The sequence below is a fragment of the Paenibacillus sp. J31R34 genome (assembly GCF_059383715.1).
Genome location: NZ_JBXENU010000009.1, coordinates 288,358 through 341,789, shown reverse-complemented (window position 1 = coordinate 341,789; position 53,432 = coordinate 288,358). Strand labels below are relative to the sequence as shown.

Annotated in this window: 67 protein-coding genes, 10 tRNA genes, 1 rRNA gene and 1 pseudogene (1 of these 79 running past the window's edge); 76 read left to right on the top strand and 3 right to left on the bottom strand. The window is 49.1% G+C overall.

Annotated elements, in window-relative coordinates:
* From AC50YG_RS24255 to AC50YG_RS24185, 15 genes are all read left to right on the top strand, one after another.
* Window positions 1–209: ribosomal RNA gene (locus AC50YG_RS24255) — 23S ribosomal RNA — on the top strand; the annotation flags it as partial.
* Window positions 210–330: 121 nt separating this feature from the next.
* Window positions 331–406: transfer RNA gene (locus AC50YG_RS24250), tRNA-Asn, on the top strand.
* A 3-nt stretch (window positions 407–409) separates the two neighbouring features.
* Window positions 410–485: transfer RNA gene (locus AC50YG_RS24245), tRNA-Thr, on the top strand.
* A gap of 13 nt (window positions 486–498) precedes the next feature.
* Window positions 499–573: transfer RNA gene (locus AC50YG_RS24240), tRNA-Glu, on the top strand.
* Window positions 574–578: 5 nt separating this feature from the next.
* Window positions 579–653 (top strand) — tRNA-Gln (locus AC50YG_RS24235).
* A 5-nt stretch (window positions 654–658) separates the two neighbouring features.
* Window positions 659–734 (top strand) — tRNA-Lys (locus AC50YG_RS24230).
* Between the two features lie 23 nt (window positions 735–757).
* Window positions 758–842: transfer RNA gene (locus AC50YG_RS24225), tRNA-Leu, on the top strand.
* A 165-nt stretch (window positions 843–1,007) separates the two neighbouring features.
* Window positions 1,008–2,048: an ABC transporter substrate-binding protein gene (locus AC50YG_RS24220; protein ID WP_494830420.1), complete on the top strand. Its 1,041-nt coding sequence runs from the start codon at window positions 1,008–1,010 to the stop codon at window positions 2,046–2,048.
* 221 nt (window positions 2,049–2,269) lie between these two features.
* The gene (locus AC50YG_RS24215; protein WP_494830418.1) at window positions 2,270–3,886 is read left to right on the top strand and encodes a helix-turn-helix domain-containing protein; all 1,617 of its coding nucleotides are present in this window, start codon (window positions 2,270–2,272) and stop codon (window positions 3,884–3,886) included.
* 34 nt (window positions 3,887–3,920) lie between these two features.
* Entirely contained in the window at window positions 3,921–4,658 is a 738-nt protein-coding gene (gene nfsA / locus AC50YG_RS24210; protein ID WP_494830416.1) for an oxygen-insensitive NADPH nitroreductase, read from the top strand.
* Between the two features lie 211 nt (window positions 4,659–4,869).
* Window positions 4,870–5,712: an ABC transporter ATP-binding protein gene (locus AC50YG_RS24205; RefSeq protein WP_473758946.1), complete on the top strand. Its 843-nt coding sequence runs from the start codon at window positions 4,870–4,872 to the stop codon at window positions 5,710–5,712.
* 194 nt (window positions 5,713–5,906) lie between these two features.
* A tRNA-Gly gene (locus AC50YG_RS24200) sits at window positions 5,907–5,981 on the top strand.
* 6 nt (window positions 5,982–5,987) lie between these two features.
* A tRNA-Arg gene (locus tag AC50YG_RS24195) sits at window positions 5,988–6,064 on the top strand.
* 24 nt (window positions 6,065–6,088) lie between these two features.
* Window positions 6,089–6,165, top strand: a tRNA-Pro gene (locus AC50YG_RS24190).
* Between the two features lie 5 nt (window positions 6,166–6,170).
* Window positions 6,171–6,241: transfer RNA gene (locus tag AC50YG_RS24185), tRNA-Gly, on the top strand.
* Between the two features lie 72 nt (window positions 6,242–6,313).
* Here AC50YG_RS24185 and AC50YG_RS24180 read toward each other — a convergent pair.
* Together AC50YG_RS24180 and AC50YG_RS24175 are read right to left on the bottom strand one after the other, a co-directional pair.
* Window positions 6,314–7,540 carry a tyrosine-type recombinase/integrase gene (locus AC50YG_RS24180; protein WP_494830414.1) on the bottom strand — a complete coding sequence of 409 codons (1,227 nt, stop codon included), beginning with the start codon at window positions 7,538–7,540 and terminating at the stop codon, window positions 6,314–6,316.
* A gap of 73 nt (window positions 7,541–7,613) precedes the next feature.
* Complete coding sequence (locus AC50YG_RS24175; RefSeq protein ID WP_494830412.1) at window positions 7,614–8,195, bottom strand: LexA family protein; 582 nt, start codon at window positions 8,193–8,195, stop codon at window positions 7,614–7,616.
* A 162-nt stretch (window positions 8,196–8,357) separates the two neighbouring features.
* Here AC50YG_RS24175 and AC50YG_RS24170 point away from each other — a divergent pair, with 162 nt between their 5' ends.
* The 28 genes and pseudogenes from AC50YG_RS24170 to AC50YG_RS24035 all read left to right on the top strand — a co-directional run bounded on the left by AC50YG_RS24170 (window position 8,358) and on the right by AC50YG_RS24035 (window position 27,474).
* Window positions 8,358–8,603 carry a helix-turn-helix transcriptional regulator gene (locus tag AC50YG_RS24170; protein ID WP_494830410.1) on the top strand — a complete coding sequence of 82 codons (246 nt, stop codon included), beginning with the start codon at window positions 8,358–8,360 and terminating at the stop codon, window positions 8,601–8,603.
* A 115-nt stretch (window positions 8,604–8,718) separates the two neighbouring features.
* Window positions 8,719–8,976, top strand: coding sequence for a helix-turn-helix domain-containing protein (locus AC50YG_RS24165; RefSeq protein WP_494830450.1), 258 nt, complete (start codon window positions 8,719–8,721; stop codon window positions 8,974–8,976).
* Window positions 8,973–9,263, top strand: a complete 291-nt coding sequence (locus AC50YG_RS24160; RefSeq protein WP_494830408.1) for a hypothetical protein — start codon at window positions 8,973–8,975, stop codon at window positions 9,261–9,263. Before AC50YG_RS24165 ends, AC50YG_RS24160 begins: the two co-directional genes overlap by 4 nt.
* Window positions 9,226–9,486, top strand: a complete 261-nt coding sequence (locus AC50YG_RS24155; protein ID WP_494830406.1) for a hypothetical protein — start codon at window positions 9,226–9,228, stop codon at window positions 9,484–9,486. Before AC50YG_RS24160 ends, AC50YG_RS24155 begins: the two co-directional genes overlap by 38 nt.
* Before the next feature lie 124 nt (window positions 9,487–9,610).
* The gene (locus AC50YG_RS24150) at window positions 9,611–9,865 is read left to right on the top strand and encodes an AbrB/MazE/SpoVT family DNA-binding domain-containing protein (protein WP_494830404.1); all 255 of its coding nucleotides are present in this window, start codon (window positions 9,611–9,613) and stop codon (window positions 9,863–9,865) included.
* 103 nt (window positions 9,866–9,968) lie between these two features.
* Window positions 9,969–10,115, top strand: a complete 147-nt coding sequence (locus tag AC50YG_RS24145; RefSeq protein WP_494830402.1) for an Acb2/Tad1 domain-containing protein — start codon at window positions 9,969–9,971, stop codon at window positions 10,113–10,115.
* Window positions 10,116–10,262: 147 nt separating this feature from the next.
* On the top strand, window positions 10,263–10,592 hold the full coding sequence (locus AC50YG_RS24140; RefSeq protein ID WP_494830396.1) for a hypothetical protein: 330 nt from the start codon (window positions 10,263–10,265) through the stop codon (window positions 10,590–10,592).
* A complete protein-coding gene (locus AC50YG_RS24135; protein ID WP_494830394.1) occupies window positions 10,593–11,591 on the top strand; it encodes a hypothetical protein in 999 nt (332 codons plus the stop codon).
* Window positions 11,588–12,775 carry a metallophosphoesterase family protein gene (locus AC50YG_RS24130; RefSeq protein WP_494830392.1) on the top strand — a complete coding sequence of 396 codons (1,188 nt, stop codon included), beginning with the start codon at window positions 11,588–11,590 and terminating at the stop codon, window positions 12,773–12,775. The genes AC50YG_RS24135 and AC50YG_RS24130 overlap by 4 nt, the downstream gene beginning before the upstream one ends.
* A pseudogene (yyaC, locus tag AC50YG_RS24125) lies at window positions 12,742–13,221 on the top strand (spore protease YyaC); the annotation flags it as partial. The gene AC50YG_RS24130 and the pseudogene yyaC, both read left to right, overlap by 34 nt.
* A 304-nt stretch (window positions 13,222–13,525) precedes the next feature.
* The gene (locus tag AC50YG_RS24120; RefSeq protein WP_494830390.1) at window positions 13,526–16,060 is read left to right on the top strand and encodes an AAA family ATPase; all 2,535 of its coding nucleotides are present in this window, start codon (window positions 13,526–13,528) and stop codon (window positions 16,058–16,060) included.
* Between the two features lie 208 nt (window positions 16,061–16,268).
* Window positions 16,269–16,547 carry a hypothetical protein gene (locus AC50YG_RS24115; RefSeq protein WP_494830388.1) on the top strand — a complete coding sequence of 93 codons (279 nt, stop codon included), beginning with the start codon at window positions 16,269–16,271 and terminating at the stop codon, window positions 16,545–16,547.
* The gene (locus AC50YG_RS24110) at window positions 16,544–16,696 is read left to right on the top strand and encodes a DUF6906 family protein (RefSeq protein ID WP_494830386.1); all 153 of its coding nucleotides are present in this window, start codon (window positions 16,544–16,546) and stop codon (window positions 16,694–16,696) included. Before AC50YG_RS24115 ends, AC50YG_RS24110 begins: the two co-directional genes overlap by 4 nt.
* 11 nt (window positions 16,697–16,707) lie before the next feature.
* The gene (locus AC50YG_RS24105; RefSeq protein ID WP_494830384.1) at window positions 16,708–17,634 is read left to right on the top strand and encodes a MarR family transcriptional regulator; all 927 of its coding nucleotides are present in this window, start codon (window positions 16,708–16,710) and stop codon (window positions 17,632–17,634) included.
* Window positions 17,621–17,971, top strand: coding sequence for a replicative helicase loader/inhibitor (locus AC50YG_RS24100; RefSeq protein ID WP_494830382.1), 351 nt, complete (start codon window positions 17,621–17,623; stop codon window positions 17,969–17,971). Before AC50YG_RS24105 ends, AC50YG_RS24100 begins: the two co-directional genes overlap by 14 nt.
* Complete coding sequence (gene dnaB, locus AC50YG_RS24095) at window positions 17,961–19,394, top strand: replicative DNA helicase (RefSeq protein ID WP_494830378.1); 1,434 nt, start codon at window positions 17,961–17,963, stop codon at window positions 19,392–19,394. The genes AC50YG_RS24100 and dnaB overlap by 11 nt, the downstream gene beginning before the upstream one ends.
* Entirely contained in the window at window positions 19,391–19,810 is a 420-nt protein-coding gene (locus AC50YG_RS24090) for a RusA family crossover junction endodeoxyribonuclease (protein ID WP_494830374.1), read from the top strand. The genes dnaB and AC50YG_RS24090 overlap by 4 nt, the downstream gene beginning before the upstream one ends.
* 5 nt (window positions 19,811–19,815) lie before the next feature.
* Complete coding sequence (locus AC50YG_RS24085; protein WP_494830371.1) at window positions 19,816–20,856, top strand: hypothetical protein; 1,041 nt, start codon at window positions 19,816–19,818, stop codon at window positions 20,854–20,856.
* Window positions 20,857–20,911: 55 nt separating this feature from the next.
* A complete protein-coding gene (locus AC50YG_RS24080) occupies window positions 20,912–22,072 on the top strand; it encodes a hypothetical protein (protein ID WP_494830369.1) in 1,161 nt (386 codons plus the stop codon).
* Complete coding sequence (locus AC50YG_RS24075) at window positions 22,072–22,623, top strand: HNH endonuclease (protein WP_494830367.1); 552 nt, start codon at window positions 22,072–22,074, stop codon at window positions 22,621–22,623. Before AC50YG_RS24080 ends, AC50YG_RS24075 begins: the two co-directional genes overlap by 1 nt.
* Before the next feature lie 161 nt (window positions 22,624–22,784).
* Window positions 22,785–23,699 (top strand): phosphoadenosine phosphosulfate reductase family protein, encoded by a 915-nt coding sequence (locus AC50YG_RS24070; RefSeq protein ID WP_494830365.1) that lies wholly within the window; start codon window positions 22,785–22,787, stop codon window positions 23,697–23,699.
* 41 nt (window positions 23,700–23,740) lie between these two features.
* Window positions 23,741–24,559: a DNA adenine methylase gene (locus AC50YG_RS24065; protein WP_494830363.1), complete on the top strand. Its 819-nt coding sequence runs from the start codon at window positions 23,741–23,743 to the stop codon at window positions 24,557–24,559.
* Window positions 24,560–24,809: 250 nt separating this feature from the next.
* The gene (locus AC50YG_RS24060) at window positions 24,810–25,013 is read left to right on the top strand and encodes a hypothetical protein (protein ID WP_494830361.1); all 204 of its coding nucleotides are present in this window, start codon (window positions 24,810–24,812) and stop codon (window positions 25,011–25,013) included.
* Window positions 25,014–25,024: 11 nt separating this feature from the next.
* A complete protein-coding gene (locus AC50YG_RS24055; protein WP_494830359.1) occupies window positions 25,025–25,255 on the top strand; it encodes a hypothetical protein in 231 nt (76 codons plus the stop codon).
* Window positions 25,252–25,818: a LexA family protein gene (locus AC50YG_RS24050; protein ID WP_494830356.1), complete on the top strand. Its 567-nt coding sequence runs from the start codon at window positions 25,252–25,254 to the stop codon at window positions 25,816–25,818. The genes AC50YG_RS24055 and AC50YG_RS24050 overlap by 4 nt, the downstream gene beginning before the upstream one ends.
* A gap of 10 nt (window positions 25,819–25,828) precedes the next feature.
* Complete coding sequence (locus tag AC50YG_RS24045; RefSeq protein WP_494830448.1) at window positions 25,829–26,272, top strand: ASCH domain-containing protein; 444 nt, start codon at window positions 25,829–25,831, stop codon at window positions 26,270–26,272.
* 95 nt (window positions 26,273–26,367) lie between these two features.
* Window positions 26,368–26,853 carry a hypothetical protein gene (locus tag AC50YG_RS24040; RefSeq protein WP_494830353.1) on the top strand — a complete coding sequence of 162 codons (486 nt, stop codon included), beginning with the start codon at window positions 26,368–26,370 and terminating at the stop codon, window positions 26,851–26,853.
* A gap of 318 nt (window positions 26,854–27,171) precedes the next feature.
* On the top strand, window positions 27,172–27,474 hold the full coding sequence (locus tag AC50YG_RS24035) for a hypothetical protein (protein ID WP_494830348.1): 303 nt from the start codon (window positions 27,172–27,174) through the stop codon (window positions 27,472–27,474).
* Between the two features lie 241 nt (window positions 27,475–27,715).
* Here AC50YG_RS24035 and AC50YG_RS24030 read toward each other — a convergent pair whose 3' ends face one another.
* Window positions 27,716–27,970 (bottom strand): hypothetical protein, encoded by a 255-nt coding sequence (locus AC50YG_RS24030; protein ID WP_494830346.1) that lies wholly within the window; start codon window positions 27,968–27,970, stop codon window positions 27,716–27,718.
* Window positions 27,971–28,063: 93 nt separating this feature from the next.
* Between AC50YG_RS24030 and AC50YG_RS24025 the strand changes: the two genes are divergently transcribed.
* From AC50YG_RS24025 to AC50YG_RS23865, 33 genes are all read left to right on the top strand, one after another.
* Window positions 28,064–28,600 carry a ParB N-terminal domain-containing protein gene (locus tag AC50YG_RS24025; RefSeq protein ID WP_494830344.1) on the top strand — a complete coding sequence of 179 codons (537 nt, stop codon included), beginning with the start codon at window positions 28,064–28,066 and terminating at the stop codon, window positions 28,598–28,600.
* Window positions 28,597–29,646: a DNA cytosine methyltransferase gene (locus AC50YG_RS24020; RefSeq protein ID WP_494830342.1), complete on the top strand. Its 1,050-nt coding sequence runs from the start codon at window positions 28,597–28,599 to the stop codon at window positions 29,644–29,646. Before AC50YG_RS24025 ends, AC50YG_RS24020 begins: the two co-directional genes overlap by 4 nt.
* Window positions 29,594–30,922: a DNA methyltransferase gene (locus AC50YG_RS24015; RefSeq protein ID WP_494830340.1), complete on the top strand. Its 1,329-nt coding sequence runs from the start codon at window positions 29,594–29,596 to the stop codon at window positions 30,920–30,922. Before AC50YG_RS24020 ends, AC50YG_RS24015 begins: the two co-directional genes overlap by 53 nt.
* Before the next feature lie 133 nt (window positions 30,923–31,055).
* Complete coding sequence (locus AC50YG_RS24010) at window positions 31,056–31,268, top strand: hypothetical protein (protein ID WP_494830338.1); 213 nt, start codon at window positions 31,056–31,058, stop codon at window positions 31,266–31,268.
* A 340-nt stretch (window positions 31,269–31,608) separates the two neighbouring features.
* Window positions 31,609–32,493, top strand: coding sequence for a phage terminase small subunit (gene terS / locus AC50YG_RS24005; RefSeq protein ID WP_494830336.1), 885 nt, complete (start codon window positions 31,609–31,611; stop codon window positions 32,491–32,493).
* Complete coding sequence (locus AC50YG_RS24000; protein WP_494830334.1) at window positions 32,486–33,907, top strand: DEAD/DEAH box helicase family protein; 1,422 nt, start codon at window positions 32,486–32,488, stop codon at window positions 33,905–33,907. The genes terS and AC50YG_RS24000 overlap by 8 nt, the downstream gene beginning before the upstream one ends.
* Before the next feature lie 14 nt (window positions 33,908–33,921).
* A complete protein-coding gene (locus AC50YG_RS23995) occupies window positions 33,922–35,412 on the top strand; it encodes a phage portal protein (protein WP_494830332.1) in 1,491 nt (496 codons plus the stop codon).
* Window positions 35,409–37,223 carry a minor capsid protein gene (locus AC50YG_RS23990; protein ID WP_494830330.1) on the top strand — a complete coding sequence of 605 codons (1,815 nt, stop codon included), beginning with the start codon at window positions 35,409–35,411 and terminating at the stop codon, window positions 37,221–37,223. The genes AC50YG_RS23995 and AC50YG_RS23990 overlap by 4 nt, the downstream gene beginning before the upstream one ends.
* Window positions 37,220–37,387 carry a hypothetical protein gene (locus AC50YG_RS23985; protein WP_494830328.1) on the top strand — a complete coding sequence of 56 codons (168 nt, stop codon included), beginning with the start codon at window positions 37,220–37,222 and terminating at the stop codon, window positions 37,385–37,387. Before AC50YG_RS23990 ends, AC50YG_RS23985 begins: the two co-directional genes overlap by 4 nt.
* Before the next feature lie 313 nt (window positions 37,388–37,700).
* The gene (locus tag AC50YG_RS23980; RefSeq protein ID WP_494830326.1) at window positions 37,701–37,973 is read left to right on the top strand and encodes a hypothetical protein; all 273 of its coding nucleotides are present in this window, start codon (window positions 37,701–37,703) and stop codon (window positions 37,971–37,973) included.
* An 89-nt stretch (window positions 37,974–38,062) separates the two neighbouring features.
* The gene (locus AC50YG_RS23975; protein ID WP_494830324.1) at window positions 38,063–38,704 is read left to right on the top strand and encodes a phage scaffolding protein; all 642 of its coding nucleotides are present in this window, start codon (window positions 38,063–38,065) and stop codon (window positions 38,702–38,704) included.
* Between the two features lie 16 nt (window positions 38,705–38,720).
* A complete protein-coding gene (locus AC50YG_RS23970; RefSeq protein ID WP_494830322.1) occupies window positions 38,721–39,086 on the top strand; it encodes a hypothetical protein in 366 nt (121 codons plus the stop codon).
* Between the two features lie 24 nt (window positions 39,087–39,110).
* On the top strand, window positions 39,111–40,163 hold the full coding sequence (locus AC50YG_RS23965; protein ID WP_494830320.1) for a major capsid protein: 1,053 nt from the start codon (window positions 39,111–39,113) through the stop codon (window positions 40,161–40,163).
* 52 nt (window positions 40,164–40,215) lie between these two features.
* Window positions 40,216–40,386: a hypothetical protein gene (locus AC50YG_RS23960; RefSeq protein WP_494830318.1), complete on the top strand. Its 171-nt coding sequence runs from the start codon at window positions 40,216–40,218 to the stop codon at window positions 40,384–40,386.
* Window positions 40,387–40,500: 114 nt separating this feature from the next.
* Window positions 40,501–40,767 (top strand): DNA-packaging protein, encoded by a 267-nt coding sequence (locus tag AC50YG_RS23955; protein ID WP_494830316.1) that lies wholly within the window; start codon window positions 40,501–40,503, stop codon window positions 40,765–40,767.
* 1 nt (window position 40,768) lies between these two features.
* Window positions 40,769–41,143: a DUF6093 family protein gene (locus AC50YG_RS23950; RefSeq protein WP_494830314.1), complete on the top strand. Its 375-nt coding sequence runs from the start codon at window positions 40,769–40,771 to the stop codon at window positions 41,141–41,143.
* Window positions 41,143–41,481: a hypothetical protein gene (locus AC50YG_RS23945; RefSeq protein ID WP_494830312.1), complete on the top strand. Its 339-nt coding sequence runs from the start codon at window positions 41,143–41,145 to the stop codon at window positions 41,479–41,481. The genes AC50YG_RS23950 and AC50YG_RS23945 overlap by 1 nt, the downstream gene beginning before the upstream one ends.
* A complete protein-coding gene (locus AC50YG_RS23940) occupies window positions 41,468–42,016 on the top strand; it encodes an HK97 gp10 family phage protein (protein ID WP_494830446.1) in 549 nt (182 codons plus the stop codon). The genes AC50YG_RS23945 and AC50YG_RS23940 overlap by 14 nt, the downstream gene beginning before the upstream one ends.
* Before the next feature lie 2 nt (window positions 42,017–42,018).
* The gene (locus AC50YG_RS23935) at window positions 42,019–42,444 is read left to right on the top strand and encodes a phage tail terminator family protein (protein ID WP_494830310.1); all 426 of its coding nucleotides are present in this window, start codon (window positions 42,019–42,021) and stop codon (window positions 42,442–42,444) included.
* Complete coding sequence (locus tag AC50YG_RS23930; RefSeq protein ID WP_494830308.1) at window positions 42,441–42,647, top strand: hypothetical protein; 207 nt, start codon at window positions 42,441–42,443, stop codon at window positions 42,645–42,647. The genes AC50YG_RS23935 and AC50YG_RS23930 overlap by 4 nt, the downstream gene beginning before the upstream one ends.
* Window positions 42,648–43,979 carry a phage tail sheath family protein gene (locus AC50YG_RS23925; protein WP_494830306.1) on the top strand — a complete coding sequence of 444 codons (1,332 nt, stop codon included), beginning with the start codon at window positions 42,648–42,650 and terminating at the stop codon, window positions 43,977–43,979.
* A 1-nt stretch (window position 43,980) separates the two neighbouring features.
* Window positions 43,981–44,448, top strand: coding sequence for a phage tail tube protein (locus tag AC50YG_RS23920; RefSeq protein WP_494830304.1), 468 nt, complete (start codon window positions 43,981–43,983; stop codon window positions 44,446–44,448).
* Window positions 44,449–44,474: 26 nt separating this feature from the next.
* Window positions 44,475–44,894, top strand: a complete 420-nt coding sequence (locus AC50YG_RS23915) for a phage tail assembly chaperone (RefSeq protein WP_494830302.1) — start codon at window positions 44,475–44,477, stop codon at window positions 44,892–44,894.
* Between the two features lie 254 nt (window positions 44,895–45,148).
* Window positions 45,149–45,643: a hypothetical protein gene (locus AC50YG_RS23910; RefSeq protein ID WP_494830300.1), complete on the top strand. Its 495-nt coding sequence runs from the start codon at window positions 45,149–45,151 to the stop codon at window positions 45,641–45,643.
* A gap of 61 nt (window positions 45,644–45,704) precedes the next feature.
* Window positions 45,705–48,464: a hypothetical protein gene (locus AC50YG_RS23905; protein WP_494830298.1), complete on the top strand. Its 2,760-nt coding sequence runs from the start codon at window positions 45,705–45,707 to the stop codon at window positions 48,462–48,464.
* The gene (locus tag AC50YG_RS23900) at window positions 48,464–49,150 is read left to right on the top strand and encodes a LysM peptidoglycan-binding domain-containing protein (protein WP_494830296.1); all 687 of its coding nucleotides are present in this window, start codon (window positions 48,464–48,466) and stop codon (window positions 49,148–49,150) included. The genes AC50YG_RS23905 and AC50YG_RS23900 overlap by 1 nt, the downstream gene beginning before the upstream one ends.
* Entirely contained in the window at window positions 49,147–50,112 is a 966-nt protein-coding gene (locus AC50YG_RS23895; protein ID WP_494830294.1) for an XkdQ/YqbQ family protein, read from the top strand. The genes AC50YG_RS23900 and AC50YG_RS23895 overlap by 4 nt, the downstream gene beginning before the upstream one ends.
* A complete protein-coding gene (locus AC50YG_RS23890; RefSeq protein ID WP_494830292.1) occupies window positions 50,109–50,375 on the top strand; it encodes a DUF2577 domain-containing protein in 267 nt (88 codons plus the stop codon). Before AC50YG_RS23895 ends, AC50YG_RS23890 begins: the two co-directional genes overlap by 4 nt.
* Window positions 50,372–50,773, top strand: coding sequence for a DUF2634 domain-containing protein (locus AC50YG_RS23885; RefSeq protein ID WP_494830290.1), 402 nt, complete (start codon window positions 50,372–50,374; stop codon window positions 50,771–50,773). The genes AC50YG_RS23890 and AC50YG_RS23885 overlap by 4 nt, the downstream gene beginning before the upstream one ends.
* The gene (locus AC50YG_RS23880; protein WP_494830288.1) at window positions 50,766–51,845 is read left to right on the top strand and encodes a baseplate J/gp47 family protein; all 1,080 of its coding nucleotides are present in this window, start codon (window positions 50,766–50,768) and stop codon (window positions 51,843–51,845) included. The genes AC50YG_RS23885 and AC50YG_RS23880 overlap by 8 nt, the downstream gene beginning before the upstream one ends.
* The gene (locus AC50YG_RS23875) at window positions 51,838–52,425 is read left to right on the top strand and encodes a putative phage tail protein (protein ID WP_494830284.1); all 588 of its coding nucleotides are present in this window, start codon (window positions 51,838–51,840) and stop codon (window positions 52,423–52,425) included. The genes AC50YG_RS23880 and AC50YG_RS23875 overlap by 8 nt, the downstream gene beginning before the upstream one ends.
* Window positions 52,422–52,703 (top strand): ketopantoate hydroxymethyltransferase, encoded by a 282-nt coding sequence (locus AC50YG_RS23870; protein WP_494830279.1) that lies wholly within the window; start codon window positions 52,422–52,424, stop codon window positions 52,701–52,703. Before AC50YG_RS23875 ends, AC50YG_RS23870 begins: the two co-directional genes overlap by 4 nt.
* Before the next feature lies 1 nt (window position 52,704).
* Window positions 52,705–53,432: the 5' portion of a pyocin knob domain-containing protein gene (locus AC50YG_RS23865; protein ID WP_494830275.1), read on the top strand. Its footprint extends 508 nt past the window's final position; 728 of the gene's 1,236 nt are visible here — the first part of the coding sequence; the start codon lies at window positions 52,705–52,707; its stop codon lies off the right edge, out of view.

The window sequence follows — 53,432 nt, the reverse complement described above, 5'->3', positions numbered from 1 at the left end:
CTGGTGTACCAGTTGTTCCGCCAGGAGCACCGCTGGGTAGCCAAGTACGGACGGGATAAGCGCTGAAAGCATCTAAGCGCGAAGCCCCCCTCAAGATGAGATTTCCCAATTAGTAAGACCCCTTGAAGACGACGAGGTTGATAGGTTCGGGGTGGAAGCGCAGCAATGCGTGCAGCTGACGAATACTAATCGGTCGAGGGCTTATCCTAAACAACACGCTAAATGTTTTACACTTTGTTTTTCGCATCCAGTTTTCAAGGCGCAACTCAATCGTAGCGTCTTTACCGTTGAACCTTTTTTATTAGGTCATTCAACGAACAGCTGAAATATTCCCTGATAGCTCAGTTGGTAGAGCACTCGACTGTTAATCGAGTTGTCACAGGTTCGAGTCCTGTTCGGGGAGCCATATGCTCTCATAGCTCAGTAGGTAGAGTGCATCCATGGTAAGGATGAGGTCACCGGTTCGATCCCGGTTGAGAGCTCCAGCTTTATACGTGAGGCCCGTTGGTCAAGGGGTTAAGACACCTCCCTTTCACGGAGGTAACAGGGGTTCGAATCCCCTACGGGTCACCATCTATTGGGGATTAGCCAAGCGGTAAGGCAACGGACTTTGACTCCGTCATTCTCAGGTTCGATCCCTGAATCCCCAGCCATTCATGAGTCATTAGCTCAGCTGGTAGAGCACCTGACTTTTAATCAGGGTGTCGTAGGTTCGAATCCTACATGACTCACCATTTTTCCTAACAGCTTTACCCATGCGCGTGTGGCGGAATTGGCAGACGCACCAGACTTAGGATCTGGCGTTTCACGACGTGGGGGTTCAAGTCCCTCCACGCGCACCATTTAATTAAACTCAACTCCTTTTATCTGAAAATGATAAGAGGAGTTTTTTGATGTTCATTTTATCAAATCCCATCCGCCAATTAATCCAGTAAATTACGCCTGATTTTCCATGTTGCAGATTAGTTTGATTGTGTATAATGGCATAGCAGTGAGAATTACTATCAATGAAGAAGCAGAAAAGGGTGGGTTCGGTGGTAAATGGAACAAGGAAATACACGATTAGGTTAGCTACGCTGCTTATAGGGTGTCTGATCGTTCTTGCAGGCTGTGGAACAGCAGCAAATTCAGGTTCGGAATCAACAGCATCTCCAGTGCAGCAGACGACTGCAACGACTGAGCAAGAGCAGGCTGGTACTTCTAATACACGCGTGGTCACTGATTCATATGGAGAAAAAGAAATTCCGGCTAATCCGCAGCGCATTTTTTCAGTGAGTGCTACCACGCCATTGCTGGCACTAGGCATTACGCCGATAGGCGGCTTGAATTATGAAATTACACCGGATTACTATTTAAATAGTTATAAAGATCAAATCACTATTGCTGGAGATTATCCAATTAATTATGAGTCGGTTTTGGAATTAAAGCCGGATCTTATTATCGCTTCTTCCTTTGTCGAAGCAGATGTAGTTGATCAGCTGAGCAAAATTGCACCTACAGTCATTTATCCATGGGAAGTAAATTTGTATGAGCAGCTAAAATTCATTGCCGGCGTTGTAGGAAAAGAAGCAGTGGCCGAGCAATGGATTAAGCAGCATGAAGAGAAAGCGGCGAAATACAAGGAGGAAATCAAGCAGTATGTTGAGCCGGATGAGACGGTTGCTGCTATCCAGATTTTTAAAAACTCCTTCCAGGTAGCCGGTAATCGCAACATGGGACATGTCCTCTATGATTTGCTGGGGCTTAAACCGCTGCCGTCGATTCAGAAGCAAATGGATGAAAGCGAAGAGTATTTTGTTTATACCGATTCGCTATCCCTTGAAAAATTGCCGGAGTATGATGCCGACCGATTGATCGTCAAAGTAGACATTACACAGCCGGGTTCCGAGCAATTTTTTGAAGAAATGCAGCAATCGGCCATTTGGAAAAGTCTTTCCGCAGTGAAAAATGGCAAAGTTTATATCGTGCCGCATGAAAAATGGTGGTCCTATACGTTGTTCTCAACAGATGCTCTACTGGATGAAACGATGCAGCTATTCAAAAAATAAACGAAGTGCTGGCAAGGAAGCTTTCCTGATTCGACAGGAAAGCTTTTTTTATATATAGGAAAGGATATGCTGTTTCCATCCTTTCTCTATATTTCTACGCGAAACGCAAGCTTTGCCGCCAAAGGACGGCTTCAGCCGTTTACGCTTGGGCATTTTTCCGCTACAATAAAATGATAGCATTTCTGAGAATGGTTATCATAATGGGAGGGGAACAAGGGCAAATGGCGGATAAGGGTGAACACATAGATGATTTGCAGCTCCGCTGGGTTCAGATTAGCAAAGGTTCATTTACTGGAGGAATACCAGCGTTGTCTCAGAGCGCTAAGGTACACACGTTATGGACCATTATGCAAGGAACGGCAACGGTGATGCATCATGGGCAGCCTATACAGCTTGAGCCAGGCACATGTGTTCTGTTCGAGCCCGAGACAACAATAGAGGTCGATAGAGCAGAGGATGGACGGCTTCAGTATTATTCGCTTGAATTTGAAGCAGCATTTGCCGGCGATGAAGAAGATGGGAGAGAGCTGCTTTCCTTCGCCGCTGGTCGCCCCCACTTCATTAAGCCATTTGCACCATTAATGGACGTTTTGGATTCACTGTTTGATTTACGAACGGCTGTAAGCGGAATGGTGCGATTTAAGCGCAATATTTTGCTGCAGGAGGCCATTTATTTAGTTGCCGCGGCTGCATCAGCCTCTAACCAATCTAAGGATGGGGAGCATGTCGTAGAGCAAACGATTTTATATATGAAGGAACACTATAAAGGTAAAATGTCTCTGCAGGATCTCGCGGATTTAGCGGGTGTCGGCATACGTCAGTATACTCATATGTTCAAGCAGTTGACGGGAGCAAGCCCGATGGATTATTTGGGCAAGCTGCGTATGGAGCGGGCCAAGAAGCTGCTGCTGGTGCCTTCGAATGATATGGTCACAGTAGCCAGTCATGTTGGCTTTAAGGATGAATTTTATTTTAGCAGAAAGTTTAAGCAGCATGTGGGGGTATCTCCTCGGGTATATGTGCAAACGAGAGAACCAAGGGTTATTGGCCTTCTTTATACGTCGCATTTGCTCGCGCTTGGTCATGTGCCTGTAGGTGCACCTGATTACCATCTGTTCGAAAATTATTATGTCCGTGAGTATGTAAGAGCCATGACACCTTTCAAATGGGAACCCTGTGACATGGAGGCTGTTCGCGCGATGAAGCCTGACTTGATTTTGGGCTATGAGCATATGCGCTCTGAGGAGCAGGAGCAGCTTAGCCAGTTGGCCGAGGTGATTCCTATCGATTGGCATACTCAGGACGTTTACGGGCAGCTGCGACAAATTTCAGCAGTTGTAGGCAAACGGAGACAGGAAAGAGAATGGATGGAGCGGCATTTGGCTAAAGCGGATCAAGCGAGGGAACGGATTCAGCGTCAGATTGGCGGCATGGAGACATGCGCTGTGCTGGTCATGGAGCGTGATACGTTCAGAGTAGTGGGTAGCCGCAATATGGGGCATGTTTTTTTTCGCTTGCTTGGTCTAGATCCCCATCCACTTGTGAAGCAGCATATGGAGGCGGGAGCGCCGTTTATTTTTTCCGAGCCTAAGCCGTATAATGATCTGTCAAAATACGACGCTGATCGGCTCATAATCATGATTAATCCGAAGGATCAAGGGGCTCCAGAAGCGTTTAACCAGTTGAAAATATCCGAACGATGGCGGAATCTTGCGGCAGTACGCGGTGGCAGAATGCATATTGTTCCTTTCAACAAATGGTGGGTGTATTCGCCGCTTGCGATTGATGGGCAGCTTGATGAAGCGGTCGCTTTTTTGCATAAGGAAGATGTAAGTTAATAAGTGAAACTATATAAGAAAAGAGCTGATCGCAATGTGGCCTGAAACGATAGACGTGCTGCTTAATCACCGCTCCATTCGGAAATTTAAATCGAACCCCATTCCACAGCCGACTCTGGCAAAAATAATAGAGGCGGGGCAGCAGGCTTCAACCTCAAGCAGTATGCAGTGCTTCACGGTAATCAACGTGAGTGACCCAGATAAGCGAAAAAAACTGGCTGAGCTTTCAGGCAATCAGGCCTATATTGAGGAATGCCCCGTATTTCTCGTCTGGTGCGCCGATCTGTACCGTTATGAGCAGGCAGCCAAGCAGCATTATGAGGGCGAGCTTACGAGCACGGTTGAAAATTTTATCGTAGCAACGGTTGATACCGCGCTGGCTGCTCAAAATGCAGCGATCGCAGCGGAATCGCTTGGCTATGGAATTGTTTATATTGGTGGCATCCGCAACAATCCCCAGGAGGTTTCAGCGCTTTTAGGACTGCCAGCGCATGTGTACCCCGTATTCGGGATGTGCATGGGGGAGCCGGATCAAGCGCCGCTGACGCGACCAAGACTGCCACAGCAGGCGATTTTGCATGAAAATAGCTATGATCAGAATGCGGTGGAAAGCGGCATTCGGCAGTATGACGAGACGATTAGGCAGTATATGCTGGAGCGCTCAGAAGGCAAGCTGAATACGAGCTGGTCCGAATCAATGGCGGCCAAAATCAATCATCCCCGTCTGCATATGGGCGATTTTCTCCGCAGCAAAGGCTTCTTGCAAAAATAAGAAGCCTTTCGGCCGTGCATGGGCATTGCAAAATGATTTGGCCTAAACAATTGCTTTATTTTCATTGACATTATACGTGAGAACGATTATCATTAATTATTGAATGATACTGATAATAGTTATCATGTTTAATGAATGATAAGTCGTATGATTTTAAAATATTCAGCAAAAAATCCGTATAAGCGGGCATCGGAAGGAGCGTGCATGTCACATGATTCGCCTCACAACATCGAATCTCGACATTGGTTATGATGAACGGTTAATCGTTCAAGATCTGAATATTGCTATCCCACAAGGAAAAATTACTGCGTTGGTGGGGTCCAACGGTTCGGGTAAATCGACGATTTTGAAAACAATGGCTCGTCTGATGAATCCATCTGCAGGCAGCGTATTGCTGGATGGGAAGTCGATTCATAAGCAAGCGACGAAAGAAGTGGCGAAGCAGCTGGCTATTTTGCCGCAAAATCCGACTGCTCCAGACGGACTGACCGTATCCGAGCTTGTATCGTATGGACGTTTTCCTTATCAGAAGGGCTTCGGCTCTGTGAGCAAGGATGACCGTAAAATTATCCAATGGGCCATTGAAGCGACGGGAATGGTAGATTTTGCTGACCGTCCAGTTGATCAGCTGTCAGGCGGTCAACGCCAGCGTGCTTGGATTGCGATGTCATTGGCACAGGAAACGGATATTTTATTTTTGGATGAGCCAACCACTTTCCTTGATATGGCGCATCAGCTCGAAGTATTGCATCTGCTTGAGAAGCTTAACGAGGTTAATAAGCGTACGGTTGTTATGGTTGTCCATGACCTGAACCACGCTTCGCGTTATGCTCATCATATGATTGCTATCAAAAAAGGCAGTGTCGTTGGTGAAGGCTCGCCGCAAGAGGTTATGACACCGGAGATTTTGCGCGAGGTGTTTAACATTGAAGCTGATATTATGCCTGATCCGCGTACTGGTGTTCCGCTGTGCATGCCGTATGCGCTCGCAGGTGAGTCGGCTGCATCCAGAGTTATGCTTGATAAGAAGCCGGCATTAGCTGGAGTTGTATAGTCAGTCATCAAACCGTGCTTGCAGGAGCACGGTTTGATTTTTATGTGGCGGCTAAAAGCAAAGGGAAGGCTAAAAACCTGGAAAAAGTTTTTTTAGAAAAAGTTAAAATAACAGTTGCAATTCCCTTCTCAACATGATATATTATTACTTGTCGCCACGATGAAACACTTAAGAAATACAGGCGAAAATATAATGCGGACGTGGCTCAGTGGTAGAGCATCGCCTTGCCAAGGCGAGGGTCGCGAGTTCGAATCTCGTCGTCCGCTCCATAATGCGCGCCCTTAGCTCAGCTGGATAGAGCGTTTGACTACGAATCAAAAGGCCAGGAGTTCGAATCTCTTAGGGCGCGCCATTTCTTTAAAAATGAATCATCTGTCGGGACGTAGCTCAGCTTGGTAGAGCACCTGGTTTGGGACCAGGGGGTCGCATGTTCAAATCGTGTCGTCCCGACCATATTTGCGGGTGTAGTTCAATGGTAGAACTTTAGCCTTCCAAGCTAATAGCGTGGGTTCGATTCCCATCACCCGCTTAACGAAGCAATACCCTTAAAAGCCTTGTAGCGCAAGGCTTTTTCTTTTATATCGGGATAACTTGCGGGAAACTAAATCGCAGCTCCGGGGGAATGCTGGGGGGAATTTTGACCAGCCATTGGATTTAATGACTCTAAACGATCGGCAGCGTCACGGCTTACCATTTCCGACTTATGCATATAAATATCGGTCGTTGTGGCTGTGCGGGCATGGCGCAGCCTCTCCTGAATGGTTTTAATGTCTGCACCACTCTCACGGAGTAGCATGGCAGTTGTGTGACGGAGGTCATGCAAACGAATAATCGGTAAATTATTATCCTGCAGGAAATCGCTCCATTTCTTCGTTGCCGATCCGGGGAAGTACATCTCGCCCCATCCTTTATGGAAAATGTAATTTTTCTTTCCACCTTTCCATTTACGGCGGAGAAGCTTCTCTTTCTTCCACTCAAGATAATATTCACGCAAAGCATCCATGTACCAGCGTGGCATAGGGACAAAAGCTTCGCTCTCGTCAGTTTTCAATTCTCCTTCAATTTTCTTGCCTTCCTTATCAAATGTAATTTGTTTTGTAATATCGATCCCGCATCTTTCATCAAAATAAACTTCTTCCCATTCCGTGGCCAGAAACTCCCCTCTACGGAATCCGCCAAGTAAAACCCCAAGGAAGTATAACATCCATTTTTTAGGGAGTCGGAAGAGGGCGAGTATGACCACCGTGGTTTCTTTCCGAGTATAAGACTTCTTCTTTAGTCGCAAAGCCCTGCGCTCCTTCTTTTGAGCAGTTGGCCTTTTTACCCCATCAATGGGATTAATCATAATAATGTTCCATGAAACTGCAGCATCGAAGACACTCTTTGCAGCTTTATAAATATTAAGCTTTGTATTTGTTGCCATAGGCTGTCCATTCTTTTTGACAAGCTCGGCAAAAAAATTCACAAGGTGCAACGTAGTTATTTTGTCGATCCGCATAGCACCGAATTTTGGCAGAATGTAAATCCGGAGAAAGTTATTATTTACGAACTGGGTATATTCCCCCATGTTCGACTCTGCGTAACCCTTATCCCAGGTCTGTACAAAATCAGACAATGAGATATTCTTGGTCTTTATTATTTCTCCATTAGATACTTTCTTTTCGAAATTGAGCAACTCGGAAGCTAGATATAGCTGCAACTTCCTTTCATTCTTCGCAATCTCAGCGGGGACTTCTATTGTTGTACTCTTGCGTTTCCATCCCACCGAATCAGGGTCCTTCGCGACAAGTTTATATTTGTTGCCACTTTTGTGTTCATAATAAGCCAACCGAAGGTAACTCCTCTCTTATAATATATTTTGTTTTGAAACAGCCCCTGCTCAAATCAAAAGCACCACCTCCTTAAAAGTTAATAACTGTTTTAATGACCTTGCCTATTACTGTGATTTCTGCAGCAGCACAAAAAAGGGGCGGATGCTGTGGGTTTTCAGCCTGCAGTACAGTTTGTTCTCCGTTTTGATAAATACGTCTTAACACGGCGGATCCATTAGCCACAGCCAATACAATCTCGCCATTTGCTGTTGGAGAAAGCGCTCTGATAAGTAACAAGTCACCTTTATGTATACGGGCACCGGTCATACTGTCATCTGCAGCACGGAAATAAAAATATTCTCCGTCCGATAACCATTCTTTTGGAGTGACTTCAAAACCCTCAATAGCCCCAGGGGAGGGAATCCCTGTACTAAGGTCGATTCTAGTGTAAATCGGAAGCGTAACAACACTACTGGTTGATTCATCTGCAAATACATCATCTATGTCAACTCCATAAAAAGAAGCAAGTTTTTTTATCATATCTAAACTAGGTGTTCTTTTTTCATTTTCATAATGGGAGTAAGTCTGTTTAGATACACCCAATTTCTTGGCAACAAACTCTTGCGTCCAACCTTCAATATTTCTTAAAGCCCTCAATTTAGGTCCGTACAAAGTAATTCCTCCCTTTGCTCCTTATTATAAACACTTCCTTGAAAAAGTAAACAGATAGTTGACAATTTTATAAAATTGATTGAAATATATCAGTTGACATACACACAGCGTTGATTTATTATTTAAGTCAACAGCTGGGCGACAAGAAAGGGGCTGATTAATATGACTCGTACAGCAGATACCCCGCACGTAGTGGAGCGGGAGCGAAAAAAAATGGAGCTCTCCCAAGAACAAATGGCCGAAAAACTAAAAATCACCCGCCAATATTACAATCAACTGGTCAACTATAAAAGCGTTCCTTCGGTAAAGTTGGCAAAAGAGATCGCGAGTGAACTAGGCTTGGATTGGACCATTTTTTTTGTCGACAAAGTCAACACTGAGGCGACTTTTGAGGAGGAGCAATCATGACAGCGGCAGAAAAGAAACAGAAAAAGGAACAACTACTTCGGGAAATCATCGAGGAGCTTAAGGGGGGAGGTAAGCCTTGAACACTGTCGACTTTATTGAAGCATTCAGGGCCGATGTGAAAAGGGAGCTTCGCGAAGAAATCCTTGCGGAGCTTGAGCCGGCAATTTCTCAGAGGTTATATAACAATTTGTTTACCTCTGAGGAAGCCGCCCGTTATTTGAAAATATCTAAATCGACACTCCGAAGGATAACTGACGACGGGGAAGTTATTCCGACACGTATTCGCACTACTGTAAATTACGAACAAGAGGAGCTCGACAGATATAAAGCTTCAAAAAGATTGCAGCGCCTTGAAAAAAGGGGGAAGGCATGATCGAAGACTTGGTGTGCTTACTTAAAAAGATTCAAAAAGTGCCTTTGTCAGGCAAGTATGTTCTTCAATTTATGCTCGTATCAGGATGCAGCATGCACTTCGATGTTTACAAGAGGGATGGCGATGGAGGATTACAGTCCGTTCAGACGCTTCGTTCAATAAATAGCAATGCGAATCATTTGCAGGAGGCGCTTGAGATCACAGATGCAATCCTCCGCGGTGAATACGCTGGAGAGGGGGTGACGGAGCTTGAGGAAGCAATTGCAGCTGCTACAGCAGCGAGTTGATGAGCTGGACGGCATGCTTACTGCAACGGTGGTGCATCCGGAATGGTTTAATGCCGACGTTCTGCCGGCAGCACAGGATTGGATTGAAGGTGAAATGGCCCAGATTGAAATTGAACAGTTGGAAGCTATAGAAGAAGAGAGAGAAGAACGACGCCTGGCGGGGCGGTTAGATTGGTTGTTAGCAGAGAATGCCCGAATGGAAGCGGAGCTGCAATCCGGGTGAGGGTTGTAGAACGAAAAAAAGCCGCCTGGCGGGGCGACTTGATTTCTTGGGTGTTTGTATTTAATTGATTTTTTCACTTTATCACGGATTTTTAAAAATTACAAATTACATGGAGGTTTTATATATGTTGAAAGCTACTGGAATTGTACGTCGTATGGATGATCTTGGTCGTGTGGTTATTCCGAAAGAAACGCGCCGCGTACTGGGAATTGCGGAAGGCGATCCGATTGAGTTTTTTATGAACGGCGATACTATCGTTCTTAAGAAATATGCTCCTGGCTGCGTGATCAGTGGTAGCGATGAGGACTTGATTATGTACGAGGGCAAGCTTTTCAGCCGCAAAGCAATCAAGCAGCTCGCTGCACATGCAGGCATTTAAGCAGGACAAGGCTCAGCCTTGTCTCAAGGCTTCGAACCATATATGCGGTTCGGCGTCCTGAGATGTGGCTGACACATCAATTTTTCGGAAGGGAGGTCATCATATGTCTAAATTGCAGGAAGCATTGGAAAAGGTAGCAGTAGCCATTACCGCAGCTCAGGATCTGGATCGCAGCCGTGAGGCGAGCGTTGCCATCACACATCTGGAAACAGCTGAGTTGTGGCTTGAAAAACTTAAGCGTTCCGAATAGGCTGCTGGATTGGGGCAGGTGCGAAAGTATCCTGCCCACTCAAGAAAGGTCAAAGGCATAAAAAATAGCCCGTTGCACCGGGCTATCACCAAACTATGGATGCCCCTATGATAGCAGATTGTCATGGGGGCGTAAAGGAGAATGAACATGGACAAGCAAGCCCTTATTAATCGTTTATTGGTACTGCCGGCAGAGATCGCCGCAGCGGAGGAAATTCTGCTACAGGCAAACATGAAGCTTATCAACGCTAAATCGATGCTTCAACAAAAAGAAGATTCCCTATTTATCGGGAATGTCCTTGATGGTAAAAATGCAGAAATTCGTGCAGCTCAGGCTCGTCAGTACACTGAGCGTGAAAGAGAAAATCTTGCTGACGCAGAAATGGAACTGAAAAATGCCCAGGCAAGGCTTGGTAAGGTGGAAAATGAATTCAAAGCGCTGCGAGCAATTGTTGATCTTTTGAAGGGGGCTGCTTAATTGAGCGAACACCTCACTACAGCTCCTCAGTCCTCTGGCGGTAACGCTGGAGGTGGGGCAATTGTTGATTTGGAGTTCGGCAGTGCTGCCGACCTTAGAAAGAAGCTGGATTCAATGAAGCAAAAGCTCAATCTTACAAAAGAATTCTTCCGCGAGGTCATGGTGGAAGGCGTAGATTACGGTATTATTCCCGGCACCAACAAACCAACTCTGTATAAGGCTGGAGCTGAGGGCCTTTGCGAGTTTTACAATCTTGCTCCTACGATTGCCGCCAAAGTGGAGGATAAGGTCCACGAGACAGGCTATTACGCCGTTGACGTCACCATTCGGCTGATTCACCGCCACACAGGCGCAATCATAGCGGAAGGGCTCGGTCACGCCAACACCTATGAGAGTCGGTACCGCTGGAGGTGGGTGAACGAACGCGATCTCCCTCGTGAAATAGATGTGCGAGATTTGGTGAGCAAGGACTTCGGCAAACCCGGCAAGCCTTGGATTAAGTATCGTCTCGAAAATGACGATATGCACTCCATTTGGAATACCGTTTTGAAGATGGCGAAGAAACGCGCCCTTGTTGATGCAGTGCTTTCTGCTACTCGTTCAAGCGGAATTTTTTCACAAACGCAGGAGGAGTTGGACGCTTACCTTCATGGCGAAGATCCGGAAGGAGAACAGGCCGGCCGGCCAATCCCACCGCCGCGGCAACAAAGTAACCGGTCAGCGGGGCAGTCAACCTCCCCGCGACCTTCTGGCGGCAAAGGAGATAACGCTGCCCTTCCAAAAAATCGGGCGCTTGCTATCAAAAATCGCCTTGAAATGGACTGGAACGGGTTGGCCGCTGAAGCATCGAACGCCTTGGGTCGTGAAATTAGACAAATTATGAAGGAAGTTGTAACTGCGGATGACTGGCGAACAGTTGCTGATTATTTGGAAGACCTTGAGCAAACAGGGCGAGGCGGCGGAAACGAATATGATGAGCCACCGGGTGATTTGCGATGAAAATAGCTCACGTTGCTGATAGTCATTGGGGGTTCGGCTATGCAGGCCCCACGCCGGCTTCACGTTTTGAAGATATCACCCGGACGATGGATTGGGTTGCTAACCGCATTATCGATCAGGAGTGTGAACTGGTGCTGTTTGCCGGCGATGCTTTCAAGGATGCCCGCGTATTCATTGATAGGGCAACAGCTGAGATTCAGGCGTTCGTCGCGTGGCTCCGCCGCCTATCGGGTGCAGGCATTGAGGTGGTTGTAATCAGCGGCACGCCGTCACATGATGCCATCAGCGCCTATTTCTTAATCCGCGAGATGCAGATTCCCGGTGTTCAGGTGTTCACGGAGCCCGAGAACGTTCATGTTCGAGGTGTGAACATCGCCTGCTTGCCAGGTATGAACCGCTCCAATTTCGCAACGGACCCAGCCTTTGCTGGGCTTCCGCCGCATGAATTTCATAGCAAAATGACTGATTGGATTACGCATCAATGTCGCGGCTTAGCTGACTATGCAACAGCATATCAGGCTGGAGAGGCCGTTCCGACCATCCTCCTGAGCCATTTGAGCTTTGATTTAGCAGACACAGGGTTTGAGGACGCGCTGCTGCAAAACGAGCCGATCCTCACGGATGAGGCAGCTCGCATGTTTGATCTAGTTTGTTTGGGGCATATTCACAGGCCGCAGTTCGCTGGCAGCAATGTATATTACAGCGGGGCGCCAGAACGGCATAACTTTGGGGATGAGCATACGGATCCGGGATTTTGGATTCATGATACGGAGACGTTTACCACTAAATTCGCCAATTCCGAGTTTATCAAGACTTTTGCCCGCCGCTTCAAAACGATCGATTGGTGCGACATGGACATTCAAGCCTGGGTTGATGGTCAGGTGGACGACTTTGCAGGCATCGATGCTGCAATCGTCCGCGTGCGGTACGCCTGCAGCGAGGAGCTACAGAAACAGTTTGATCGCCGATCGCTAGAAAAGGCCTTGTATGATGCCGGCGCGTTTTTTGTTGCTGAGATCCGGGCAGAGGTCGAGCGGACCGAACGCATTCGGGATGTCGAGGTCACGGAGGGGTTAAGCCCACTGACGGCGCTGGCTGCCTGGGGCGACAATCAGGGAATTACTGCTGACGAGCTCGAGGAGCTGCAGGCCATGACGACGGAACTGTTGGAGGAGCCGACATGAACGATTTCACAAAGGAATTAAGAAGAACCATTCCAAACCGATTGAAGCATGTCACTTTCGTTTGCATCGGTACCGATCGCTCTACAGGCGACTCACTCGGTCCATTAGTCGGTACATCCCTAAAACGGTTGGGCTATCATGTCATCGGCACTTTAGAGGACCCTTGCCATGCCGAAAACTTGGATGAATGCTTGGAAAAAATCCCTCCTAAGAGGAAGGTCATTGCAATTGACGCATGTTTGGGCCGCGTTTCTAGTGTAGGCAAGCTACAGCCGGGTATTGGTCCTATCAAACCAGGGGCGGGGGTAGGCAAAGACCTCACTCCCGTAGGCGACTATCACATAAGTGGAATTGTGAACGTAGCTGGCTTTATGGAATATTTCGTCCTGCAAAACACGCGGCTCCATTTAGTCATGGAAATGGCTGATCAGATCGTGGAGGCCATTGCTCAAATATTTCCACCCGCCTTTACGGCGGAAGTAGCTTCCTCAAAAGAAAACATGATAGAGGTGAGCGCGAACGAAGTTTTCTACGGGTATTGCTTTCCCGAACCTGATGGATGGCATACCCCTTCCGTGAAACTCAATTCGCCTGAGGAAGTTCATCGATATACGCAGTTGCACGGGAAAACAGGAATGTTTAAAGAAATTCGTGTGACAGATAGCAGCGATCATATCGTTGTTCAAATGATTAATGGAAAGTACGTATGGCCAGAAGAATGGAAGGTATTGAACAAGGAGGTTGCTACAGGTGATTCCATTACGCATAGTCCTTAATAATTTCAGAGCCGTGAGCCACGCCGACATTGATTTGTCGGCGGTTTCCTTGGCGGCCATCGCAGGGAAGAACGGAGCGGGTAAGAGTTCCGCTTTCACTTTGGCTCCGCGCTTCGCACTTTTTGGGGATGTGGTCAAGGGTGTAAGCCTGGACGACCTCGTTCGCCGCGGCGAGCAGGAAATGTCCGTAGAGTTTTGGTTTGAGCATCAGGGCTGTATTTTCCGGGCTATCCGGACGCGCAGCACCAAGGGCAAAGGTAAATCCACCTTGGAGTTACAGCAGCGTGTGAATAGCGCATGGGAGAGTCGCTCCGCCGAGAAGATTGTCGATACAGAGGCAGTTATTCGGGAGCTGCTTAATCTGGACGACGAGACGTTCACGTCCAGCTCCATGATCCTTCAAGGGCAGGCCAACGCCTTTACGGGTGCAACGGCTGGCAAGCGTAAGGAGATCCTCTCACAAATCCTCGGTCTCAATGTATACGAGCAACTGCAGGAGAGGGCGCGGCAAAAGAGTGCCGACCTGAATATTGAAATTGAAAAGAGCAAGGACAAGCTGCTGACGCTGGATGAGCGCCTATCCGTTAAGCCATCTAAGGCAATCGAGTTGGAGGTGGCAGAGGATCAACTCAGCATTACGCTAGCCATGATCGAGCAGGATGAGGTGGCTATTAAATCAAGCGAAGCTGCCTTAACTAGCCTGAAGGCAAAGACTGAGCGTATCGGTCATATCAATCGTGAGATCGGCAGCGAAGATGATGACATTTCCATATTGCATGCAGAGCAATCTGAGCATGTTGGCCGTCTTGATCGGGCTGAGAAGATTCTGGCTAACGCTGACACGATTCAGAGCAAGTCCGCCGCGTTGGTTATCCTTAATCAACAAATCGTCACCTTGGAGGCGCAGCAGCCAGAGCTTAACCGGCTGCAACAGAGCTTGACTCTTATCTCATCCGACCTGTCCAAGCTGGACGTGTCGGTATCATCCCTTTCAGGGCGGATGGATGTCCTACAACTTGAGCTTGCTGGCCGCGAGACTCTTCGGCAGCAAGCAAACGAATACGAACTGGAGTTGGTTAGGCTTCAAGCCTTTGAGGAGCAGGCGGAGCAGCATAATCTGCTCGCCGCCGAACTACGCATTGCTGACACGGAGCATGAGCGCCAGCGAGCTTATATTGAGCTGCAGGAGCGCGTTCTTGGCGACAAGATCGGCGTCCTTGAGCAAAAAGAGGCGTTGATGCACGACAGCGGTTGCTTACCAACCTGCAAATTTCAGCACGAGGCCTCAGTGGCGGTTGCCGAGCTTCCGGAATTGCGGCGTCAACTCACGGAGCTTGACCGCTCTGAATTGGACAGGCAAGCCGCTGTTATCGCAGACAAACGGCAGCAGCAAGATGCACTTCAATATCACAATATGTCGCATAAAGCCTGCCGACAGAGGGTTGATCAGCTTAATAAGGCCAATACGGCCTATGCGCAGCTTGCTAGCAAAGAGGAGTTGCTGGAGCAGCTTAGCTCCCAATATGAGGAAGCGGCTGCCCGGCGGGTGGCCGAGCAAGAAAAGCTTCAACAGGTCACAGAGCAGGTTGAGCAGCTTTCAACAGCACTCGCGCCACTTCCACAATTAAAGCTGGATGCGGAAGGACTAGAGCGCTGGGCGAGGCTTAAAGATCAAATCGCAGCTGCCCAGGAAGCCAGACTGGCAGCAACTGAACGGATAGCCGCAATCTCTTTATCGATAGCGGCAAAGCAAGTCCGCAAGTCCGATTTACAGATAGAGCATGATGCACTCGTACTAGATACGCTTGATCATGACCGCATCGATGCGGAGCTGACCGCTCTCCGAGTGGGCATTCAGCGCCTAAAGCAGCAGCAATCATCCTTGACCGAGCATATCGGCGGCATTAAGGCTGTGCTTGCATCGCTTGAAGCGGATCAGCAGGAGCGGGACCGCATTTACAGTGAGTTGGAACCATTGTCTGTGCGCTGGACTCGCTACCAAACGCTTATTAAAGCCTATGGGCGCGATGGAATCCCGGCGCTTATCATTGAAAACGCCGTTCCGCAGCTCGAGCGCATCGCCAATGAGATTCTTGGTCAGATGAGTAAGGGCAAGCATTACGTTAGGTTTGAGACGCAGCGCGAGCTTAAATCCCGTGCCGGCTTATCTGAGACGCTTGATATCATGGTGGGCGACTGGTCCGCCGAGCGGCCATATGAGACGTTCAGCGGCGGGGAACAGCTCCGTATCGATTACGCCATCCGCTTCGCACTGGCCGAGCTGCTTGCGCAGCGTGCCGGCAGTAAAGTTGAGTGGCTGACGATTGATGAGGGACTTGGTTCCCAGGATGCAGAGCATCGTGCGCTTGTGCTGGATAGTATCAAGGCTGTGGCTGGACGCTTCAAGCGGGTTCTAGTCATTACTCATATTGAGGATGCTCAGGCTGCCTTTGACCAGGTTATCCGCTTTGACAACTCCGACGGTGGCGTTGCTGTCCAAATCGCATGAGTATCCAGCAGCTAGATTTGTTTTCTTTTAATCAGGAGGAGCGTCCTGCAGCACCGCAGGCGCCTCCTATTTTACGGGGCTTCTACTATGAGACCAGTACCGATAAATTTGTTTCTTTCAGTTTGGGACGGCGGCATTACGAGGTTTCGGCCAAACGATGTGCCTTCCCTACAGCTTGGCAAACGAAAATTAAAAAGGAGAGATCCATTTGAGCGTAAATCAGGATGAGCAAACTGCTCGGGTAGTTAAGTATCTTCATGAGGAGTTTTTAAAAGCAGAGTCAGGCGACGAGGAACAAATGAAACATTTCCTTCAAGCAGCAGCATTCACTATCGGATCTTTTATTCCGCTCTCGAAAGCGCCAGAAAGCGTTGGCTCCCATACCGTGAAGATGTTGGAGGCAGTTGCTGCTGGAGTGCAAAGTGGACTGAAAATAGCGAATATGCCAGGGGAACTCTATGTTGTTACAGGACGGAGAAGCTCATGAAGAATGGAAAGCGCCCTACGAAACGCCAGAAGATAGCGATTAAGGTCGCAGGCTGGAATCCTGAAAACTGGCTGGTAACTAAGCATCTTCCGAATGAGCTGCACTTAGTTCACCGATTTACCAAGACGGAAAAGATTATTTATGTTTAGGGGATGATTGCATGCCAGGCAGCTATCCTTTCCCGATGTACTCCGGTCTGTTAGAGCCTAGTCACTACAACAAAATAAGCAGCGCGATATGGCTTTTCCTGTGGTGCGTTAGCTCCACAACTGCCGAAAAGGAAAAGGAAGGAACTGTCTGGGGCGTCGTCCTCGGGAACAAGCCACTCCAACTGGCGGAACTAGCCGACAAGTTTGGGGTTAGCGTTAAAACCGTGAGCAGGTGGCTCAGCACACTGGAGGAGCACCAATATATCAGGGTTACCCGAGCACCGAGGGGACTCATCCTCTCGGTTAGAAATTCAAAGAAATATACCATAATGACCCAGGACATTTCTGTCCGATCAGTAGTAAATGATCAGACAGAAATGTCCGATCACATAGATTCTGATAAGACAAATATGTCCGATCAGGGGGCGAGTGATAAGACATTATTGTCCGATCACAGCCCCGAAATACCGAGTGATCAGACAAAAATGTCCGATCTAAAAGATATTACTATTACTACTACTATTTTAAAACCTATTAGCAAAGCCGACATCGATGCCGGGATGATTGCTATTTTGGATGCTTATTGCAAATTACACCGCAAGCTTGATTTACATGTCAGACAAAACGAACGCCAAGCCATGGGTAAGATGGTCGCCGGAGGGATGCCGTTCCCTTTTACCATCCAAACTATGGCGCGCCTCCTGGAGGAAAAGCGCGAACGTGAAGGTGACGATTTCATGCTTCCGAGCAGTTTTTTGTATTACGACAACGCTATCAAGGAGGCTTGGCGCAATTCCAAAGCGGTTGATGTTCAGACTGCTGCTACCGAAGATCGGCAGCCGGTTGTGAGAAAGCAACCTCAGCCAGGCAAGAAGCAGAACGCTGCTGAGGAATTGCGAAGACGAGCAAGGGAGGAGCGAGAGCGTGGACAGAGCTGATGTGCTGGATTTATTCGCGGAAATTGCTGCGGAGTATCCTACTTTTGATTGCAGCGATGCGGAAGTAGACCGCCATTTTAAATACCTTCAAGATTTTCCTTTCGAAGCTGCCAAGCAAAATGTTGAGCAGCACATTAAAACCAACAAGTGGCCGCCGGCCATTTCGGACATTCGCGGCAGGCTCGGCGATCAATTCGACAGCCGGCGCGATAAGGAGCAGGCTGAAGCTTTTGAGGACCAACTCCAACAATGGGAGGTCACCAGCAACTGTCCACCGCCAGAAGGTTTTTGGGAAGCTGGCCGGCAATTGCTGAGGAGGGACCCGGTTGGAGACTAATTATTACGAGTTATTAGGCATTGAGCTTCCGTGTGATCTCTCAGCCGAGCAGGCAGTGCTGGGGGCAGCATTGCTCGAACCTGAAGCATACGAAACGATAAAAGGCACGCTTCACGGCGGGGAATTTCATGACAAGGCCCACGCACGGATCTTCCGTGCAATGAATCAGGTTGTCTCGAAGGATAAACCTCTTGATTTGGTCACCTTATCCGCTCAGCTTCAGGATACAGAAGAAATTGACAAAATAGGTGGTGTAAGCTACCTAGCCGGGCTTGCTGGTTCTGTACCGACAGCTGCTAACGCAGGATTCTACGCTGAGCGCGTGCTGGAAATGTTCCTCAAGCGTCAAGCGATTGAAGCATCGATGGAATTACTTCGAGCAGCAGCACATGATCAGGACATTAAGGGCTTCGTCGCAATGGCGGAGACGTCCATGGCTAAAATTACGGACCGAGCCACTCCAACAAAGGAATTTGTCGGTTTAAGAGATGTTCTGCTAGAAGTTTGGGAAGATGCGGAACATCGGTATACGGTCCGCGCAGTAAATCGAGGAATAACTGGCATTGAATCAGGCTACATCGATCTGGACCGCATGACTTCCGGATTCCAGAAAAGTGACCTGATTATTATTGCAGCTCGCCCTTCCGTTGGTAAGACAGCACTCGCTTTAAACATTGCGCAAAACGTTGGAATTCGAGCGAAAGAGACCGTCGCTATTTTTAGTTTGGAAATGGCGAGAAAGCAACTCGTTCAACGTATGGTTTGTGCTGAGGGCAACATCGATGCTAGTCGAATGCGCACCGGATTCTTCGAACATGACGATTGGGCGAAAATGGCCGATGCCACAAGCAGGTTAGCCGATGCTGAAATTTATATCGATGATACGCCAGGTATAACGGTCAACGAGATTCGTGCCAAGTGCCGCCGTCTCAAGAAGGAAAAGGGACTGGGGATGATCTTGATTGATTACCTGCAGCTCATTCAAGGTAGCGGGCGCTCGGGGGTGAATCGTCAGGAGGAGGTCTCTCAAATCTCCCGGACGCTGAAGCAGGTTGCCCGCGAGTTGGAAGTGCCGGTGATTGCATTGTCCCAGCTCAGCCGGGGCGTCGAGCAGCGGCAGGACAAGCGGCCGATGTTGTCCGACCTGCGGGAATCCGGAGCGATCGAACAGGACGCGGACATTGTTTCCTTCCTATATCGAGATGATTACTACGATAAGGAATCAGAAAAGAAAAATATTATCGAAATCATTATAGCCAAGCAGCGTAATGGTCCGGTTGGCACGGTGGAGCTGCTTTTCCTGAAGAATTACAACAAATTCGTTAGTTTAGAACATACCTACAGCACCAGCCCGGAAACTCCTGAACCTCCTCCGAATGGCAAGCGGGTACCGGATATGTACAGGAAGGGGAAAAGCGCATGATAAGCTTCGCTGTTTATGGTGAACCGGTTGCCCAAGGGCGGCCGCGTGCATCTACACAAGGTGGTTTTGTCCGGATGTATGACCCAGCTAAATCAAGGGACTACAAGGACTATGTTCGGTTAGCAGCTGCGGAGCATGCGCCGGCAACACTGTTGGAGGGGCCGTTGGCAATGATGGTTATAGCCTATCGTTCCATTCCAAAATCGTTCAGCAAGAAAAAGGCTGCTGCAGCTGAGGAGGGAACTCTATTTCCCACATCCAAGCCCGACGCAGACAATTACCTAAAGGGCATAAAAGATGCGCTAAAGGGCGTTATGTGGGTAGATGACAGCCAGGTTGTGGACGCATATGTCCGCAAGCGATACTCAACAAAACCGCGTGTTGAAATAACAATCAGACAAATACAGGGAGCGTGAACGGAATGGGATATGCAGAATTTCAGCCGAAGGTTACGAAAGTAAACCTGAAACCAGGCGGCGTGGTTGAAGTTATTTTGACAACAGGGCTAGGCGATCTACGAGGCAGCATCGAAACCCTGTCGGAAATGATAGATCAAAAGGTACGCCTGTCGATGGAGTCGACAGTTGTGACTTACAATGTACAGCTTAATGCCCGGACGGAGAAACCTATTAAGTCATACAAGGTAGATGAGTCCGGCATCGTTAGCGAGATCAAACCGGAAGGAGAGCAATTGAAGCTGGATCTCGGCGTAGCAGATCCAAAAGAAAAGCTCAAGGACGTTCCGACGGAGATCAGCCGCGAGGTTGTGGACGACTTTATCCTCTCTGGCTTGGCACCAGAATACGAAGGGAATCGCTGGTATCCAGTTAAAGAGTGGATTGAGCGTTTCAATGCCAGCGAGACTTACCTCCGCATTGCTTCAGATGCAGGGCTAAGCAGCGGCAGGCTCATTGAGATTATTGACGGGTACCGCCAGCAAGTTGCCCCACTCGCAGCAAAATGGGACGAATGGAGACAGTCGCGTTCTGACAAGGACGATCTCGACGAAGAAGAACAGGATGAGAGTCAGCAAGAGGCTTCCCCCGAGGAGTCGGACGGGGATTCCAAATCAATTGAGAATGGTCAGGTGCCGACAACAGAGCAAGGACAAGGTAACGGAGAACCTTCAATGCAAGCTTCAGCGGAAGATTTAAAAGATTGGGAACAAGCAATTAAAGGTGAGAACACCGAGCAAGGCGCTGTCGGCTCCATCACTGGTGAAAAGCCAGAGGCTCTGCAAGGTGGTCAGTCCAATGTCGATTTGGACGAGTACATCCTGCAGAACAAGCCGTCATTCGCAGAAATGCTGTATGATTTCCCCGCACTGCTTGCACGTAAAAAGGATGGCGAAACATGGATTAAAATTGCGTCGTCACTTGGAGTTAACAGCGGCAAGCTGTCGGCTGAATTTAGAGAGTATAAAGCTCGGGTACAAAAGCAGCTTGATAACGGAGTTGCCTAATATACGGCCTGCTGCTCATGTTAGCAGCAGGCCTCCATTCAAGGAGGTATGAGCCTTGGGCAGAGAAAACGGATATTCGCCGGTGAAATCGTGGATTATGACACCGGAGCAACAAGCTGAGCATACTGCGCGCCTGCGCAAAAAGGTCGAAGGTCCGCAAATTAAGCGCTGGCAGCGGAGCATGACGCAAGAGCAGTATCTGCAGGCAGTTGAGAGCGGCCAGAGTGCCGCAGACATCATGCTGAAGCATTTCAACAACGATCGCGGAGAATTCACTAAGCAGCTTAAAGAATGGGGGATTACGAGGATGAAGACACCGAATGTAGTACCCGCTTTGACTAAAGATTCGTATTTGCGCCGGCGCGCTGCTGGCGAGGGAAGGACACAAGTTTTTACCACTCTGGCACCGATGAGCAAGCGGTATTTCAATTCCCTGCTCGCTGAATGGGGCATCCGCGAGATCGATGCGGAGGAGAGGGAATTGGAATTGCTTGTGTCGGCTGGACCTAGTAATACAGCAGCCGCTCCTGCTGAGCCGCAAGGTTTGATTGCCATTAACGCTGCGAGAGAGGTTGAGGCAGGAGGCGAAGCTCTTACTCGCATCCAGAACCAATTGCAGAAGGAAATTGACAATAATGACGAGCTGGAAGCGGAGAATTTGCGCTTCGCAACCCAATTGACGGACGCTCAAGCCGAAATTGCTAAGCTGCAGCAGCAGAATACGGAGCTGCTCGAGCAGGTGGATAAAGCAGCTCGCGCTATGGAGTACGAGACGGCAGAGAACGCAAAAATGAAAGCTGCCCTTGAAAGTGCTTCAGCTAAGGCAGCTGAAGCTGGTCGCAGGATTAAGAAAATGGATGAAGAGCAGCAGTTCCTTCTTGCTACCATCGAGCAGGCTGCTGAGCAAGCTGCTGTCCAGGAGAACGATATTATCACACTGTGCATGCCGATTTTGTCGGTGGCCATCGCCAATGTGGAGAGAGCCCGCATTTATGATGCGGTGGGAGCTTTGAGCACTGATGTCGAAGCCGCGGACATCGATCGCGAGCGAGTCATGCAGGAGTTGTTTGATCTGCTGCAGCGGGTAGTTAACTTTGTTACTGCTGATCTGGCCGAGCTTCATCCTGGCCAAAGCATCGCTGGATTCGTTCATGACTTCTTTGGCTTCTATAATAGCCGGCACATAGATAACGTCACAGTTCAGCAGGCTGGCTAATGAAGGCGGTCTCGGAAGCAGGTCAATTCAAAACTATTCCAGGCTATCCTAATTATCAAATCAACTTTCAAGGCGATGTACGTAGGGTGTGGCGATCAGCCCGCCCTTCAGTGTTAACGCCGAAGCTGCATAAAGGAATCTTTGTGGTCAGGATGACCGATTCAGAGGGCTTCCGCAAGGAAGAGAGAGTTCACAAGCTCATGCAGCGTACTTTCTTCTCCCCACCGCCACCTGGTCATGTTCTTCATCATAAAAACGGTAACCGTCAGGACAATTGGATCAACAACCTGGCTTACATTTGCAAAAGTGAATTGTCCAGAAAGACCGGCGGAATGTCGGGTCGGCAAGCAGTCTTCAAGATATCGACTGACGGAGAAGTCATTGACGTATATAAAAGCGCCCGGGAGGCAGCTCGCAATAACTTCATGAGCTATCAAACGGTCATGTTGCATTGTAATGGCAAGGTAAAGAAATCTACAGCTCCGGACGGCTTCATATACCGTTGGGAAGAAGCTGGGTCAATAAAACTAAAACGCATGTTGAAAGGTTGATAGTTTTGAAAGAGAAGAAATTCGGACGATGTTCCTTCCTTGGTACCGCGTTCGTGTTCGGTATTCTGTTCCGCAAGTCGAGAGGAGCAACTTATTTGTACTTTGGCTGCTTCGCTTACCGGCTTAGGTAGAGTAAAGTAAAAGACAACGAGGTGGTAGGCTTGCAGATAGCTAACGTAATGAGCGTATCAGGTGGCAAAGATAGTGCGGCAATGTGGATATACGCCACAATTGAACTAGGTGTGGAAGTAACCCCTGTCTTTGCTGACACGGGTAACGAACATCCTTCAACATATGAATATCTCGATTATCTTGAAAAGGAGCTCGGGCCGATCCGTAGGGTAGTTCCAGATTTTGCGGCGAGAATCGCAAGAAAGCGGCAGTATGTGCTTGATCATTGGGCGGCGAAGGGTGTGCCCGATAATCGCATTCAAATCGCGCTCGATTTTCTACAGCCAACGGGAAACCCGTTCCTGGATCTTTGTATTTGGAAAGGGCGCTTTCCTTCAACTAAAGCAAGGTTCTGTACTCAATTTCTGAAAATCATACCAATTGCTGAGGAAGTCTATTTCCCGCTTTTTGAGCAGGGTTATAAAGTCGTAAGCTGGCAAGGTGTTCGTGCAGCTGAGAGTCCAGCTCGCGCAAAGCTGCTGGAACGAGAAGAAACGCCGGAAGGTTACGAGGTTTATAGGCCATTGTTAAACTGGAGTGCTCGGGACGTGTTCGATATGCACAAGAAACATGGCATTGAGCCAAATCCGTTGTATTCGCAGGGTATGTCCCGTGTGGGCTGCATGCCTTGCATCAATGTAAACAAGGGGGAGCTATTTGAGATATCCCGACGTTTCCCGGAAGAAATTGAAAGGATTGCCGAATGGGAGCGGATCGTCGCAGGCGCTTCAAAACGAGGGGATTCATCGTTTCTACCAGCCCTTGACGACGACGACAAGAAGGATATTTATGATTGGGTCGAATGGTCGAAGACTACACGCGGTGGACGCACTTACGACTTATTCAAGATGATTGCGATTGATGATTTTCCGTCATGCTCCAGTGTGTATGGGTTATGTGAATAGAGGCGGATAATATCCGCTTCTTGGGCGGGAGGAGGACAAGCATGAGCGCACCGCGCATCTTACACTACCCTGGCAGCAAGTGGTCAATGGCTGATTGGATTATTAGCTTCTTCCCGACTGATTACAAGGACATGACCTACCTTTCGTTGTTCTTCGGTTCCGGTGCTGATTTATTCCGAAAAGAGCCTTCCAGACTTGAAACAGTAAATGATCTTGATGGGGATGTCGTAAATCTATTTCGTGTGATTCGTGATAGACCGGATGAGTTAGCACATAAATTATTTTGGACGCCACATTCAAGAGAAGAATACTATTCCTCTTATGAACAAGTAGAGGACGAATTGGAGCGGGCGAGAAGGTTTATGGTACGTACTTGGCAAGCTATAGGCGGAAAAACAAGTGACCGGACCGGGTGGAAAAGTGTTATTCAATACAATAAAGCTCCACACAAGGCGTCAAATAAGCAGTGGAATGAGCTGGCTGAAAAAGTGCTGGTCGTGAGAGAACGATTAAAGGACGTACAAATTGAAAATCAGCCAGCTCTACAAGTGCTAGAAAGATATAAACATTCAGATGTCCTGATTTACGCGGATCCACCATATCTCCTTTCGACTCGGAGCAGCCGAATGTATAGGCATGAAATGACTGAGGATGACCATGTGGCGTTGCTTGAAGCTCTGGATCGGCATCCCGGACCAGTTTTTCTTAGCGGATATGAGCACCCAATGTACGATCATAGACTAGGCCATTGGAGACGTGAGGCAAAGTCCGTACAAGCTGAGGCTGGGCGCCCCCGTACTGAAATACTGTGGATTAATCCAATTGCAGCCGAATCGATTGGTCAGCAACGGCTATTCTAGGAGGATAACATGAAACGGCAGTGTAAATATTGCAATTACTGCAAGGAGCAAGGCAGAATGCAATCGCAGCAGAACCGCCTGGGTCGTAAAAAATATTATTGCGTTCACCCGGAAACAAAAGACCTGACGGACGATAGGGGCCGCCCGATCTATAATTTCGTAGGCTTCGGTGACATGACACCATACAGCTTGCTATTGTTAAAGACAGCAAAGAGATGGTGCCCGCTCAATAACATGGGAGGTAACGGCAATGAACAAATTGACAGTCACCTATTGGATGTGGACGGAACTGGCTGAACGGCTGTCCGCAGAACGCGGAATCCACCGCAAAGCCGGTGATACGGTTATGGAAACTCATGACGGCCGGCTGGTTCGCAGGCTTACCGTTCCGCGGAGCTGGGTCGATAAAGGGTATGTGGTAGAGGCGCCGGTGGAGCAGCCTACATTATTTTAAGGGGATACAGCATGGCAAAGATCACTGTTCAATATTCTGATGGCAGGCCCGATGAGATTCACGATGCTGCACAGTTCATATTGTTTCATGTACCGCCCAGCATTAAGGAGGAGCAATTGATTATGACGGCGCAGTGTTCCTATGATTTCATGCGTACAGCGATCACTGAGGCTCATGCGAAGTCATTTCATAAGCAGGCATTCAAATCGATGAGCAAAAAGCGACTGGGGGAACCGCAATGATTGAACTCAACGAAGCAGACAGGCAGAAAATTCGAAAGGTCGTGGCCGCTGCTTCCCAGGGCAAGTGGAAAGCACAGCACGGGAAGCACGGCGAGGTTAATATCTATGATGAGCAGGGGGAACGAATCTTTGATGATATAAGCGTTGAGGACGCCTATTTCATCGTTGATGCTCGCGAGTGGCTTACTGGGCTACTAGATAAAGTAGACTCGCTGATTCTTGAGAATAATGAGCTGCATGGCAGCATACAGCGTTGGCACGAGCGGGTGATGCGTGTCGAAAAAGAGAATGCAGCCTTGAAAGCGGAGCTGGGGCAACCTGCTCCTCCCTCAAACCTCAAGCCATTAAGTGAAAAGCAAGCGGAGGCATATAAATTCATTACAGACTTCATCCGCCGTAATCAATACAGCCCTACAACAAGAGATATTCAAGATGCCATGGGATACGCTTCAATATCAACTGCACATCACATTGTTAAAATGCTGGAGCGTAAGGGATACATCAAGCGTAACGGCAGGCGCGGGATTGTACTTGTCGGCAAGGAGGACAACCAGGGTGAATGAACTTGAAGAAATCAAGGTAATTACTGTTTGGGAGCCCTGGGCGATCCTATTGGCGCTCGAAGAAAAGGGCTTCGAGACACGCGGCTGGCCGACTAAGTACCGCGGGCCGATCGCCATTCATGCGGCGAAGAAGATAGACCGCGAAGCATGCGAGACGGAGCCAATCAAGTCAACGTTGGCCAAGCACGGTTACACAGCAGACAATCTGCCGACAGGGGTGATCGTCGCCATTGCGAATCTTTCAGAGTGTTGGTCAGTTGGCGAAGATCAAGAAAGCGGGATGCCAACTCTGTATAACAGTGCAGGTGGCGCCACCAGGAGAGTCAGCTTGAAAGAAGACAAATTCGGTGATTACACTAATGGTCGATTTGCCTGGGAGATGAAGGAGGTAAACAGGCTGCAGGATCCGATCCCGGCGAAAGGACAGCAGGGCTTATGGACCTGGCGTAAATAAAAAACAATCCCCCGCACCTTGGTCGGCCCGCGGGGGACATTACGTATAAGCTCACCACCAGTATAGCATATGGAGGATGGTGAGGGGGCATGGCAATGGTATGGCAACAGGGAGAATTGTTCCCGAAAGCAACGGAAGCGGAAATTCGGAGAGTGAAGTTTCTGCTTAGCAAGTATAGTAATATGATTTCGCTCATGAATGACTTTCAAAATAATGAAGCAGACATGCAGCAGGTCGCTATAGACGGAGAGGTCGCTCGACGCATCAACGACGATGATCTCTATGCGGACAAGACGGCCAATGCGACAATCATGCTTGAGAAACAACGCTGGGTCTACCAGCAATATTGCTTTTACACTCAACAGATAGAGAGGGCTCACGGGTTAATTTCTGACACCGATGCGAAGCGAGCTGTCGAGTACCGTTTTTTTAGCGGCTATTCTTTGAAGGAGACGGTATTATTTTTTAAACATAGTCTCAGCAACAGTACCGTGAGAAGGAAAATTGATGAGGGAGCGGGGAGTATGGCCGATAATCTTAAGTTAATGGGATTTTTTGAGCTTGATAACGCAGATTTTTGAACAGTATTCAAGCACAAGACGGGCATACATTGGGCACCACATGGCACACTTTACGTGATATTCTTATATCGTGCCAACTGAGGTTAACCGCCTCCTCCTCTCATATGCCGCTCCTCCGGGGGCGGCTATTTTATCGACTGGTCCATGAGTCGGAAGCTCCGGTTTAAGGACGAGATGGATAATCTCGAATGAATTTATTGGTCAATCCTTGGCCGATCAACTAAGCGAGAGCCGCCTTTGGCTGGGGCGGCTTCTGTTTTATAAAGAAGGAAAAACCTTCCTGAACGTCGAAATTTGATGTCGAAAGGAGGTGCCAATATGCCGTCATACAACAATATGAACGATTTACTCAAAGCTGTTCAGAAAAAAGTAGAACAAGCTTCCGGAGAGGTCTCGGTAAAAGATCTATTAAATGATCAGTTTATTCGTAAATATTCTGACTTTTCGAGTGCTCAAGAATTTGTTGATAATGCTCCCTTCAGTCTTGAATCACAAGAAGAGTTTGAAAAAACTGATCTGACTGTTAAGGATGCTTTCATAAGCGGTCATTTTAGGTTTAAAACATGGGATGAGATGATGAATGCTGCAGGACAAGATCATGTAGCTAAACTTTTAAAGTGATTCAACTAGGCACCTTTCGGGGTGCTTTTTCTTTTGCTTCAATACATATGCCCTGTTGTCGATTTAAGGCGCGGGGCTTTTTGCCGTCCAAACATTCGACATGATTCGCAGAGGAGTGCAGGGCGGCGCTGGCGGGTTCTGAGAGGCTGTCCAGCGATTGCCCTGATGAAAACCGACTTAACACAAAATAAACAACCGACACACTCTGAAAGAAGCATGCCGGTTGTTGTATCAATTGTAATTAGTGATGCTCGTGATGAAGTACCCATTCAGCGTCGTGGAAATGACCATTTGGCTCATCCGCATGCCTTGGATTTAATGCCAAATGATATCCACTTGGAATACTTGCTGTTGGTTTAGGCGGAATCGGAGTTCTGTCATTTGGATCAATATAAGCATCGTGTCCTGGAATATGTGGCCCGAATTCGCAGTCGTGAAAATCACAATGGATTTGATGGTATCCTTCGATATGTGTCTTAAGCAATTCATTTGGCATGGTTCTTCATCCTTTCTGATTTGGGTTCGCAGATATTATGGTCGCTTCGGATTTATATAATTCGAGGTTAAAAATGTAAAAAGGAGATCTGCAATGAACATTCAAACCATACCAGCAAACCGAATAAACGCAGCCGCATACAATCCCCGCATCGATCTGCAGCCGGGGGATCCGGAATACGAGAAGCTCCGCCGCAGCATCGAGGCATTCGGCTATGTGGAGCCGATCGTCTGGAACGAGCGCACCGGGAACATGGTAGGCGGCCATCAGCGGTATAAGATCATGGTTAACGAGCTTGGTCATACGGAGCTGACCGTTTCCGTCGTTGACCTGGACGACCAGCAAGAGCGGCTACTTAACCTTGCGCTTAACAAAGTGTCAGGCAGCTGGGATGATGAAGCGCTAGCGCGGCTGCTGGAGGATCTGCAGCTCAGTGGAGCGGAGCTGGACTTATCGGGCTTTGATCCGGATGAAGCAGACCGCCTTATCGCTGATTTCACGGAGCCGCTTCCGGATCAGTTGGGTGACTTCAACAATAAGGAGCTGGATGTGGGTGAGTTTGATGAATCTCAGTTTAATTGCAAATGCCCGCGCTGTGGCTTTGTCTTTAACCAGGAGGATGCGATATGATCCGCCCTGCATGGGATTGGCGGCTGTCTGATCTGGCGAATGTCCCGCAGCATGGTCGGACGGTGTTCAGCTGCTTCAGCTGCGGTGGTGGCTCAACAATGGGCTACAAGCGGGCGGGCTATACAGTGTTGGGGAATGTGGAGATTGACCCGCAGATGATGCGGCTATACAAGAAGAACCATAAACCACGCTACCCGTTCCAGATGCCTATACAGGAGTTCAAGCTGCTTCCAACTAGCCAGCTGCCGCAGGAATTGTTTGACCTGGGCATCCTGGACGGATCTCCACCCTGCAGCGTATTTTCGATGTCAGGACAGCGGGATAAGAAATGGGGCAGCGAGCATAAATTCAGGGAAGGTCAGGCCGTACAGCGGCTGGATGACCTCTTTTTTGATTTCTTGGACGTGGCGGAGCTGCTGAAGCCGCGGGTTATTGTGGCCGAGAACGTAACGGGGATGATAAACGGGAAGGCTCGCGGATATGTCAGTCTGGTGCTTTCAAGGATTCGAGCCATCGGATATAGGCCGCAGCTCTTCCTGCTCAACTCGGCGACCATGGGCGTTCCTCAAAAGCGGCAGCGCCTTATCTTTATCGCTTCAAGAAATGACCTCGATTTGCCTTTGCTGAAGCTTGAGTTCAACGAACCGCTTGTACTATACGGCGATATTCAAGACGGTGAGGGTAAGCCTCTGAAGACTGATGGGGTCACATATCAGCGGTGGAAGAAGAGGCGTCCTGCAGATGCAGATATGGGAGATATTTCGCTAAGGCATGAGGGCAAGCAGAAAAGCTTCAATACCCGCCTAATGAGGGGTAGCAAGGTTCCCAATACGCTGTTATCGTCATCAGTGTATGTACGATATGACGAGCCGTGTCGTATAAGCGATACGGATATCATCCGCCTACAGTCGTTCCCAGCCGACTATGACTTTATGGATGCTGATGTTCAGTATGTATGCGGGATGAGCGTCCCGCCGTTGATGATGCAACGCATTGCCGAGCAGATTAACATACAATGGTTTGGAGGTGGACAAGCTGAAAGTTGAGACAATCCCTATTGACCAGTTGACATGCAACAGCTGGAATCCAAACGAGATGGACGATAACCGTTACCGCTCCCTGGTTTACAGCATTAACAAGCACGGCGTGCTTCAGCCCGTTCTTGTTCGAGCGGATATGACGATAATCAAGGGAGAGAAGCGTTGGAGAGCCGCTAAAGAAGTTGGCTTAACAGAGCTAACTTGCGTGGTTGTGGAGAGCAGCCAAGAGGAGGCGAAGTTACTCACTGTAAGCTTGAGTAATCTGCGAGGAAGCACCAATGAGGAGTTGCTCGCGGCCCTGATCAAAGAACTTTCCGCTTCGTATTCGCTCGATGAGGTATCGTTGGAAACGGGTTTTCTAATGGAAGAGCTTGATGATCTGCTACAAGGCTTGCCTGAGGATACGGATGTTGAGTCTCTAGTTGTTGAAGATGATTTCGACGTTCAGCGCGCGCTGGATAATATCAAAGAGCCCGAGACTCTACGCGGGGATGTGTGGCAGCTTGGTAGGCACCGTCTTGTGTGCGGTGATGCCACGGATTGCGCTGACGTATCGCTGCTGATGGACGGCAGTCAGGCTGCCCTGGTTGTCACTGACCCTCCGTACAATGTGGCCGTGGAGAGTGATTCAGCTCGGCTCGCAGCAGCTGGCCGCGACAAAATTATGAATGACGACATGCCTGCAGAGGAGTTTGCGGGCTTTTTGCATGCAGTATTCCAACAATACGCTTCAATTATGGTTCCTACAGCAGCAATATACATCTTTCATTCAGCTTCCTATCAGAGACAGTTTGAGGATGCTATAAATGCGGCTGGCATCGTTGTTCGCAGCCATTGCGTATGGGTTAAAAATTATCCTTCTTTCGGATGGTCACAGTACAGATGGCAGCATGAGCCTGTATTTTACGCTCATATGAAGGGTAAATCTCCTGCATGGTACGGCGACCGCCGGCAGTCTACTGTGTGGCGTGATGGGCTGCTTGATGATATTCCGGAACCGGCTACGGTATGGGAGGTTTCACGAGGGGATGTCGGCAAGTATGTACACCCAACGCAAAAGCCGCTCCCGCTGCTGTCAATACCTATTGGTAATAGCAGCAAGAAGGGCGATACGGTGGTTGATTTCTTCGGAGGGAGCGGGTCCACCCTTATGACATGCGATCAGATGGATCGGGACTGTCTGCTGCTAGAGCTTGATCCGGTATTCTGTGATGTCATCAAGCAGCGGTACCAGGCGTCCACTGGCATCGAGCCGGTGCTGATCCGCAGAATGACAACATAAAAAGGAAGGGCGCGTGAACGCCCCTCCTGAGAACCGGTTCCCCGGCTGAGATAGCGGTCCGCCGCGCGCGGCACTTTGCAGATATACCCGCTATCTCGTTTCCAATCATAACGGAAAGCCGAGGGGAACAACAATGGGAACGCCAGAAATAGACCTGTTACAGGAACACGAGTTAGAAATTATGCTAGGGATTATGGAGTCCAAAGCACAGTATAGAAGGATCATCAAAGCTGTGGTAGCTCGCTGGGTGAAAGACTTCCAGGACAACCGCATTGAAATAAATACGGTCGATGATCTGCGTAAGCTCATCGAGCTTGATATAGAGCTTCAGAAAGATGAATTGTGATTTGTACCAAGGGATGTTATTTCGTAATTCGTTGTCCTTATGCTTTTTAGTGTACAGCTATTAAGCTGATACCTAAAATGACAGGGGCATGAAAAATGCAACGAAAAAATTATTTAATGTCGTACTTTGAATCACAAGGAATTAAGAGCCAAACGTTAGCTGAGAGAGTGAGAGAGGAAGCGGCCCGGCAGACTAATCGGAAGCAGCAACAGCAGGCTCCGCAGGTGAGGTACACCTACCCGGACGGAATCTTCTCTTGTTCTAATATAAGCATCGTTAGGCGTAACTGAACGGAGGGCTGGATGAGCCCATCCTACTTTGCGGAGGTGGTGATCATGTAATGGCTAAAGAGCGCAGCCCAAACAGAGACGCTGCCAAACAAATGTGGCTGGACAGCGGCGGCGAGAGGAAGTTGAAGGACATTGCCGCCGAGCTGGGAGTCAGCGATTCGCAAATACGGAAGTGGAAGAATCAGGACAATTGGGAAGCTGCACTGAACGGTAACGTTACCAATGAAACCAATAGTAACGTTACCAAACGGGGAGCCCCGAAGGGTAACAGGAACGCTGCCGGCAATAAGGGCGGCGCTCCTAAAGGGAATAAGAATGCCAAGGGTAATCGTGGCGGGCAGGGGGGGCCAGCAGGCAACAAGAAAGCTGTCCGCACCGGCGAACACGAATCAATATGGTTCGATACACTTGATGAGGATGAGCAACTGCTGCTTGCGGAGATTGATACGGATCCGATTAAACAAGCAAATGAAGCCATTACCCTATTAACTATTCGGGAGCGGCGTATGCTACAGCGCATTAAGAGACTGATGGACGGGCTTACCGAGAGTCAGAAACGCGTACTGCAGCAGCTCCGCACGAAAAAAGAAGCGGTTCCTGTCCTTGACGAACGATCTGGTCAAACGAAGACCGTTGTCAGTTCCAAGGAGGAACTGGTCGTTACGGAGATCGAGGAGACAGCCTATCGTGCTATTGAGGACATCATTCGCATTGAGGATGCATTAACCAGGGTGCAGGGCAATAAGCTTAAGGCTATCGAGCTTAAGAACAGGCTCATGGCTGTTGATGAGGAGAAGCAAGTCAGAACCCGAATCCTTCAGATAGAGTTGCAAAAACTAGAAGGCGGTACCGGTGCTACTCAAAGCTGGACAGATGCATTGAAGGAGATTGCCGAGCGGCGTAAGGCGCTACGGGCAAAGGCTGCCGATGAGTAAGCCGTATAACGTCGTTTCTGACATTGCGCTATTGCTTGATTTGTATTGGGATGACCCGGTCGCTTTTGCTGAGGACATGCTGGGTTTTGATCCGGATGACTGGCAGCGGGCAGCTATGATGGACGTGGCTAAATATCCGCGGACTAGCGTCCGTTCTGGGCAAGGGGTAGGTAAGACCGGCTTTGAGGCTGCTTTGGTCATATGGTACCTGTGCTGTCGGCCGAATTGCAGGGTTGTATGCACGGCTCCCACTAAGCAGCAACTTAACGATGTACTATGGGCCGAGGTGGCAAAGTGGCTAGAAAGCTCCATGGTCAAGAATCTACTTAAATGGACCAAAACTAAGGTCTACATGATCGGTCATGAAAAACGTTGGTTTGCTACAGCCAGGACGGCCACCAAAGCGGAGAACATGCAGGGCTTCCACGCAGATTATATGTTGTTCATTGTCGATGAGGCTTCAGGGGTTGCCGATCCGATCATGGAAGCCATCATGGGTACATTAACCGGCGATGAAAATAAGTTGCTGATGTGCGGGAACCCAACTCGAACGAGTGGGGTTTTTTATGATTCGCATAATCGTGACAGAAGCCGCTTCCGCACGCACAAGGTCGACAGCAGGGATAGTAAACGGACTAGCAAAGATAACATTCAGATGCTTATTGATAAGTACGGCGCTGAAAGCGATGTTGTCCGAGTTCGGGTGTATGGAGAGTTTCCGAAGGCCGAGGCGGATGCCTTCATCGCGCTTGAATTGGCCGAGCTGGCTGCTAACGGCACTGTCGAGCCTGCTGGAGATACACTACACTTGGGCGTCGACGTTGCGCGATTTGGTGATGATGAAACGGTTATTGCACCACGAGTGGGAATGAAGGTTTTCAAACTCAAATGCTATAACAAACAGGACACGATGGTCACAGCTGGCTGGGTGATTGCTTTGTCTAGGGATATGCTTCGTAAGTACCAGCAGCTCCGAAACGTTGAAATCAAGGTAGATGACAGCGGTGTAGGCGGCGGCGTCACGGATCGGCTAAATGAAGTCATCCGGGAGGAGCGATTAAAGGGCTGGCGGGTTACGCCGATCAACAACGGTAGTAAGCCGACACGGAAGGAAGAAGAACATTACGAGAACCGTGGTACCGAGACGTGGGCGGACCTGCGCGACCTGCTACAGGAATCCTTCTCCAAGCATATACAGGGGCAGGCTCCTATGATTGAGCTGCCAGACGATGAACGACTTGTTACGCAGCTCTCACAGCGTAAGTACCGCATGACAAGTAAAGGTAAAATTGCATTAGAACGCAAGGAAGATATGAAAAAACGTGGACTGGATTCACCCGATAGGGCGGATGCGGTCGTTTTGTCGTTTGCGCAGCCAGAACGCAGCGGAGTATTCTTCCCAGGGCAGCGATGAAAGGAGGAGCCATGATGACAATGTTATGGCCAAACGGCGAAGAACAAAAAGCGATAGAGAATATCATCATTCGTGGAGCCAAAACTGCAGCTTCGCTCGAGCAAATCATTCAGCTTGAAATAGGAGATTGGAACAGCTCCAGCAAGCGTGAATGGATGGTGATCGGCAACCGGTACTATCGCAACGATACTGATATTAACAAGCGTCAGCGGACAGCGATCGGCGCGAGCGGGGCAAAAGAGCCTGTAGCTAACCTTGCCAATAACCAGTTGGCCAATGCCTTCGTTCGAAAGCTTGTTGATCAGAAGGTAGGGTATCTACTAGGCAAGCCGATTACAATCCAAGCTGAGAACGATGCCTATCAGGAGCTGCTTGACGACATCTTTAATAAAGATCAACATCGGCGCTTAAAAAGCACTGGCAAAACGGCGGTGAATAACGGTATCGCCTGGTGGCATGTCTATTACGATGAGGGCGGCCAGCTATCCTTTAAACTCATGAATAGCCTGGAGATCATCCCATTATGGCGCGACGAAGCTCATACCGTGCTTGATGCGATCATCCGCGTATACGAAGTTGAGGTATACGAGGGGCTTCAACGTAAAACCGTTAAAAAGATAGAGTGGTGGAACACAACAGGTGTTCGCCGTTACACCACTGGCGGTACCGGGTTTGTTCCTGATGTTGAGGCTGGAGCGGTTGAAGCTCATTTTAACGTCAAATCGAGCGATGGCGAGGAACAGGGCCTTAACTGGGAACGGGTGCCTTTTATCTGCTGGAAATATAACGAAGAAGAGCAGCCGCTTGTCGAAATCATTAAGTCGTTGGTCGATGATTACGATAATAAAAAATCTGATAACAGCAATAACCTGGAGGACATGCCGGAAAGTATTTTTGTTGTAAAGGACTACGGCGGTCAATCTGCATCGGAGTTCCGGAAAAACATGGCCACATACCGAACAGCATTTGTTGAGGATCGTGGCGGTGTTGAAGCGTTAAACATCGAAATTAATACCGAGGCGTATAAGACTCACACGGAGCAAGCCCGCAAAGACATTTACGAATTCGGGCGCGGTGTGGACACTCAGGGCGTAGATATTGGTAGTGCTCCTTCTGGTATAGCGCTGCGCTTCCTTTATTCGGATCTCGACTTGGATGCCAGTATGTTGGAAACAGAGTTTCAAGCTTCACTGGAGCAGCTGCTTTGGTTCATCGTCCAACACCTTCATAATACGACAGGGGTCGATTATAGCGATGAGAAGGTGGAATGTATCTTTAACCGCGACATGCCAGTTGACGAGGCTGCCATTATTACAGGCATTAAGGACAGCGTTGGAATCCTCTCTGACGAGACGCTTGTCGCGCAGCATCCATATGTGACTGACGTGAAGGCGGAGCTGGACCGCAAGGAGGCCGAAAGGGCTAAAATGCAAGAGAGTGCGGAGATTACTGCCGCTGGCGGCCTGCCTGCTGCGACGCCAATTGAGCCGGGCGGTACCGCATGAGGTCGGCTGATTATTGGTCCCGCCGTATGGACCAACTAAATGAATCAATGCTGAATAAAGGCGATGATTACATTAAGCAGCAGAATGCCGAGTACGACAAGGCCACGGCCCGCATTAAGAAAGAAACGGAAGCCTGGTATGGTCGGCTTGCTAAAAACAACGGCGTCAGCATGGCAGAGGCGCGGAAACTGCTCACCAATAACGAGTTGAAAGAATTCCGCTGGTCGGTTGATGAGTACATCAAGGCTGGCCGAGAAAACGCTGTTGATCAGCGTTGGCTTAAGCAGTTGGAGAACGCCAGTGCGAAGGCGCACATTACCCGGCTTGAGGAATTACAGACCAAGTTGCAGCAGGAAGTAGAGGTACTGGCTGGGAAGCGGCAAAAGGGATCTGCTGACACGCTAGGCGGCATTTACAAGGATGGCTATTACAAAGGCATCTATGAGGTGCAGCGGGGAATAGGTAAGGGCGTGCCGTTTGCAGGTTTGGATTCCCGGCAGATTGATAAGGTGTTGTCGAAGCCCTGGGCGCCAGACGGAAGTAACTTTTCGGCTCGTATCTGGAAGGACAGGGATAAGCTAGTCGCGGAGCTGCAGACGATCATGACGCAGGACCTGATACGAGGTGAGCCCTCGGACAAGCTTATTAATGATTTCGCGCAACGGATGGGCGTCAGCAAGCGAGCTGCCGAAACGCTGATCCGGACAGAGGCTGCTTACTTCTCGGGGCAATCCCGTCTGGACGGATACCAGCAGTCGGGTGTCAAGCGGTACCAGTTTGTTGCAACGCTCGATAGACGTACCTCGCAAGAGTGCCGCGGCATGGACAGCGAGATATTGCCTGTTTCAGAGGCGCAGGCTGGGCGCAACTATCCCCCGCTGCATGTACGCTGCCGTTCAACAACCATTCCTTATTATGAGGATGGTGACGAAGGAGAGCGTGCAGCTCGCGGCGGAGCGGACGGCAAAACCTATTCAGTACCTGGCAACATGAGTTACGACGACTGGGCAGCCAAGCATGCACCGAAGGATGCGACGGAGCCGCCGAATAATGGCGATCCGCAGCCGAAAGAACCGCCTGTAGTCATTCCAGCAGTTCCGCAGTCATTGCCTCAAGCCTTTGTGCCGGCTAAGACAGTGCGAGCAGCTGAGAAGGCAGCCGTTGATGATTACGGATTTGACAGCGCTGATTATAGCGGCTTGGACTTGGAGAGCGTCAATTCTGTCAATAGGGCCATGCATAAAGCAATGACTGAATTCCCTGCTATTAAGGGGTTTGCAAAGCAGATCAAGGCTGTAGACACAGAGGATTTTGTCGCACAAGCCAGCTTGGCTTATACCGACGGTAAGGTTTCCGCCAGCCTGCAGGTGTCATCACGCTACTATAAGTCTTCCGAGATTGATGATATAATCAGGGAGTCGGTGAAAGTGAAGCATTGGCCTGTCGGCTCGACACGGGAGTCGCTGTTTGTTCATGAGTTCGGGCACCTGCTTGAATACTCGCATGCCATGAAGGTTATGGGGGCGTGGACTGGAGCGGCGTTATCGGTCGATGATGCACAGGTGATATGGTCCCGGGTTCAAAAAGGCGTTCTTTCACAGGCTATTATGCTGGAAGCTTTGGGCAACCTCGGCATCGCAAACCTGCCGAAAAACATCATGAATGAATTAAGTGGATACGCCAATAAGAACAGCAAGGAGTTTCTGGCTGAAGCATTTGCAGAGGTTATAGGGACTGAGAAGCCCCGCCGCCTGTCGGTGGAGGTAATTAATATATTGCGAAGAAAATTAAAGGAGGCCGGTCTCTTATGATGCCGTTTATCCCGCCGAAGCTGGCGCCCTGGATTGAGTTCGGAAACAACACGGTCATATTGAAGCCGGATGCTCCGGAAGATGTGAAGCCACTACATGAGAAGCTGCTGCAGCAAATGCAGAAGGCTGATCGGGAAGCATTGAACGAATTACCTATAATCTGATTAAGACACTCATGCTGCGGCGAGGGTGTCTTTTTATTTTGCCGGGAGGCTTGAACATGATTAGAAAAATTGGTCGCCATGATGTGCCCGCTCTCCGGAAGATGCATAACAAACGGGGGATGGTACTGTACGACTTTGAAATGCTGAGTGGTCGTTACTGCTATGCTCCATGGTGGATGTACCCATTGATGAGGCTCTGGCTCAAGTTATTATATTTTCGAGGAGAGGTGTTTTATTATCTCAATAAGATTGGTGTAATGCGGACTCCCTTTGGGTGCAAGCCCCGACTATCAGATATTTGGAGGATGGATTAATGTCGAAGCGCTATAAGAAAAGCGTGTATGTCGATGCCATCGAGTTTACCAACGAGCCAGATAACCCGCAGGCCATTAAGGATTTCACCGGCTTGCTAATCCAGGTAGAGTACAATTCGGACGGCGCGCAGCTCCGGGTGATCCGTGACGCATACAGCGTAATCATTGCCCGCAAGGGGGAGTTTATTGTCAAAGACGCTGCCGGCCAACTGCAGCTGATGAAAAAAGGTGAATTGGAAAGCGAATATGAGCTAGTAGAGGCTGCTGAATAGCGGCCTTTTTTGTTGTCCTGTCATATGACGCAATAAACTGGGCAAATCGACCGGACACACCGGGATAACAAGTGAAGGGATTGATATACATGGATTGGTTGAAAGAGTTGCTTAAAGCGCAGGGGCTAACGGATGCGCAAATCACGGCGATTACTGGCGGCGTGGAAACGAATTATAAGGCTTGGGTGCCAGAGCATCGCTTCAAGGAAGTTAACGAAGCTAAGAAGAAAGCTGAGGACGACCTGAAGGAGCGCGACAAGCAACTGGAAGAATTGAAAAAGGCTGGCGGCGATGCTGCGGAGCTGGCGAAGAAAATTGAAACGCTGCAGGCCGAGAACAAAACGAACAAAGAGCAGTATGAGGCTGACGCAAAGCAATTACGTGTCAGCACCGCTATTAAGTTGGCGCTTGCTGGTAAGGTGCATGATCTGGATATTGTAGCCGGTCAGCTCGACAGCAGTAAAATCGAGCTTGACGAAGCTGGCAACGTGAAGGGCGGTCTGGACGACCAAATCACAACGCTTCAAAAGGACAAAGGATTCTTGTTTGTTCCGGAAGACAAGGGCGGTAATGGAAGCTTTCAATTCAAAGGCGCTAAGCCGAATGAAGGCGGCGGAGCTGGTGGATCGGGTGGCGGCAAGGACGAAGCTGCAGAATTAGGCAAACGTGTAGCTGAGTTTGCAAAAACGAATGCTGCGGCTGCAGAAGGGCAAAAACTTTATTTTGGATAATGGAGGCGATTAGGAAATGAAGTTCACTTCACAAACCTATGGGAACACAAAAGAAATTCTCAAAACTCCGGATCATTACGTTGATATTCCGGTAACGGTGGATGACACCGGCATAACTGCGGTGGATGGTAAGAAGATTGTTCCTGCTGGGACGATCATTGGTAACGGCATGCTGGCCGATCCGACAAAGCTTGCGAAAAAAGCTGTGACTACAACAGGAGTGAGCAATGCTGAGGGTGTTCTGCAGTATGACGTTGATGTTACGTATGGCCCAGCTCCGGGCGCAATGATCATTCACGGCTACATCGACAAAACCAAGCTGCCCGCGCAGCCAACCGCGGACGAAATTACAGCACTTAAACAAATTACATTCATCGCCTAATAGGCGGGGAGGGGCATAATTCGAATGAAAACTATTTTTGATTATTTCAGTGCTAGGGCTATCGCTACCTTTATGGCAAATAACCCGAGTAATGCTGTTCCTTATTTGGGGGCTACGTTGTTCCCAGCTAAGAAAAAACTAGGGCTGGACCTTGCTTGGATTAAGGGAGCACGGGGTTTGCCTGTATCACTACAGCCATCTGCATTTGATGCAAAAGCTACTCTGCGGGACCGCATTGGATTTGACAAGGTTGAAACAGAAATGCCGTTCTTCCGTGAAGCAATGCGGTTGGGTGAAAAGGATCGCCAAGAATTGCTCAAGCTTCAGGAGAATTCTAACGATGCTTACATCATGCCGTTGGTGAGCCAAATCTATAATGATGTGGCAACGCTAGTAAGTGGCGCCGATGTTATTCCCGAACGCCAAATCATGCAGCTACTTTCTAGCGGGGAAATTAGGATTACATCCGCGGCGACGCGTCAGGATCAACGTTATGACTATCGCTTCAATCCTGACCACAAAGAGACCATTACGGACGTTTCGGAGCAATGGAGTTCCCCTACCGCCAATATTGCAGGACACTTCTCCGAGTGGCAGGACAAAATCGAGGAGGACACGGGTGTGCGTGCTAAACGTGGGCTTTGCACTCGTAAAACGTGGGGCTACATCATGCGTAACCAAGGATTCCTGAAAGATATGAATCCCGTAGGATGGCAGAATGTTATTGTGACTGACGCAATGATGAAGCAATATTTGCTGGATAAATTCGGGCTTACGATTGTTGTTTATAACAAAAAATATGCATTGCTGGATGGCAGCACGCATCAATTCTACCCTGATGATTACTTCACGTTGTTCCCAGAGGGCAACTTGGGTACGACTTGGTATGGTACAACACCGGAGGAAGCGGATTTAATGTCTGGTTCCACCGCGGCAGAGGTGCAAATCGTGAATACTGGTGTGGCGATTACAACTATTGTTGAACCGCACCCAGTTAATGTTAATACAATCGTTTCTGAAATCGTGCTCCCGTCTTTCGAGACAATGGACACTATTTTTATTGCTAAAGTAGCGTAGGAGTGGCGAAAGCCCCTCCTATTTAGTTTGAAAACAGAAAGGAGCATCCGACATGGCTGCTGGAAAAGAAAAAGAAAATGAATTGCCCGAAACGGTAGAAGTTATCTTTACGAAGAACGTCCGCGAAGCGGGAAAAGTTTATCGCAAAGGCGAGCGTGAAACGATTAATGTAAGCGATCTGCCGAGGCTGCAGGATGCGGACGTTGTCCGTTTCCCAGAGTAGCCTATGATAACGGTCATTGACGTATGGCCTATCATCAAGGCACGCATGCAGCTGGCCGATGATGCGCTGCAGCCACTTATCGAAACGTACATTTCGGAGATCGAGCATCGCATCTTGCATTACTGTGGCATTGAGAGTCTGCCGCGGGGCTTGCTCTTTACGTGGGCGTCCATGACGATCGATGCGGTCCGCGTGGATCTGCCGAATGTGGAGGAAGTCGAAGATACGGTCGGAGAAGCGGCCAACGTCAAGGTCGGGGATACTTCTGTTTCTGCCGGCAGTGCCGCGGGCGGTGTGACCAATACGGGTAAAGCGATCATCGAAGAGGTTGTGCTTAATTACAAGCATGACCTCAATCGTTATCGCAAGATGAGGTGGTAACATGACCATTAACTACCGGAAGCACCGCCGGGCCATTGAAAAGATGTATGAGGACAGCTGCACGATCAGCCGGCACATGGATGTGAAAGACCCAGTAACCAAGGAAACCGAGCAGACGCTGCAGCCCGTTTACGAGGAACATCGTTGTAAGCTGTCGCAGACGGGGCTTCCGCGCAATGGGCAGACCATGGCCGAGAATAACATTAAATATGATGCCAAACTATTCATTGCTCCGGAGCTCGAAATCCTGCAGGGCGACGTTATCGCCGTAACTCGGGCATCGACCGGGCGGGTGGAGATGTTCAGTGCCGGCAAGCCATTCCCGCCTTACTCTTCGCATCAGGAAATTATGCTGGAAGCAAAGGAGTGGGCTTGATGCAGGATTTACAGGGCAGCCCACTCCCGGTCCATGAAGAGATCGTCATTAGTATCCATACCATAGATGGCGGAACCTTTAATCAGCCGCTGCCGGTTGATGATGCAAATGGTGTGCAAGCATTTCTTAATTGGTATCGACGCCCTGGTCGCTGCAAAGTGTGGACGTGGCGAGATCCTGCATCTGCCGCACTTCATGCTTTACATCATAGACATATCGTAGCAGTCGATATTGAAGGGTATGTCGAGCCAGACGGGCGCAGCTCGCGCTGGTATGAGCGGCTGCTGGACAAGTGGCGGGCGAGGCGGTGGTTACGTGGCCGGCATGGGGACATTTGATTTTTCGGAATTTGAAAAGTTTCGCGACAACCTGGTTGCTATGGAACGGGCCATGCCTGCATTCATGCAGGATCTCGCAAACGAAGCAGGCAACCGCTTTTTAGCTAAAGTGGTCAGGAGGACGCCCGTAGGTAGCTACGATAGCGGGGGTTGGGTAAGCTTTAAAGCTAATATCCCGGAGCGGCAGGTAAGCTTCGTCACCAGCGGTGGCAAGCGCGTCAGTTTCACGGCCAAAGCAAGGACCGTGCAAGTGAGATTTAAGAGCAGCCATGGATCCAAAACGGGCGGCGCTTTACGCCGGGCATGGACAATGCAGCAAAACAGCGCTGGGGCTGGCGGGGTTTATGAGGTTGAGGTGTTTAACCCGACCTACTATTCCGCGTATGTGGAGTATGGCCACCGCACAGCAAACCATAAGGGCTGGGTCGAGGGACAATTCTTCATGACCAATTCCCACCTCGAATTGAAGCGTGAGCTGCCGCCGATACTTGAGCGCAAACTGGAGCGCTTCTTGGCTCGATACCTGGGGGATTGATCATGCAAGTAACCATAAATGATGTTCGGCATGGACTCATGCAGGCGCTTGATGCTGCGTTCCCGGACATCCCTATATCAGGCGAGGAGATCAAGCAAGAGCTTAATCCACCTCGCTTTTTTGTGCGCCTGCTTGACGTGGACCACACGCGGGAACTTGGCAGGCGGTACCGCCGCGAGCATCCATTTGTAGTGCATTATTTCGGTCCGGAGCGAGCCAATCATGAAGCTTATGACATGGCGGAGCAATTAGCGGCAGCACTTGAATGGATAACGGTCGGTGGGCGCCCAGCATTTGGGCAAGACATGGATATTCAAGTAGTGGACGGTGTGCTGCTCTTTTCGGTGAGCTTCCGCTTGATGGTTTGGAAAAAGCCAACAGTAACACCACCGATGGAAAAAATGAATTTGAGGGAGGAACTGCGATGAGCAGCAAGACAAAAAATGAAGCGCAGGAGGTTGCTGAAGCGCCACCTGTTCCTGCGTATTCCAAGGAGCAGTATTTGACCTCTAAGCGATTCAGCCCGCAGGAACGAGACATTCTGGCCGCCGTGCTGGAAGATGGTCGCACTTACACGAATGAGGAAGCAACAGTCGCCATTGAATCTTATTTAAGAAAGGACGTGAGGTAAATGGCTGGAGGTACATGGACCACGCAAAACAAGGTGCGCCCAGGCGTATATATCAATTTTAAATCACAGGCTCAGGCGCTCGGTACGTTAGGCGAGCGGGGAGTTGCTGCATTCCCGGCGCCGCTCCCGTGGGGAGATCCTGCGGGAGTTATTGTGCTGGAAGCAGCGGAGTATGTCGATAAGGCGCTTGAGCTTATCGGCTTCCGCGCAGAGGATGCGCGCATTAGGCATATCACTGCTGCTATGACTCACGCATCCAGAGTGCTGCTGTACAGGCTCGGAGGAACGGGTGCGGTCAAAGCTAAGGTGACAGTCGGCGGGCTTACAGCAACGGCAAAATGGAGCGGCACACGCGGGAATGATCTGCAGGTGGTTGTCCAGGCCAATATCGATAACGTTTCAGCGTTTGACGTTAAAACGTTGCTGGATGGAGAGGTATTGGACACTCAAACCGTTACCGCGATTGCTGACCTGGCCGCTAATAAATTTGTCGATTGGTCGGGCACCGGGGCGCTTACCGCTTCTGCTGGCGCCGCTCTTACAGGCGGAACGGACGGTACGACGAGCGGAGCTGATTTTTCGGCGGCACTTACTGCCTTTGAAGGACAAGATTTTAATGTACTAGGAGTGCCGCTGACGGATTCTACCAGCAAGCAGCTTGCTGCATCCTATATTCGCCGCCTGCGCGACGAAGAGGGGAAGAAGGTTACTGCTGTTGTAGTAAACTACCCAGCAGCCGATCACGAGGGAGTCAGCAGCCTGAGAAACAGCGTAGTGACGGCAGACGGCTTGCAAGTACCGCCTGAAATGTTGCTTTGGGAGATCGCGGCCATGTCAGCGGCAGCGGAAGTGAACGAGTCGCTGACATACAGAGCAATCCCTAACGCTGTTGATGCATTCCCGCGCTTGAGTAACACGGAAACAATCGCTGCCCTGCAAGCAGGCGAGTTGGTTATATCAGCGGCGAACGGCCAAGCAGTCATCGAGCAGGACATCAACACGTTCATTTCGCTTGCCCCGGAAAAGGGCAAGGCGTTCCGTAAGAATCGCGTTATCCGCGTATTGGATGCTATTGCAAATGACATGAAGCGTATTTTCGATACTTTCTATATCGGCAAGATCAGCAATGACGCCTCTGGACGGAACCTGCTTAAAGGGGAGTTCATTAGCTATCTGACCACACTCGGCGGCATTAACGCCATCCAAAACTTTGACAGTCAAACTGACTTGAGCGTATCAGCTGGGAGTGAGTCTGACGCTGTCCTCATTGAGTTATCTGTGCAGCCGGTTGACAGCATTGAAAAAGTGTACATGAAAGTGACGGTGAGGTAATTTGGCATTTTTCAGAGAGATGGACGCCATCAGCGGTAAGCATGCTAAAGCTTATGTGACGATAGATGGCAGAGTCGAGGAATTGTTTTACGCCAAAAGTTTAGAAGCAAAAATTGACAAAAACAAAGTGGACGTTCCTATTCTTGGCCGTACGGGTACAGCTCAACGAGCTGCAGGATGGACAGGCAGTGGCACGATGACTATCTATTATGTCACCAGTATTTTTCGCCGATTAATGCTGCAATATGTCAAGACTGGCAAGGACAATTGGTTCGATCTCCTGGTAGAAAATGAGGACCCAAGTTCAAGTGCCGGAAAGCAAACCACCCTGCTGAAGCATTGTAATTTAGACGGCATTATCATTGCTAAGTTCGACGCGACGAGCGATGACATGCTGGAAGAAGAAGTTGCGTTTACCTTTTCGGATACGGATATGCTGGATGATTTTAATACAATTACAGGCGTCTAAACGCCTAATAAACGGAGGATTATACTATGAGTTTGAGCGCATTTTTTAAGCAAAACGTTGTTTCGGATATTACTGTTGACTTTGTTGTGTCTGATCGTATGAAGGACAAGGATGGCAAACCTATCCCTTGGAAACTCAAGACGATGACCGAGGAAGATAACGAGAGGTTGCGGAAGGCGGCTACCAAACAAGTCAAGGGCAAAAACGGAGCGAAAACCAATGAAACTGACAGCGAAGCATATCTTGCAAAGCTTGTCGTGGCTAGCGTAGAGTATCCCGATCTACACAATGCGGATCTGCAGCAATCTTATAATATTATGGGAGCTGACATCCTTCTTAAAAAAATGCTCCTCCCTGGAGAATTCGCCAGCCTTGTAGGAAAAGTTCAAGAGCTCAACGGCTTTGACCGCGATCTTAACGAATTGGTCGAAGAGGTAAAAAACTAATTGAAGAGGGCGATCCGGAAGCAACCCTTGCTTACTACGCCCTCCATGAAATGAATATAATGCCTTGGGATTTCACCGAGCTTCCGCTGCTTAAGAAAGCATCATTAATAGCTTTTATTAAGGTGAGAGCGGAAGCTGAGAGTAAGCAGCGGGCGAAACTCAAAAGCAAAAAATGATAGGATTTTACAAAATAAGCTAGACCGCCCTATTCTATTTTTGGTACTATATTCCTAAAATGTGGAGGGCGGTATATTATGAGCGTGAAGAAAGTAACAAGAGGTAAAGGAGCGAAAACATTCGCTATTGTGATGGTCGCATTTGTTGCTTTATTTGCTATTATAGTGTTTTCAGTTTTTGAACCGGGTGAATTGGGTAAGGGTAACGATCAGGAGGCTAATAAACAGATTGACTCATCTGACGTTCGGTTCGTGGATGATAAATATACGAGCAAGTATGCTTTTACAGTCATAAAATACACGCCTAACAGCCGCCATTACTCTGTACAACAAGTGGAGGGCGAAGTGACTGAGGAATCCGCGAATGAAATTGTTAAGGAGTTATATTCCATTGAAGCTTACAAGGACGATGGGGGAGTTATAGGGAATGTTGTAATTTACAATTCCAAAGCGAAGGTCGTAAAGGGAGAAAGTCCGGGAATAGATGTAAATGAAAGTGCCGAGTATGTTAAATCAGAAAAGGTTATTTACGTCGGGAAGGAAGCTTCTCCATTTAAGCCGGCTTATAAATAAGGATGAAGAGGACAGTCCCAATTAGGGGCTGTTTTTTTGTTGATAATGAAGGAGGTCGACAATGCCTACGATATCGACATATCTAAAAATGATGGACCAATTTTCCTCACCGTTGCGAAAAACTATTAATCAAGTCAACACTGCTATCGTTGCAATGGAGAGATTGCGACGCCTTGTTGAAGCACCAGCAGAGTTTAAGATTAAGGTAAATGCTTCACAGGCGGTTTCGCAGGTGCAGCAGATTGCAAATGCCGTGTCCTCAGCTGCATCTGATGTAGAGATTGCTGTGACGTTATCTAGCCAAGGGATATCTCAGCAAATGACGCAAATAGAGCAACAGATTCGTTCGCACAGCCCATCGGTGATTATTAATGCCTCGGTTAATTCGGCGGAGATAGCTACACAAATGCAGCAGCTTAGGCAAACTTTGTCTGCGTCTGGTTCTGCCGCGGTCATTGAGGTCGTCATAAACGCTGCTGATGTCACGCAAAAAATTGCGAATATCCAGAGTCAGATACGAAATGGTTTAACTGCTTCCGCAGTGCAGATCACTTTGGATGGGGCGGCAGCAGTGCAGGAGGCGGCAGCGCTGAGGGGCCGCATTGACGGCGCGCTTGCACCAATAAATATTACTCCTCAGATTCATTTGGATGCTACGGCAGTCCGTAATCAATTGAGGATGCAGATAAGTGGATTAGGTGGTATTAACGCTAATGTACGCTTAGAGCCGCATATGCAGATTAATTTAGCGCAGCTGAGAGCACAACTCAATACACAGTTAAGTGGGTTATCTTCACATTCGCCAATAACTGTCCAAATTAAGCTTGATACTACCCGAGCATTATTACAAGCGACAGCGCTTAGGATGCAGATTCTATCCCGTATTGGGACGATTGTCGCAACTGTGAACTTGAGTTCAAACCTTACCACTCTGCTACAGGAACTCATACACTTGGTCAGAGATTTGACGGCTGCCGTTCGTAACATCCCACCTCCTGGCGGCGGTGGAGGTGGTGGGGGCGGTAGTGGAGGAAGAGGTGGGTTTGGTGGAATGACGGGGCAACTCGGTGCGCTTGCTGGCGGATACTTAGGCTATCAGGGCGTAAAATCGTTGGTTGGAGCCACAATAGGTGGAGCCATGGAACAAATGAAAATGCAAGATATGTTTATTGCGCGAACTGGAGATCAGCAAATTGGTCAGTATATGTTCGATAGGTATAAGAAAGAAGCTCTAACGGCTGGGCAAGATGTCAACGAATCATTACGAGGAGTTTTGTCATTTTATTCTGCAACAAAAGACCCTGATCAGCTAAGTGGACTCAACAATTTGTCTCAGAGGTTAAATGCGTTTGACTCTGCTGGAAATGGTATAGAGGGAGCGAATTTTGCCATTAAAGAAGCTTTATCGGGTGATATCGTATCATTAGCCGATCGATTTAATATGAGTAAAGCTATGATTAGAGATGCTGGTGTGCTTGATGCAGGCAAATCTGGAGATGTTGACAAGTTCATAAAATCTTTTGATAAATTGTTAGAAATGCAGAGCATGGGGCAGAAGGCGTTTGAAACAATGCTAAAAAGTCCAGCAAAGCAATTAGAAATTTTAAAAAACAACTTCAAATCAGCTTTTGCTGATGCCGGGGTTAGAGCTGTTAAAGCATTAATGCCATTAATAACATTATTGAACGATGCTTTCCATGAGGGTAAGTTTGATCCTTTCTTTAAAACGTTGCAATTCGGCCTTTCTGCGCTTGCAGCTGCTGGTAAAATCGTAATTCCATTTTTAATTGACCATGCAAAAACGCTTCAAAACATTCTTATAGCTATCGGAGTTGTAGCTGCTGCCGTCGCAGTTGTTTTCTTGATCGACTGGGCGATTGCAGCATGGCCTATCTTGTTAATCATATTGGCCCTAGTTGGAGTCTTGGAAGTGCTGAATTACCTCGGGATCTCGACACCTGAAATTATTGCGGGTATTGCCGGCTATTTCAACTTTTTGGGAGTGTATCTGCAAAATGTCTTCACATATGTAAAAAACGGTTGGACCATACTAGGTGATTTTATACACAATTTTATGATTGATCCTGTGGCAGCTGTTAAGCTTCTCTTTTTTAATTTGGGCAGCAATTTCTTAGGCTTCATGATTACTTGGGCAGAAGGTGCTGAGGAATTTGGCAGTTCTTTTGTTAAGAGTGTCGGGGGAGCAATCAATAAGGTATTGGGCTTCGTGGGAACTTTGGCTAACAAATTAGCCGAGCTTCCAGGATTGGAAGGACTTAAAGGATTTTCAACGATTACGGTAGATACGGATTCGCCTAACGGAGTATCGAACTTTTTAAAAAGACTCAAAGACGGGTATGACGGAGCAGCAGCCAAGATAGTAGCGGATAATCCAGCATTGCAGCAGACACCGCTGGACCAGTACAAAAACGGCTCTGAATACTACGATGCGTTTATGGAGGGTTACAACGCGGTCATGGCTGCATTTGGAGACGCGGAAAATCTTGTTGGGGATGCTAAAGCTATTTACGACAAGATTAAGGGGCAGCTTGGGGACGGTAACGGGGCAAACAATATTGATAAGGTTGGGAAGGTTGGGAAGATTGAGGACTCCGTCGATATCACCAGCGAGGATCTCAAGACGATGCGCGAGCTGGCTGAGATGAAGAACATTCAGAATTTCGTATCCCTTACCCCGACCATCCAAGTCACAGGTGACAATCATTTTAGCCAGGATGTCGATATGAGTGGGTTTATTACAAGGTTAGCCGGCCAGCTTGAAAATGAGGTCGCTTCTTCTGCGAAGGGGGTATATGCATAATGGCATATGGACTTTGGCTCAGTTGGAACAACAAAGCGGATGAATTCCAATTGCCGATTAACCCCAGCAGCATAGAGGTGGGTGAGGGGAGCAATACCGTTACCTATGACCTTGAGAAGCTTGGGGAGATTTCGGTCATTAAGAGCCCTAAGCTTACCTCATATAGCTTTGACGGATTGTTCCCGGCTCGAAACTACCCATTTTCAGCAGCTCCGGTTTTGGCTCCGATGACACGCCGCGGCTTGAAATTCAATCCTTACGTATACTACTTGGAAAAGTGGCGGCGCTCGCGGCGGCCGATCCGCTTTGTCTTGGTGACTGATAGGTATGAGATCAACACAGCCTGCAGCATCGAATCATTTACGTGGCAAGAATCAGGTGGGAGCGGCGGCGATTTAGAATACAGCTTAACGCTCAAACGGTATTTCTTTTATGCTGCTACAAAGGTGGACGTTAACCAAGCTGCAGACGGTGGGGAAACCACTGTCACGAAGAAAGAGCCGGAGCGGGCAAACGAAAAGGTACAGCCTAAAACGTATACCGTTGTCAGCGGCGATACCTTATGGATTATCGCCAAGAAGCAGATGGGAGACGGGAATCGCTGGAAGGAGATACAGAAGCTTAATAATATCTCCGACGCTGACCTCAAGAAGCTGCAGGTTGGGAAGGTGTTGAAGCTACCATGATTGAGCTGATACTAGATAATAAGGACGGCCAGCTTTGGGATATCGGCAACATAGCAACGGATATCACGTGGCAGACTACCCGGATCGGGAAGGCGGGCAGCCTGCAATTCACTTTAATCAAAGGGGGGCTCTATGAGAGCACCTCTTTTTCTATTTCCTGCGGGGATATTGTCCGCTTCCGCTATGATGGCCAGAATGTTTTTTACGGATATGTTTTCTCGGTCGATGGCGGTCGTGATGAAAAAGTACGCATAACTGCATACGATCAGATCCGGTACCTCATGAGCTCAGACACCTATGTATTCACGGGTGTTACCGTTGCGGATGTTATTCAGCGGATCGCCAAGGATGCAGGGTTGAAGGTCGGCGCCATCGATGCGCCAGCATATAAGATTCCGTCCATGGTAGCGGACGGTGAAAAGCTGCTCGATATCATCGACAAGGCGCTGACGCTGACCATTATTAATGATGGAGGCAATTACGTCTTTTTCGATGATTTCGGGGCGTTATCTCTACGCCTAGTTGATAACATGATGGTGGGGTTTATGATCGGTGACGGTAGCCTAATGTATGACTACAGCTTCAAGCGGTCTATTGACCAGGATACGTACAACAAAATCAAACTTGTCAGGGATAATAAAGAGACCGGTAAGCGTGATGTGTATGTAGCCCAGGACAGCGCAAATATAGCAAGATGGGGCTTGCTCCAATACCATGAAAAAGTTAACGAAAAAATGAACGATGCGCAGATCAAGCAACTCCTCGATGCTCTAGCTGCTCTGAAAAATCGGGAAACCAAGTCGCTTACGATCAACTCATTAGGGCAGCTTGGTGTTCGGGCGGGTAGCTATTTGCCCGTTGTTATTGAAGAGTACGACATTAATCAGCCATTCCTGGTGAACGCCTGCACGCACCGATTTAACGGCGATCACACGATGACGCTGGAGCTGATGGTAGTATGAGCATGGGTAATTTACTCTTGTTAATCAAGCAGGCCGCGACCGATGCTGTTGCCGCAGGAAACCCGGTATCCATAATGTTCGGTGAGGTCATCACAGTTTCGCCGCTTAGTGTTCGCGTGGACCAGCGCTTCGTATTAAGTGAAGAGTTTTTTGTCATAACGGAAACTGCCGCATCCAAAATAACGGATGGGGCTGTTCTTGTTCTGCTGCGCCTGCAGGGCGGGCAGCAATATCTCATTTTAGATAAGGTGGCGGTCATATGATCCCACAAGGGGGTAGCCTTACAAACGTCACGGTGCGGGAAGTGCAGCAGCCGTCGCTAACGTGGGGCATTGATTTTACAACGGGCCGTATTAAAGGCAAAGTGGACGGCCTTACAGCGGTGCGCCAGGCAGTGAGTAAGGCACTGCAGACGTCCCGTTTTTGGCATGCTGTATACACCTTTAATTACGGGCATGAGCTCGACACGCTTTCTGGAAGGGCCCCAATATACGTTCAATCGGAGGCAGCCCGAATGATCAGCGAAGCGCTGCTGCAGGATGATCGAATAACGAGCGTGGACGATGTACAGGCTGTTGTCCAGGGCGATGAAATGACGGTTGCATTCACCGTGGTTACGATTTTCGGGAGTTTCAGAGAGGAGGTTTCACGCGGTGTATGAGCATATGACTTTTGAGTTCATCTTGCAGCGAATGCTTGCCCGCGTATCAGCCGAGGTAGACAAACGGGAAGGCAGCATTATTTACGACGCGTGCGCACCTGCTGCTGCGGAGCTGGCGCAGATGTATATTGAGCTGGATATTAATTATCAGCTCACCTTCGCGGACACGGCCAGCGGAGAATACTTGACCCGCAAAGCGGCTGAGTTCGGCGTTGTCCGGACGGAGGCCACGCCCGCGGAACGAAAGGGCTTGTTTTACAACCAAGCAAACGAGCTCATGGATGTGCCGCTTGGAGGCCGCTACGCTTTGAACGATATGAACTTTGTCGTTACGGAGCGAATCAGCGCCGGCACATTCAAGCTCACATGTGAAACAGCAGGCAGCGCCGGGAATGAGCAGTTCGGGGAGATACTGCCGATTGATTACGTCAGCGGGCTCGCGCGCGCCGTGCTTTCGGACGTTATTGCTCCCGGAGAAGAGGCCGAAACGGATTCAGTCCTGCGCGAACGTTTTTATGCATCGGTCAACGAGCCGGCATTCGGGGGGAACATATCTGATTACAAGCAAAAGATAAATGCGATACCAGGCGTGGGAGCTACAAAGGTATATCCGGTATGGGCTGGAGGCGGAACGGTTAAATGTAGCATCATCGCATCGGACTGGAGTTCCCCATCGCCTGCACTGGTCTCCGAGGTTCAAACGCTGATCGATCCGACAGTTAATGGCGGGCAAGGCATCGGCATGGCTCCTATCGGACATGTTGTAACGATCGTCGGCGTGACGGCGCTGACTGTAAATGTTGCAACGACACTTACGCTGGCCGCGGGTATGACGGTGGGGCAAGTGCAGGCGGACGTCGACGCAGCCATATCGGCATACCTGCTTGAGCTCCGTAAGGACTGGCCCAATCAGCAGCAACTCACTGTACGTACAGCGCAAATTGAAGCGCGAATTTTGACCGTTCCCGGTGTTGAAGACGTCGCCGGCACATTGATTAACAGCAGCGCCAGCAACCTCACACTTGGATCTGATGCGGTGCCTACGTTGGGGACGGTGACGCTGCATGTCTGATCGGATACTTGTTCAACTGCCGGAATACTACCGCGAAATTATTGATTTTGTGGAGCTGGATGCAACGGAGTCGGTGGAGCTGGATTTGCTGCAGGCTGCTGCTGATCAGCTCCTAAATGATCAGTTTGTCGATGCAGCTGGGCTGCAGGCGATTAAGCGGCGCGAGCAGATGCTTGGCATTCAAGCGGACGCTGCGACAGAATCACTGGAGTTTCGCCGCCGTCGCATCCTTAACCGGTACCAGACCAAGCCGCCGTTCACGGTCCGATACCTGCAGCAGCAGCTTGATATGCTCGTTGGTATAGGCATGACGGTGGTGACGCTTGATGCTGCTGCCTTTGTGCTGGTCGTCACGGCCAACATCGACGAGGCTGCTGTATTCAAGGAGGTGTTGCGGACCGTCGAGACGATCAAGCCGGCAAACATTGTCTACCAGCAAAACACGTCGCTGGAGCATCAGATTGAGCTCGTGGAGAGCATAAAAAAACAAACAGTGACGTGGAACTACAAACTGGACGGTTCCTGGCAACTTGGAGCCAAGCCGTTCGCGACTTTAGGAACGGAGGGGGTCATTAAATGATCGCGCCAACTCTATTGCATGATGTGGCGACCTACATCGACGGTCGGGCGGCAAAAGTGGTTATCAATGGGACATATGTCATTACTGATTTCGAGGTAAAGCAGGTGACGGCCAGCACGCTGGCGCTTAACTATCTTGTCCCAGCGTCCGCTGTCTCTCTTATTACCTCTATTGAACTGAGAGATGCAGCAGACGTAGCGATTTCTTCAAACGCGGTTAATGTGCCGATCTTGGCCGACCATTTGATGCTGCAGACAATTACAGTTAAGGAGGGTTAACGTGGCAAAAACAGATTGGGGCATGAATGATATCGTCCAGCCTTCCGACCTGAACCAATTGGGGAAGGAAATCAACGATAATACAACCAAAACGCAGTCAACATCTGGAGGCAACCTTGACACCTTTAAAAATAACGGGACTTTTTACGTCAATAATCCCGCGAATGGACCGACAGCTAATTTTTATGGATATCTGCAAGTCATGAACATAGGAGCTGACTCGCATGTCATGCAGCTGGCACATTCCCTTTCCAACCCAGCGCGGATGTGGATGCGGAGATGTACCGTAGGGACATGGTGGCCCTGGGAGGAAGTAGTCAAAATGAGCACCCTGCAAACCTTGGGATATGGACCGACAACAGGCACAGGGACTGCTTATTTGGCGACTATCGGATCAGTCACGGCACTTGTTGATGGGGTGCGCATCACAGTTAAACTGCATGCCGCAAGTGGCGTGATTCCAACCATAAATGTAAATGGTCTAGGAGCAAAGGGAATTCTCAAGTCTTCTGGTAGCGCGCCAGCGGCGGGGTTGCTTAAAGCAGGATCAATCTACACGCTTGTTTATAACGGAACGGCTTTTATCTTACAGGGTGAGGGGGGTGAGTACGGAACGGCTGTAGCATCCGAGGTGCTAACAGGTAAGACGATCGGGACAGATACAGGATTGGTGAACGGGACTATGCCGGTAATTGGTGCAGATACTGCTGGAACAGCGGTGACTCCAAC

Bases quoted from the DNA above. Each gene is read 5' to 3' on its own strand.
- AC50YG_RS24220 (WP_494830420.1), top strand. From the start codon at position 1,008: ATGAAGAAGCAGAAAAGGGTGGGTTCGGTGGTAAATGGAACAAGGAAA.
- AC50YG_RS24215 (WP_494830418.1), top strand. From the start codon at position 2,270: ATGGCGGATAAGGGTGAACACATAGATGATTTGCAGCTCCGCTGGGTT.
- nfsA (WP_494830416.1), top strand. From the start codon at position 3,921: ATGTGGCCTGAAACGATAGACGTGCTGCTTAATCACCGCTCCATTCGG.
- AC50YG_RS24205 (WP_473758946.1), top strand. From the start codon at position 4,870: ATGATTCGCCTCACAACATCGAATCTCGACATTGGTTATGATGAACGG.
- AC50YG_RS24170 (WP_494830410.1), top strand. From the start codon at position 8,358: ATGACTCGTACAGCAGATACCCCGCACGTAGTGGAGCGGGAGCGAAAA.
- AC50YG_RS24160 (WP_494830408.1), top strand. From the start codon at position 8,973: ATGATCGAAGACTTGGTGTGCTTACTTAAAAAGATTCAAAAAGTGCCT.
- AC50YG_RS24150 (WP_494830404.1), top strand. From the start codon at position 9,611: ATGTTGAAAGCTACTGGAATTGTACGTCGTATGGATGATCTTGGTCGT.
- AC50YG_RS24145 (WP_494830402.1), top strand. From the start codon at position 9,969: ATGTCTAAATTGCAGGAAGCATTGGAAAAGGTAGCAGTAGCCATTACC.
- AC50YG_RS24140 (WP_494830396.1), top strand. From the start codon at position 10,263: ATGGACAAGCAAGCCCTTATTAATCGTTTATTGGTACTGCCGGCAGAG.
- AC50YG_RS24130 (WP_494830392.1), top strand. From the start codon at position 11,588: ATGAAAATAGCTCACGTTGCTGATAGTCATTGGGGGTTCGGCTATGCA.
- AC50YG_RS24110 (WP_494830386.1), top strand. From the start codon at position 16,544: ATGAAGAATGGAAAGCGCCCTACGAAACGCCAGAAGATAGCGATTAAG.
- AC50YG_RS24105 (WP_494830384.1), top strand. From the start codon at position 16,708: ATGCCAGGCAGCTATCCTTTCCCGATGTACTCCGGTCTGTTAGAGCCT.
- AC50YG_RS24090 (WP_494830374.1), top strand. From the start codon at position 19,391: ATGATAAGCTTCGCTGTTTATGGTGAACCGGTTGCCCAAGGGCGGCCG.
- AC50YG_RS24085 (WP_494830371.1), top strand. From the start codon at position 19,816: ATGGGATATGCAGAATTTCAGCCGAAGGTTACGAAAGTAAACCTGAAA.
- AC50YG_RS24075 (WP_494830367.1), top strand. From the start codon at position 22,072: ATGAAGGCGGTCTCGGAAGCAGGTCAATTCAAAACTATTCCAGGCTAT.
- AC50YG_RS24065 (WP_494830363.1), top strand. From the start codon at position 23,741: ATGAGCGCACCGCGCATCTTACACTACCCTGGCAGCAAGTGGTCAATG.
- AC50YG_RS24060 (WP_494830361.1), top strand. From the start codon at position 24,810: ATGAACAAATTGACAGTCACCTATTGGATGTGGACGGAACTGGCTGAA.
- AC50YG_RS24055 (WP_494830359.1), top strand. From the start codon at position 25,025: ATGGCAAAGATCACTGTTCAATATTCTGATGGCAGGCCCGATGAGATT.
- AC50YG_RS24050 (WP_494830356.1), top strand. From the start codon at position 25,252: ATGATTGAACTCAACGAAGCAGACAGGCAGAAAATTCGAAAGGTCGTG.
- AC50YG_RS24040 (WP_494830353.1), top strand. From the start codon at position 26,368: ATGGTATGGCAACAGGGAGAATTGTTCCCGAAAGCAACGGAAGCGGAA.
- AC50YG_RS24035 (WP_494830348.1), top strand. From the start codon at position 27,172: ATGCCGTCATACAACAATATGAACGATTTACTCAAAGCTGTTCAGAAA.
- AC50YG_RS24030 (WP_494830346.1), bottom strand. From the start codon at position 27,970: ATGCCAAATGAATTGCTTAAGACACATATCGAAGGATACCATCAAATC.
- AC50YG_RS24025 (WP_494830344.1), top strand. From the start codon at position 28,064: ATGAACATTCAAACCATACCAGCAAACCGAATAAACGCAGCCGCATAC.
- AC50YG_RS24020 (WP_494830342.1), top strand. From the start codon at position 28,597: ATGATCCGCCCTGCATGGGATTGGCGGCTGTCTGATCTGGCGAATGTC.
- AC50YG_RS24010 (WP_494830338.1), top strand. From the start codon at position 31,056: ATGGGAACGCCAGAAATAGACCTGTTACAGGAACACGAGTTAGAAATT.
- terS (WP_494830336.1), top strand. From the start codon at position 31,609: ATGGCTAAAGAGCGCAGCCCAAACAGAGACGCTGCCAAACAAATGTGG.
- AC50YG_RS24000 (WP_494830334.1), top strand. From the start codon at position 32,486: ATGAGTAAGCCGTATAACGTCGTTTCTGACATTGCGCTATTGCTTGAT.
- AC50YG_RS23995 (WP_494830332.1), top strand. From the start codon at position 33,922: ATGACAATGTTATGGCCAAACGGCGAAGAACAAAAAGCGATAGAGAAT.
- AC50YG_RS23990 (WP_494830330.1), top strand. From the start codon at position 35,409: ATGAGGTCGGCTGATTATTGGTCCCGCCGTATGGACCAACTAAATGAA.
- AC50YG_RS23985 (WP_494830328.1), top strand. From the start codon at position 37,220: ATGATGCCGTTTATCCCGCCGAAGCTGGCGCCCTGGATTGAGTTCGGA.
- AC50YG_RS23980 (WP_494830326.1), top strand. From the start codon at position 37,701: ATGTCGAAGCGCTATAAGAAAAGCGTGTATGTCGATGCCATCGAGTTT.
- AC50YG_RS23975 (WP_494830324.1), top strand. From the start codon at position 38,063: ATGGATTGGTTGAAAGAGTTGCTTAAAGCGCAGGGGCTAACGGATGCG.
- AC50YG_RS23970 (WP_494830322.1), top strand. From the start codon at position 38,721: ATGAAGTTCACTTCACAAACCTATGGGAACACAAAAGAAATTCTCAAA.
- AC50YG_RS23965 (WP_494830320.1), top strand. From the start codon at position 39,111: ATGAAAACTATTTTTGATTATTTCAGTGCTAGGGCTATCGCTACCTTT.
- AC50YG_RS23960 (WP_494830318.1), top strand. From the start codon at position 40,216: ATGGCTGCTGGAAAAGAAAAAGAAAATGAATTGCCCGAAACGGTAGAA.
- AC50YG_RS23950 (WP_494830314.1), top strand. From the start codon at position 40,769: ATGACCATTAACTACCGGAAGCACCGCCGGGCCATTGAAAAGATGTAT.
- AC50YG_RS23945 (WP_494830312.1), top strand. From the start codon at position 41,143: ATGCAGGATTTACAGGGCAGCCCACTCCCGGTCCATGAAGAGATCGTC.
- AC50YG_RS23940 (WP_494830446.1), top strand. From the start codon at position 41,468: ATGGGGACATTTGATTTTTCGGAATTTGAAAAGTTTCGCGACAACCTG.
- AC50YG_RS23935 (WP_494830310.1), top strand. From the start codon at position 42,019: ATGCAAGTAACCATAAATGATGTTCGGCATGGACTCATGCAGGCGCTT.
- AC50YG_RS23930 (WP_494830308.1), top strand. From the start codon at position 42,441: ATGAGCAGCAAGACAAAAAATGAAGCGCAGGAGGTTGCTGAAGCGCCA.
- AC50YG_RS23925 (WP_494830306.1), top strand. From the start codon at position 42,648: ATGGCTGGAGGTACATGGACCACGCAAAACAAGGTGCGCCCAGGCGTA.
- AC50YG_RS23915 (WP_494830302.1), top strand. From the start codon at position 44,475: ATGAGTTTGAGCGCATTTTTTAAGCAAAACGTTGTTTCGGATATTACT.
- AC50YG_RS23910 (WP_494830300.1), top strand. From the start codon at position 45,149: ATGAGCGTGAAGAAAGTAACAAGAGGTAAAGGAGCGAAAACATTCGCT.
- AC50YG_RS23905 (WP_494830298.1), top strand. From the start codon at position 45,705: ATGCCTACGATATCGACATATCTAAAAATGATGGACCAATTTTCCTCA.
- AC50YG_RS23900 (WP_494830296.1), top strand. From the start codon at position 48,464: ATGGCATATGGACTTTGGCTCAGTTGGAACAACAAAGCGGATGAATTC.
- AC50YG_RS23895 (WP_494830294.1), top strand. From the start codon at position 49,147: ATGATTGAGCTGATACTAGATAATAAGGACGGCCAGCTTTGGGATATC.
- AC50YG_RS23890 (WP_494830292.1), top strand. From the start codon at position 50,109: ATGAGCATGGGTAATTTACTCTTGTTAATCAAGCAGGCCGCGACCGAT.
- AC50YG_RS23885 (WP_494830290.1), top strand. From the start codon at position 50,372: ATGATCCCACAAGGGGGTAGCCTTACAAACGTCACGGTGCGGGAAGTG.
- AC50YG_RS23875 (WP_494830284.1), top strand. From the start codon at position 51,838: ATGTCTGATCGGATACTTGTTCAACTGCCGGAATACTACCGCGAAATT.
- AC50YG_RS23870 (WP_494830279.1), top strand. From the start codon at position 52,422: ATGATCGCGCCAACTCTATTGCATGATGTGGCGACCTACATCGACGGT.